The organism is Streptomyces sp. NPDC002669, assembly GCF_042889165.1.
In the GTDB taxonomy this organism is placed as follows: domain Bacteria; phylum Actinomycetota; class Actinomycetes; order Streptomycetales; family Streptomycetaceae; genus Streptomyces.
The window spans coordinates 1-52,915 of the sequence record NZ_JBIAQQ010000042.1; the positions used below are offsets into that span (position 1 = coordinate 1).

Sequence of the window (52,915 nt, forward strand, 5' to 3'; positions counted from 1 at the left end):
TCCACCCCCCGCCCCCCGGTCCCCCCCCCCCCAACCCGCAGTCGCGGGCGAGCCGTTGGCGGCGGGGGCGGCCGCCCGGGGCCCGCCCCCGGGGGCCCCCGGGGGCCGGGGCGGGCCCGGCCCCACGGACCGGGCGGGTCAGCCCAGGTCGGGGATGCGCCAGTCGATCGCGTCGTGACCCTGCGCCGCCACCGCCTCGTTGATCTGCGTGAACGGACGCGAGCCGAAGAACTTCTTGGCCGAGAGCGGCGAGGGGTGCGCCCCCTTCACCACCACGTGGCGCTCCTCGTCGATCAGCGGAAGCTTCTTCTGCGCGTAGTTGCCCCACAGGACGAAGACCGCCGGGTCGGGCCTCGACGCGACGGCGCGGATCACCGCGTCGGTGAACTTCTCCCAGCCCTTGCCCTTGTGCGAGTTGGCCTCGCCCGCGCGGACCGTGAGCACGGCGTTGAGCAGGAGCACGCCCTGCTCGGCCCACGGCATCAGGTACCCGTTGTCCGGGACCGGCAGGCCGAGCTCCTCCTTCATCTCCTTGTAGATGTTCCGCAGGGACGGCGGCGTCTTCACGCCGGGCCGCACGGAGAAGCACAGCCCGTGCCCCTGCCCCTCCCCGTGGTACGGGTCCTGGCCCAGGACAAGGACCTTCACCTTGTCGTAGGGCGTGGCCTCCAGGGCGGCGAACACCTGGTCGCGCGGGGGGTAGACCGGCCCCTTGGCCCGCTCCTCCTCGACGAACTCGGTGAGCTCCTTGAAGTAGGGCTTCTGCAGCTCTTCGCCGAGGACGCCGCGCCAGGACTCGGGCAGCAGGTCGGTGTCGGTCACGTGAACAACCTCCGGTGAGCAATCAGCTTTTCATCCGAGAACCTACCGGGGCCCACTGACAACGCCTCCCGCCGGTCCGGTTCCACCCCTTTCGCCCTACCAGCTGGTCTTGCGGTAGAACTCCCACATCTGCATGACCGTCTGCGGGTCCAGGGCGCGCTCGCCGCCGCCGATGTCCTCGCCCGAGGCGACGTACAGCTTGCCCTGCCACAGCGGCAGCATCCGCACGTCGTCGACCAGGACCTTCTGGGCCCGCTCGAACTGCTTGACGACCGCGCCCCGGTCGCTCTCCTTGCGGGTCTGCGGCAGCAGCTCCTGGGTGATCTCGTTCTTCATGTACGGCATGCCCGTGACGCTGTCCTTGCCGAGGAACGGGGCGATGAAGTTGTCCGGGTCCGGGAAGTCCGGGAACCAGCCCCGGCCGAACACGGGGTACTCGCCCTTGGTGAAGCCCTCCTGGAACGTCTTCCAGGGCTTGCTCCTCAACGTGATCCGGAACAGCCCGGAATCCTCCAGCTGCCGCTTCAGCTCCTCGAATTCGAGGGCCGTGGAGGAGCCGTACCGGTCGGTCGTGTACCAGAGCGTCAGCTTGACGGGCTTGGTGATGCCGGCCTTGGTCAGGATCTGCTTGGCCTTGACCTGGTTCGGGTCCCCGTAGGCGTCGAAGAAGCTGGTGGTGTGCCCCGTGATGCCCTTGGGGACCATGGAGTACAGCGGCTCGGCCGTACCCTGGTAGACCTTGGCCACCAGCGCGTCACGGTCCACGAGCTGGGCGATGGCCCGTCGCACGGCCACGTTGCCCGCGGCCGGGTCCTCGGGGTTGAAGACCAGGAAACGGATGTCCGCGCCGACCGTCTCGACGATCTGCGGGCTGCCGTCCTTGTTCTGGCCGCTCTCCAGGGCGATGACCTCCTCGGCGGTGAGGCCCCGGTAGATCGCGTCGATCCGGTTCTTCCGGAGCGCCTCGACGACGGGGGCGGACTCCTTGAAGTAACGGATCGTCACGGAATCGTTCTTGCGGTTGGCGAACCCCTTGTAGTCCGGATTCTTCACCAGTTCGGCGCGCTTTCCCGGCTTGTACGAATCGAGAAGGTACGGACCCGATCCGGTGATCTTTCCGTCACTGCGCAGCTTGTGCTTCGAATAGGCGCTGGGGGCCACCAACGACATGGCGGGCGTGGTGAGGACGAACGGGAAGGTGGCGTCCGGCTTGGTGAGGTGGAAGACGACGATGTCCTCCCCCTTGGTCTCGATCCGGTCGAGCGAACCGAGCATGCCGACCGGGCCGCCCTTGAAATTGATCTCCCTGATCCGGTCGATGGAGTACTTCACGGCCTCGGCATCGAGCACGTCTCCGTTGGAGAATTTCAGTCCCTTGCGAAGTTTGCACCGGTAGGAGGTACTGGTGGTATCGGTGAACTTGCACCATTCCGCGGCATCGGGCTGAGGACTTGTACTTCCGGTGGGAAAACTCACCAGGGTCTGGAAGACATTGCGCATCAGCTCCCAGGAGTTGTCCCATGCGGCCGCCGGATCGAGAGTGGAAGGCTCACTGGTCGTACCGACGACTATTTTCTGCTCGACCTCCGATCCGCTGTCGGAGAAAAGTCCGCAGCCCGACAGCAGAGAAAGGGAAGCAAGAGCTGCAACGGCCTGACGACCGGCCCGGTAGAACACGTGAACGCTCCTCGATCAGCCATGGGTCGGCAGACCATACCGCAGCGCCCCGCCAGGTCAATCCGCAGGTCCGGCGGGGCACTTGAGTCAATCGGGGCCAAACCCTCTCAGGCCGTTCTCAGCCCACGCCCGCGTTCAGGAAGATTCCCCCGTCGACCACCAGGGTCTGACCGGTGATCCAGTCGGCCTGACTCGACGTGAGAAACGCCGCGGCGCCGCCGATGTCCTCGGGGACCCCGAGCCGCCCGAGCGGATAGGCCGCCGCGGCCTCCGCCTCGCGGCCCTCGTACAGCGCCTGGGCGAATTTCGTCTTCACGACCGCGGGAGCAATTGCGTTGACCCGGACGACCGGCGCGAATTCGTGCGCCAGCTGGAGGGTCAGATTGACCATGGCCGCCTTGCTCATGCCGTAGGCGCCGATGAAGGGCGAGGCGGACACGCCGGCGATCGAGGCGATGTTGACGATCGCCCCGCCGTTGTCCTTCTGCCACGCCTTCCAGGTCTGCTGCGCAAAACCGAGCGCCGAGACCACATTCGTCTCGAAGACCTTGCGGGCCACGTCGAGGTCGAGTTCGGCGATCGGCCCGAAGACCGGATTCGTACCGGCGTTGTTGACCAGGAAGTCGACCCGGCCGAATGCCTCCATGGTGCGTTCGACGGCCACCGTGCGGTGCTCCGCGTCGTGCGCCTTGCCCGCCACCCCGATCACCCGGTCGGAACCCAGCCGTTCGACGGCCTCCTTGAGCGCCTCCTCGCCGCGCCCGGTGATGCACACCCGGTCGCCCCGGGCCACCAGCGCCTCGGCGATGCCGTAGCCGATGCCCCGGCTCGCGCCCGTGACGAGCGCGACCTTCCCGCTGTCCTGCACAGTCATGATTCCGCAGCCCTTCGGGTCAGTTGAGCGGTCCGCCGGCGACGTACATGACCTGGCCGGACACGAAGCCCGCCGCGTCCCCCGTGAAGAAGGCGATGGCGTTGGCGATGTCCTCGGGGCGCCCGACGCGCTGCACCGGGATCTGGGTGGCGGCGGCGGCCTGGAACTCCTCGAAGCCCATGCCGATCCGGGCCGCGGTCTGCGCGGTCATCTCGGTGACGATGAAGCCGGGGGCGACGGCGTTGGCGGTGATACCGAACTTGCCGAGCTCCTTGGCCAGGGTCTTGGTGAAGCCCTGCAGACCGGCCTTGACGGCGGCGTAGTTGGCCTGACCGCGGTTGCCGAGCGCCGAGGAGGAGGAGAGCGAGACGATCCGGCCGAACCCGGCGTCCACCATGTGCTTCTGGACCGCCTTGGCCATCAGGAACGCGCCCTTGAGGTGCACGTTCATCACGATGTCCCAGTCGGACTCGCTCATCTTGAAGAGCAGGTTGTCGCGGAGCACGCCCGCGTTGTTGACGAGGATCGTCGGAGCGCCGAGCTCGGCGGCCACCCGCGCGACCGCGGCCTCCACCTGGGCGCTGTCCGACACATCGCAGCCGACGGCGAGGGCGGTGCCCCCCGCGGCGGTGATCTTCTCGACGGTGTCCTTGCAGGCCGCCTCGTCGAGGTCGAGTACGGCGACGGCGCGACCCTCGGCCGCCAGGCGTACCGCGGTGGCGGCGCCAATGCCCCGCGCCGCTCCGGTCACGATGGCGACGCGCTGCTCGGTGGTGGACATGCTTGGTTCTCCTCGCCCTTGGATCGCCGCCCAGCGGGCGTCGGGGCGCCCCCGGCACGGGACCTCGTGTGCGCGGAACCTTCCCGATGGCTGAGCGACCGCTTAGTACCTTCAGCAGACGAGACGCTAGAAGCCCCGGCACCCGGTGTCAACGGCGCGCGGCGGCCGGGGCGCATGTCACACCCGGTGGCGCCGCCGCCGGGTGGTCACGGGCGGCGGCGCGGCGCGGAGGGGTCAGCGCACCAGCAGGTCGAGCAGCCGTTCCACCTCGGCCTCCGGGTCGGCGGTGAGGCCGCTGTGCACGGGGCCCGGCTGGACGACGGTGGAGCGCGGCGCGATCAGCCAGCGGAAGCGCCGGCCCGCGTCGTCACGGGCGGCCTGGCCCGCCTCCGTTCCGCCCAGGCACACTCCCTCGACGGCACGCAGGGCGGCCCGTACGCCGACCACGTCGGCGGCCGGGTCCAGGACCTTCAGCTTGGTCTCGTCGAGGTGGGTGCGGGCGGCGACGAAGCTCCGGGCGCGGCAGTAGACGATCACGCCCGCGTTGAAGCACTCGCCGCGCTGCACCCGCGGCACCACGCGCAGCAGCGCGTACTCGAAGACATCGCGCTCGCTCACGGCCGGTGGTCCTTCTTCTTGGTGGGGTGCGGCCAGGGGGTGAGGTGTTCGGTGAGCCAGCCGGGGGCCTGGGACGGCTTGGGCTCGGTGGGGGCGTCCATGGTGATCCGCTCGTGGATGGTCGCGGCACGCGGCAGCAGCGCCTCCACATAGGCGCGGCGCAGGTCGTCGGGGGACGCGAAGCCGGGTTCGTCCACCAGCCACTCGTCGGGGACGTCGGAAGCGACCTCGGCGAGCAGTTCCTCGGTGACCAGCGGGGCGAGTTCGGCGGCGGCCGACGCGATGTCGGGGGCGAACGGGGCGAGGGCGTGGTCCGACGCGTTGTACGGCTTGGCGGCGGACGCCTGCGCCCCGGGCCAGTTGTGGTGCCAGATCATGGTGGCGCCGTGGTCGATGAGCCACAGGTCGCCGTGCCAGACCAGCATGTTCGGGTTGCGCCAGGACCGGTCGACGTTGTTGATCAGCGCGTCGAACCAGACGACCCGTCCGGCCTCCCGCGCGTCCACCCGGTAGGCCAGCGGGTCGAAGCCGATCGAGCCGGGCAGGAAGTCCATCCCCAGGTTGAGGCCGCCGCTGGCCTTCAGGAGTTCCTGCACCTCCTGATCGGGTTCGGCCAGGCCGATGACCGGATCGAGCTGGATCTGCACGAGGTCGGGGACGCGCAGACCGAGCCTGCGGCCGAGCTGCCCGCAGATGACCTCCGCGACCAGTGTCTTGCGCCCCTGCCCGGCACCGGTGAACTTCATGACGTAGGTGCCGGAGTCGTCGGCCTCGACGATCCCGGGGAGCGAGCCGCCCTCACGCAGGGGCGTGACATAGCGGGTCGCTGTCACTTCTGTAAGCATTTCCCCAGGCTATCCATTCGCCCGCGCCCGCCGTCCGGGCGAGGTTCCTGCCGGACCCGGCGGACGCGGCCCCTCGGGCGGCTCGCGCGCGGGCCCGGGACCATGGGAACCGGAAACACCTGTCGCGCCCACCGGTTGCTTATTGGTCGAGCACTCAATAGCATCCCCGGTATGTCGTCAAGCATGCAGCGGAAGCGGATCCGGAAGTCTCCCTCCGACCGGCGCGCGGAGATCGTCGACGCGGCGGCGACCATCGCCCTGACCGAAGGACTGGAGTCCATCACCCTGCGCCGGATCGGTGACCGGCTCGATGTCCGGCCCGGTCTCATCAGCCATTACTTCCCCGCCGTCGAGGATCTCGTGGCCGAGGCGTTCGGCGCCGCGGCCAGTGCCGAACTGGACACGCTCCTGCCCGCGGCCCCTGCGGCGGGGACGCCCACGGAGCGGCTGGCCCGCTTCTTCGCGCTCGCCACGGGCCCCGCGTACGACGACATCAGCCGCCTGTGGATCAACGCCCGGCACCTCAGCCGCTACCGCCCCGTCCTCCGCGGCAGGGTCAACCACCAGGAGGCCCTGTGGCGCGGCAGGCTGGAGGACCTCGTCCGTGACGGAGTCCGCCTCGGCGAGTTCCGGACCGCCGACGCCCGTGTGGCGACCATTCAGATCCTGGTCGTCATCGACGGTCTCGGCGCACACGCCAACACCGCCACCGCCGACCGTCCCGAGGCGGTGACCCGCATGGCCGTCAGCACGGCCGAACGCGAACTCGGCCTGGCGGGCGGCACGCTCACCGAACTCGCCGAAGGGCTCGACACGGGCCGCCCCACGGCGGCGGTGTCCGGCGCCGAGGACGCCCCCGCCGGTTCCGGGGCCTGAGCCCGCCGGGCCCCTCCCCGGTCCTTCCCCGGCCCGATCCCCTGTTCTGCCCCCGCCGTCCGCGACGACCGCTCCGGCACGGGCGGCGGGCCCGCACCACCTCAAGGAGTCCCTGTGCGCACCAGTCTCGTCCTGCTCTCCGCCCGGCTGCTCGACCCGCTCACCGGCGGGCTGCTGCCCCAGACCGCCCTGGCCGTCTCCGGGGGGCGGATCACCGATCTGGGCGACGACCGCCGGATGCGCGGGCTCGCGGACGCCTCGACGACGGTGATCGACCTGAAGGGCGCCGTGGTGACGCCCGGCCTCGTCGACGGGCACATCCACCCGGTGACGGGCGCCGACCTCTCGCGCGGGCTGGACCTCTCCGGGTGCGGCGACCTCGACGAGGTGCGCAGCGCCCTGGCCGGTGCGGTCCGGTCGCTGGAGCCCGGCGCCTGGCTGCACGGCTGGGGCCTGGACCCCAACGTGTTCGGCGACCGGCCGGTCACCTCGGCCGCGCTCGGGCCCGTACTGGACGGCGTCCCGGCCCTCCTCCTGCTCTTCGACGCGCACTCGATGCTGGCCAGTGCCCGCGCCCTCGAACTCGCGGGCGTCGACGGGCCTCGCCGGTTCGAGGAGGCGTCCGAGATCGTCTGCGACGACGAGGGCCGGCCCACCGGGCTCCTGCTGGAGGAGGCGGCCTGCGCGGTCGTCGAGGCGGCGGCGCCCCGGCCGAGCCGCGCCGAGCTGCGCGAGCACCTCGCCGCAACCCTGCGGAGCATGGCCGCCACCGGTCTCACCGGCGGCCACGCCATGGACGCCAACGGCGAGAGCCTCGCCCTGTACTCCGGGCTCGACGCCGACGACGCCCTCCCGCTCCGGCTCCGGGTCGCTCCCTGGTGCCGCCCGGACACCGACGCGGAGGCGCTGCGCGCGCTCATCGACGGGCAGGGCGCGGGCGGGCGGCTCTGGCGCACGGAGGGCGTCAAGCTGTTCATGGACGGCACGGTCGACAACGGCACGGCCTGGCTGGAGCACCCCGACTGCCACGGCGAGTCCACCCACGCCTTCTGGCCCGACCCCGAGAGGTACACGGAGGTCATCGGGGAGTTCCACCGTGCCGGGGTGCCCACCGCCACGCACGCCATCGGGGACGCCGCCGTGCGCCATGTCCTCGATTCCGTGGAGAAGGCCCGCGCCACCGGGAACACCGGGGTGCGGCACCGGATCGAGCACATCGAGACGGTGCCCGACGACACCCTGAGGCGGTTCCGGGAACTCGACGTCATCGCCTCCATGCAGCCCACCCACTGCTGCGACTTCACCCGCGCCGACCACACCGACAACTGGTCCCGGCGCCTCGGCGAGGAGCGTGCCGCACGCGCCTGGCGCTGCCGCGACCTGTGGGACTCCGGCGCCACCGTCGTGCTCGGCTCCGACTGGCCGATCGCCCCCTACCCCCCGCTGACCGTCATGGCGGGCAGCCGGCACCGCCGCCCCACCCGCGACCTGACCCAGCCCCCGCACAACCCCGGCCAGGCCCTGACGCCGCTGGAGGCGCTGCGGGGCATGACCCTCAACCCCGCCCTCGCCGCGGGCGAGGAGGGGATCGCGGGACGCCTCGCCGTCGGCCACCGCGCCGATCTCGCCGTCTTCGCGGACAACCCGCTCACGGTGCCGGACACCGACCTGTCCGACCTGCCCGTCCTGCTCACCGTCCTCGACGGCCGCCCCACCCACCGCGCCTCCAGCGTCTGACGTCCGGTCACTTCGCCCCGGGCGGAGGCGGTCACGGCCGGGGGCGGGGTGTCAGAGGCGGCCCCTAGAGTCCCGTCCATGAGCGACTTGGCCAACAGAGCACTCTTTGCCGCCGTCACCCCCGCCCCCGACGCCGACCCCGTGCGGCGGGCCGCCGAGGTGCGTGCGCTGACAGCCGGCGGAGCGGACCCGGCGGCACGTGACGAGGAAGGAGCCACCCCTCTCCACCGGGCGGTGAGGGCCCCGTACGACGGCAACGGGCCGCTGCCGTCCCCGGAGATCGTCCGGGCGCTGCTGGAGTGCGGTGCGGACGTGCACGCGGTCGACGAGCACGGGGTGACGGCCGCCGGATGGGCCGTCGCCGGTGATTCCGATCCGAAGGCCGTGGTGGACCGTTCGGTGGAGGTGCTGGGGCTCCTCGTCGGAGCCGGGGCCCGCCTCGACGGGCGCTGCTCCCTGGCCGCCGGGGGCTCGTTCGCCCACTACGGATGTGCGGCGCCCCCGGTCCTCGCGTTCCTGCTCGACCACGGTGCCCCCGTCGAAGCGGTCGACGACCGCGGCAGGACCCCCCTGCACTCCGCAGTTGACTGCGGCCGCCCCCGGCTGGTGGAACTGCTGCTGGAGCGGCACGCCGACACCCGCGCGGTCGACCGCCTCGGCCGGACCCCCCTGGGCGTCGCACTGCGGCTGCCGCGGCTCAGCCAGGAGCAGCGCAGGACACGGGCGGAGCTGGTGGCCGCGCTGGAGGCGGCGGGCGCGCCCGCCCGGGTCGAGTACCCCGCGGTGGAGGGCGGACCGCTGCCCATCGACATGACGGCCGCCCGCCGGGTCGCGCAGGAGATGCACGCCGAGCTGTCCGAGGCATGCCGGGCCGCCGGGGTGCCGGACGACGGCGGCCGGCTGACGGAGTTCACCCGGTCCGAATTCGACAGCTACCAGGACCTCCTCACCGGGCTGCGCGACGGCTTCGACCCCGACCACGTGCCGCTGATACCGGAGCTGTGCGCGCGGACACTCGGCGACGAGGCCCGTACGGACCGCACGCTGACGGGCGACCAGGGGATCCGTGAGCCGTTCTTCCACCACGGGAACCTGCTGGTGAAGGGGCATCTGGACGTGCAGGCGCCGTTCTTGGTCACCGGTTCGCTCACGGTCGAGGGCTGTCTGGTCGACTGCGGCCACTCCTCCGTCGTCGCCGTGGGCGGTGACGTCACGGCCCACGGGGTGCACACCGACGGGGAGATGTCCGTCGGCGGCGTCATCGAGGCCGAGGTCGTCTACGGCTACTACAACGACCAGACGCTCCGGGCGGGGACGATCCGCGCCCGTCTGGTCATCGAGGACGAGCACGAGACGATCGCGACGGTGGAGGCGGACACCCACTTCGACCTGGACGAATTCCAGCAGGGGTACGGCGAGGGCGTGCAGGAGCAGTTGCGCGAGCTGCTGGTGGACGAGGTGTTCGGCAACGAGGAGGGCGAGGAGGAACAGCTGGACCAGACGCTCCTCTTCGCCCGGCTGCGCGAGGGGAAGCCGGTCTTCCGCACGGGCGCGCACTGATCGCGCCGCCGCGCCGTCCGCCCCGGCCGCTCATGCCGGCGCACGGACCTGCCGATGACGTGAGGGCCGCCGTCGTGACGCACCGGTCCCCGCTGGCGCGTCACGACCCGACGGCACGGACGTGGACGCCTCGGAAGGGAAAGCCGCATGAGCACATCGCAGGACCCCTGGACCGGTTCCGGCCGCCGGGCCGTCGTCATGGCGTTCGGGGTCGCACCACTGGCCGCCGTACTCGCCGGGTGCGGCGGCCGGGAGAAGTCGGGCGGCTCGGACGTGGTGAAGCCCTCCGACGGGGGAACGGGCGGCGGAGCCGTCCTGACCTCGACGGCCGACATCCCCGAGAACGGCGGAAAGATCTTCGCCGACCGGGGTGTCGTGGTGACCCGGCCGAAGGCCGACGAGTTCAAGGCGTTCTCGTCGAAGTGCACCCACCAGGGGTGCACCGTGTCGAGCGTGTCGGGCGGCACCATCAACTGCCCCTGCCACGGCAGCAGGTTCGACGCCACGTCGGGCGCCGTGGTGCACGGGCCCGCCACCGTACCGCTGCCCGCCAGGAAGATCGCCGTCGCGGACGGCTCGATCAGGCTCCTGTCCTGAACCGTGTCCGGTCCGGCCAGCATCCGAGCACGTCGTCGGTGGTCGTGACGGTGGCCACGAGGGCGAGTGTGTTGCGGACCATCGCGGTGGTGTACTCGGCCGGTACCCCCGCGATGGCGTCGGCCGGCACCACGGCCGTGTAACCGAGGTTCACCGCGTCGAACACGGCGTTGGGCACGGCGACGTTGGCGGAGACCCCGGTGACGACGAGGGTCCGGCAGCCGAGGTTGCGCAGCAGCGCGTCGACCTCCGTCCCGGCGATGGGCGAGAGCCCGTGCAGTCTGCGCACGATCAGGTCCTCGGGGGCCACCTCGATGGGCGCGGCGACCCGTACCGCCGCGCTGCCGGAGTGCTGCTGCACGGGCAGTCGTCCGGCGGCCCGGAAGAGCCGGGCGTTGCCGTTGGAGCCCCGCCCGTCGGGGCGGCGTTCGGCCACCGCGTGCAGCACCTGCACCCCGGCTCCGTGGGCGGCCCCGACCAACCGGGCGATCCGGTGGAGGACGCCGGAGGACCTGGCCTGCCCGGCCAGTTCGGGCAGGGCGCTCCGGGGGCCGACGACTCCCTCCTGGCATTCGACCGTCATGAACGCGGTGGTGGCCGGATCGAGCTGTGCGGCAAGGTGTTCCGTCGACGGCACGGCTGCCCCTTTCGGCGGCGGACGGGGCGCGCGAGGCTATCCGCCATTGCGCGAAGGAGGAAGAGGCCCCATGATTTCTGACACTCAGTCAGTTACAGGAGGGGCACCCATGACCACCGGTCAGCGGCGTGGACGCCGGATCATGATGACGGACGCCGAGCGCGACGCCTATCTCACGGAGCAGCGCACCTGCCGGGTCGCCACCGTGTCCGCGGACGGCAGCCCGCACGTCGGCGCCCTCTGGTTCGTCTGGGACGGCGCCTCCCTCTGGCTGTACTCGATCACCCGCAGCCTGCGCTGGTCCCAGCTGTGCGGGGATCCGAGGGTCGCGGTGGTCGTGGACGACGGGGCGGAGTACACCCAGTTGCGCGGCATCGAGCTGCGCGGCGAGGCCGTCCCCGTGGGCGAGGCGCCCCGTACCAGCGAGCCCTGTGCCGAACTCGACGTACCGGAAAGGCTGTTCGCGAAGAAGTACTTCGCGATGGACGCCATGCCGCACGACGGCCGTCACGCCTGGCTGCGGCTGTCGCCGAGGACGATCACCTCCTGGGACTTCCACAAGCTCCCCGGACCGCCCACGGCCTGACCCACGGGACGGCCGTCGCCGGATGCATCGGTCCCGACGGCCGGCGAACCGTCCTCGGCCCGGTACGCGGCCGCCGAGGACCGTGCGTACGCGTGCCGACGGGACCTCGGGGCCCGTCCCCTTCAGGGCCGTCGCAGCAGTCCTCTCTCCATGGCCACCACCACCGCCCGCGTCCGGTCGCTCACGTCGAGCTTGGCGAACAGGCGCAGGAGGTGGGTCTTGACCGTGGCCTCCGCGATGACGAGCCGTCTGCCGATCTCGGCGTTGGTCAGGCCGTCGGCCACCGCCTCCAGCACGTCGGTCTCGCGGGCGGTGAGCGGTTCCTGCACCGGCCGGCGCATCCGCGCGATCAGTTTCTCGGCCACCCGGGGCGCGAGGACGGTCTCGCCGCGCGCCGCCGCGCGGATGGCGTCGGCGAGCTGTTCCCGGGTGGTGTCCTTCAGGAGGTAGCCGATGGCGCCCGCCTCCACACCGCGTTCGATGTCCTGATCGGTGTCGTACGTCGTCAGGATCAGGACCCGGGTGCGCGGGTACCTGGCGACGATCCCGGCGGTCGCGCCCACCCCGTCCAGCACCGGCATCCGCAGGTCGACCAGGGCAACGTCGGGGTCGTGCCGTCCGACGAGGTCGAGGGCCGCCCTGCCGTCCCCCGCCTCCCCGACGATCTCGATGCCGTCCTCACCGACGAGCAGGGCGACGACACCCGCCCGCATGACGGTGTGGTCGTCCACCACGACCACCCTGATCCGTCCGCCGGTCATCGCGTCCCCCCGTTTCCCTCGTCGCCCTCCGCGCTGCCGACCCCGGGCGCCGGTTCCAGGGGGATCACCCCCAGGATCCTCGTGCCGTCGCCCACCGAGCTGGTGACGGTGAGCCGGCCGCCCAGCTCCGCCAGTCGTTTGCGCATCCCGTCGAGCCCGAAGCCCGTCGACTCCTCCGGGACGAATCCGGTGCCGTCGTCGGTGATCTCCAGTTCCACCCCGTGGGGGTGACGGCTCAGCATCACACCGACCGTGGAGGCGCGCGCGTGTTTGCGGACGTTGGCCAGGGACTCCTGCGTACAGCGCAGCAGCGCGATCCGGGTCTGCTGGTCGCACTCGACGTCCGTCAGGTCGCCGGCCACCGTGAGTCCGGTGTCCTCCGCGAAACGGTCCAGGATGCGGCGCAGCGTGTGCGCCACCGACCCGGCCCCCGCCCCGCCGTGCCGCTGGACCGAGCCCACCAGTTCCCGGGCCTCGGCGAGGTTCTCCCGGGCCGTCGACTCGATCGAGCGCAGTTGCTGGGCGCTTCGCGCCGGGTCCGACGCGAGTGCCGCCCCGGCCGCCTCCGCCAGTACGACGATCGACGCGAGCCCCTGCGCGAGGGTGTCGTGGATCTCCCGCGCCATCCGTTCCCGTTCGTCCGCCGCCCCCTGCCGCTGGTGCGCCTCGGAGAGCTGCGCCTGAGCCCGTTCCAACTCGTCGATCAGCCGCGCCCGTTCGGCGCTCTGCGCGACCACCGAATGCGCCCACAGGCCGATCAGGACCCCCACGGCGACGACGATCAGGGTGGACACCATGGTCTCGCCGAAGAACCCCAGCGACCAGCCCTGCCGGCACCAGCTCCCCACCAGCGTCGCCGCCGTCGCCAGCCCCAGGAACCCCATCGAGGCCCTGGGGCTGCGCCCGAACATCCAGTAGTGCGGCAGCGTCACCATGAACAGTGCCGCGTAGCCGCCGCGCAGATACGCGAGCCCGCCGAGCGCGAGCACCAGCACGGAGAGGTAGGTGTGCGGCCGTACGAGGGGGTTGCCGGGGAAGCGGTCGAGGAGCGCGTAGCAGAGCACCACGCCGCCGAGCAGCGCGAGCGCCGCGTACCTGCTCCCGACGGACCCGTCCGTCGTGGCGAGCCCGACCGCCATCGCGGCGAACAGCGCCCAGCACACCGTGCTCCAGCGGCGCAGCGACGTGGTCCAGAGGGCGTCGGCGGAGGATCCGGCGAGAGCAGTCATGCCGATCAACGTACGTCGGCCGGGAGTTCGACGCGGACGTCCGTGGCCGGTTCGGTCCGAGCGGGGCGCGACGGCCACCAGGTCGCCTCGCCCAGCAGGAGCAGCGCCGCCGGCAGGATCATGATGCGGACGACGAAGGCGTCGAGCAGCACGGCCGCCGCGAGCACGAAGCCGATCTGCTTCATCTCGATGATGTGCAGCAGGACGAAGCTCACGAAGACGGTCGTCATCACGACCGCCGCGCTGGTGACCACGCTCGCCGACGTACGGATTCCGTCGAGGACTGCCTGCCGGGTGGGTACACCGGCGAGCACCGCCTCCCTGATCCGGCTCACCACGAACACCTGGTAGTCCATGGAGAGCCCGAAGAGGATGACGAAGAGGAAGAGCGGGACGCGCGACCCGATCGAGCCGGTGGACGTGAAGCCCAGCAGCCCCTCGGCCCAGGTGTCCTGGAAGACGAGGACGAGCAGTCCGAGGGCGGCCGCGGCGGAGAGCAGGTTGAGCGCGACCCCGATCAGGCCGAGCACCACGGAACGGAAGGCGTACACGGTCATCGCGAAGGTCACCAGCAGCAGCGCCCCGAGGACGAGCGGGATCCTGCTGTTCTGGTGGGCCGGGTAGTCGGCGTACCGGGCCACGTCCCCGCTGACGCCGTACTCCGCTCCCGCGATCCGTCCGACGGTGGCCGGCAGGTACTCCTCGCGCAGGTGGGCGAGGGAGTCGCGGGCCTGCGGGGAGTTGCCGAGGTACGGCGTCCTCAGCCGCAGCACGCCGATCCGGTGGTCGGCCGAGGTGTCGATGCGCGAGCCGTCGGCGAACAGCGGATCCTTGTCGGCGAGCCGGGCGAGTTCGCGCAGCGCCGCGGTGATCTCCCGGCTGCGCGGGGCGTCGGCGCGCACGACGACGTCATGGGTGACCCGCTGCTCGGGGAATGCCTCGTTGAGGCGGTCGTAGACCCGCATCGCGGGAATTTCGCGGGAGTGCGTGTCCCGGCTCATCTCCGTGATCTTCAGCCCGGTGAGGGGCAGGGCGAGCGCGAGCAGGGCGAGGACCGGGACGCAGAGCGTGGCGAGGGGGTGCCGGCCCGCGGGACGCAGCAGCGCCGTCCAGATCCGGCCCGGGCCCTCGCGGGCGGGGCGCCGGGGCCGTTTCCCGTGTTCGGCCCGGTGCCGGGCGCGCCGTTCCGCCCGCCGTCCGAGCACGGTCAGCAGCGCGGGCAGCGCCGTCAGGGAGCTGGTGACTGCGACCAGCGTGACCACGATGGTTCCGGTGGCGAGCGAGGAGAAGATCACGTCGGAGGCCAGGTACAGCGTCGCGGTGGAGACGGCGACCGCCAGTCCCGAGACCACGACCGCCCGGCCCGAGGTGGCCGCCGCCAGTTCCACCAGCGCCCCGGTGCTCAGCCGGCCGCCGCTGCGGGCCCGTTCCTCGCGTTCCCGCTTGAGGTAAAAGAGTGTGTAGTCGACGCCGACCGCGAGGCCGATCATCAGGATGACGTTCGTGCCGACCCCGGCATCGGGCGACAGGTGCGAGACCACCATCGACAGGCCGATGGCCGCCGCGATCGAGGAGAGCGCGAGCAGCAGCGGCACCGCGGCCATGACCACCGATCCGAAGACGACCAGCAGTGTGATCAGGGTGACCGGCAGGGTGATCTTCTCGGACAGGGCCAGGTCGTCGTCGCGCTGCTGGTCGACGCCCTTGCTGGTGGAGGGGCTGCCCGTCTGCTCCAGCAGCAGCCCGGGGCGGGACTCCTGAACGGCCGAGGTCTGCGCCATCAGCGCGTCGACCTTGTCCTCCGCGTCCCGTTCCTCGCCCTTCAGGGCCACTTCGACCATGAGGATCCGGCCGTCGTCCGACCACAGCGGAGCGGCCACGTCCGCGACCTCCGGGAGCTTCCGCATCCGGGCCGTGAGGTCCCGTGCGGCCGCCTCGGCGGCCGGCCCGTCCACGGTGCCCGAGCGGGCTGATATCAACACCTGTTCGGTGGAGCGGCGTTCCAGGCGCCCCTCGGCCGCCATGGCCTCGGCCCGGCCCGCCTCCCCCACGCGGTAGTCGGCCGTCCTGGCCTCGTGGGTGCCGACGGCCCCGCCGACGACCAGGCACAGCGCCACGAACGCCAACCAGCCGGCGAGTGCCCACCAGGGGTGCCGCGCGCTGCGGCGCGCCATGCGCACAGTGAATGAGTTCATGCCCGAAAGCCTTGTTGACCAGGGCAGTTGACGGACAGAGGTGTCAGGTTGAACCTGCCGTCCACCGATCGGTGGACCTGGCCACGGGGGAGAACCCCCGCACGCCGCGCGGGCATACCCGGCTCAGGGCACGGCCGCGGCTCGGCGTACGTCCATGGCTCAGGACGCTTCCGCTGCTCACGGCACGTCCAGGATCCGGCCGGCCGCGCGCAGGGCCCCCACCGCGGCCCTGATCGACGGGCGCCGGTCCGCGTCGGTGCGCCACACTGCGTGGACATGCCTGCGCATCTTCTGCCGCACCGGCACGAGCCGCACCCCTTCGGGCACCGGGCCGCGGCCGAGTCTCGGTGCCACGCAGACGCCCATCCCGGCGGCGATCAGGGCGAGTTGGGTGTGGTGTTCGCCCGCCAGGTGCGCGATGCGCGGCTCGATGCCCTTGGAGCGGAGGGTGAACATCAGCCAGTCGTAGCAGAACTCTCCCTCGGGCCAGGACACCCAGTCGTCGTCGGCGAAGTCCTCCAGGTCCACCTCGGTCCGGTCCGCGAACCGGTGATCTGCGGGCATCGCGATGTCCGGTGCGTCGTCCAGCAGTTCGGCCTTGGACAGGCCGCCGGGCACGGGCAGGCGCTTGTTGCTCCAGTCCAGCACCACGGCGAGGTCCGTGTCGCCCCTGAGCACCGCGCGGATTCCGTCCTCGGGCTCCAGTTCCCGGGTGCGCACGCGCAGTTCGGGATGGTCCGTGCGCAGCGTGCGCAGCGCCGCGGGGAAGAGCCCGCGCGCCGCCGTCGGGAAGGCCGAGAGCAGGATCTCACCCACCACCTCGCCGCGCTGCGCCTCGATGTCGGACTGGGCCAGTTCGACCTGGGACAGGATCCGGGCCGCGTGGTCGGCGAGCAGCCGGCCGGCGTCGGTGAGCCGGACCCCGCGTCCGTTCTTGGCCAGGAGCTGCTGCCCCACCTCCCGCTCCAGCTTCGCCATCTGCTGGGAGACGGCCGAGGTGGTCACGTGCAGCCCCTCCGCGGCGCCGCTGACCGAACCGTGCCGGGCGAAGGCGTCCAGGGTGCGCAGGCGCTCCAGATTCAACATGTAAGCAATGCTACGCAGACACTCGCACAAAATCTCGCTTGTCCTACGCGGTCATGGCCTCCATCGTTGATCCCATGAGCGCCACCGCCGCACCGGGGACCACGCCTCCCGAAGAGTCCCCCGTCCCCGCCCCAGCCCCTGTCCTGCCGCCGAACACCGCGACGGGAACGTCCTCGCCGGCCGCGGCCCCGGCCCCCGCCCGCCGGGCGCTGGACTGGCGGATCCGTTTCGGGGCGCTCTCGCTCATCTGGGGCTTCAGCTTCCTGCTGATCAAGGTCGGCACCGAGGGGTACGCCCCGTTCCAGGTCACCCTCGGCCGCCTCGTGGCGGGCACGGCGGTGCTGGTGGCCGCGATCGCGGTGCGGCGCGAACGGCTGCCGCGCGGCGCGCGCACCTGGGGCCATCTGGCCGTGGCCGCGTTCTTCCTGAACGCGCTCCCGTTCTCGCTCTTCGCCTACGCCGAGCTGAGCATCCCCTCGACGCTGGCGGGCATCTGCAACGCGACGTCGCCCCTGTGGGGCATGGCGCTGTCGCTCGTGGCGCTCTCCGAGGACCGTCCGACCCGGCGCCGCGTCGCCGGTCTCGGGCTCGGCTTCCTCGGGGTGCTGACCGTGCTCGGCGCCTGGCAGGGTTTTTCCGGGCTGGACTTCGGCGGTACGGCCATGGCCCTGCTGGCCTCGCTGAGCTACCCGATCGGCTGGATCTACGTCCGCAGGACCCTGGCGGGCAGCGGTTCGTCGACGCTCGCGCTCACCGGGAGCCAGCTCTTCCTCGGCACGGTGCAGCTCGCCGTGGTGACCCCGCTGTTCACCTCGGCCCCCGACGGCTTCCCGCTGCTGCCGACCCTGGCGGTGTTCGCCCTCGGGGCGCTCGGCACGGGCCTCGCGGTGCTGTTGCAGTACGGCCTGGTGGAGGAGGTCGGCCCGACGACCGCGCAGATGGTCACCTACTTCATTCCGGTCATCGCCACCGCGGCCGGGGTGGCCCTGCTCGGGGAACGGCTGAGCTGGAACACCCCGGTCGGCGCCCTCGTCGTGCTGGCGGGCGCCGCCCTCACCCAGAGCAGGACCCGCGGCCGCTGACGACACCCGGCGGCCCCGAAGGCTTCGGGGAACCTCAAGGCCCCAGGGGTCCCGAGGCCGCCCCCGCCCACCCCCGGCCCCCGGCGTCATCCGTAGGTCAGCGGTTGCGCCGGACCCGCCGCTGCCGCCACCGCGTCGGCGAGCGGCTCGATGTCGGCCATGGCGAGCGGCGAGACGGTGAGTCTGATCCCCTGGGACGCGGCCACCCGGAACCGCGCCCCGGGCGCGACGGCCCAGCCGGAGCGCAGCAGCCGCGCCACGGCGCCCGTCTCGTCGCTGACCGGCACCCACACGTTCATCCCGCTGCGCCCGTGGGCCTCCACCCCCCGCTCCTCCAATGCCCGGACGAGGGCGTCCCGCCGCTCCCCGTACGCCCGTGCCGTCCTGCCGGGGTCCACGGCCCCCGAGGTCCACAGGTGCACCACGGCCCGTTGCAGCAGTCTGCTGACCCAGCCGGGCCCCAGCCGCTGCCGTCCCGCGACCCGGTCGACGGTGACCGGGTCGCCGGTCAGCACGGCGACCCGCAGGTCCGGGCCGTACGCCTTGGCCACGGAGCGCACGAACGCCCAGCGGTCCGTGGCACCCGACAGCGGGTGCAGCGGCAGGTCGACGATGCCGTGCCCGTGGTCGTCCTCGATCAGGAGGACCCCTCGGTGTCCGGCGAGGACTCCCCGCAGTTCGAAGGCCCGCCCGGCGCCGATCGCCGCGCCGGTCGGGTTCTGGGCCCGGCCGGTGACCACGAGGGCACGGGCCCCGGCCCTCAGCGCCTGTTCGACGGCATCGGGCAGCGGCCCCTCGTCGTCGAGCGCGACGGGCACGGGGCGCAGCCCCAGCGCGGGCACGAGGTCCAGCATGCTGCCCCAGCCCGGGTCCTCGACCGCCACCGCGTCACCGGGTCTGAGGTGCGCGGCCAGGACCCGCTCGATCGCGTCCAGCGAGCCGGAGGCCGCGACCACGGGTCCGGCCGGCACGCCGTCGGCGTCCAGCGCGGCGCGGGCGAGCGTGGCGAACTCCGGGTCCACCGGGGCCTGCCCGTACAGACCGGGCCGCCGGGCGTACTCCTGCGCGACCGCCGCGAAGGCGTCCCCCAGCGCGGGCAGCAGGGCCGGGTCGGGGTTGCCCTCGCCCAGGTCCCGTACGCCGGGAGGCGCCTCGACCCGGAGCGAACCGCGCGCCGTGCTGGCGGGGCGCGGTCGCACCCTGCTGCCCCGCCGCCCGGCCGTCTCGATCACCCCGCGCTCGCGCAGCGTGCGATACGCGGCGGCCACCGTGTTCGCGTTCACCCCCAGAACCTCCGCCAACTCCCGCATCGGTGGCAGCACTTGACCCGGCGCGAGCTCGCCCGACCCGACCCCGCGCTCCACACTGGCGGCAATCTCCGATGCGCGCCGCCCGACAATCCGATACTCTCCTAGCACAAACAAGATTATGCACTAGTGCAATGGAGTACGCAATGTCGGACACCCCTTCCCCGCAGAGCACGGACCCGGGCGCGACCGAGTACCCGCCGACCGGACGGACCGTCCCGACCCGTTCCCGGGAGCGCGCGGCGTACGACCGGGAGCTGGTCCACTCGATACTCGACGAGGCGTACGTCTGCCATCTGGGCTTCGTCCGCAACGGCGCGCCGGTCGTCCTGCCGACCCTCTACGGCCGGATCGGCGACCGGCTCTACGTGCACGGCTCGACCGGCTCCCGTCCGCTGCGCGAGGCGGGCCGCACCGACCCCGGCCTGCCCGTCTGCCTCACGGTGACGCAGGTGGACGGCCTGGTGCTGGCCCGTTCCGCCTTCCACCACTCGATCAACTACCGCTCCGTGGTGGTGCACGGCATCGCCCGCACCGTGACCGACCCGCAGGAGCGGCGGACCGCCCTCGACGCGATCGTCGACCACGTGGTGCCGGGCAGGTCGGCGGACTCACGGCCCGCCGACGAGAAGGAGCTGGCGGCGACGGCGGTGATCCGGCTGGACCTCCAGGAGGTGTCCGCCAAGATCCGCACCGGTGGTCCCAACGACGAGGACCGCGACCTGGCGCTCCCCCACTGGGCGGGGGTCGTCCCGCTCGCCCGCGGCTACGGGACGCCGCTCCCGTCGGACGACCTCGACCCCGCGATCGGCGTCCCGGACTACATCACGGTGCTCTGACCGGGCGACGGCCGGTCCTACCGCGCGGCCCTGCCGGCCGGCAGCTCTCCCCCGGCGGCGGCGCCCCGGCCGCCGTCCGCCTCATCGGGGCCCGCTCCTCCCGACGCGACGGGCCCCGAAGGGGCCTTCGGCGTCGCCGACTGGGCGATGAAGGCGCCGATCAGGACCGTGGCACCGCCGATGAGCTGGGGTGCGGACAGGTGCTCGCCGAGCATCACCCAGGCGAGCACGGTGGCGATGACCGCCTCCAGACAGGCGACCACCCCCGCCACGGCCGGCGAGAGCAGCCGCACCGAGATCACGCCGGTGACGTAGGCGATCACGGTCGCCAGCAGCACGATCCAGACGAGCAGCAGCCAGGCGGGGACCTCCGTGCCGTTCATGCCCGCGTCGCCGCCCAGAACCGTCCAGTCCATGCCCCAGGGCCGTGCGACCAGCGTGAGGACGATCGCGCCGATCAGCAGCCCGTACGCGATGACGCCGACCGGGTGCGGCGGCTCGACGCCGTCCGCCCCGTCCCCACTGCCCTGGTCCGACAGGACGAAGTAGCCGACCTGGCAGCAGGCGGCACCGAGCGCGAGCAGCAACCCGACGACGTCGAAGCTCAGCCCCGACCAGATCTCGACCACGCAGGCGAGCCCTCCGACGGCGAGGACCACACCGACCGCGGCCCGCCGCGTGACCGGCCTGCGCTGCACGAACCGGACCCAGCCGAGGACCAGCGCGGGCGCCAGGTACTCGACGAGAAGGGCGACACCGACGGGGATGCGGGAGATCGCGGCGAAGTAACAGGCCTGTACGCCCGCGACGGCGAGCAGCCCGAAGCCCAGCAGCAGGATCGGCCGGCTGCGCACCAGGTCCCGGTGGCGCCAGGCCACGGGCAGCATGATGACGGCGGCACCCGCCACGCGCAGCCACACCACATGGAGCGGATCGAGCCCGGCCTCGATCAGCGGCTTGGCCGCCACCCCTGAACCACCGAATGCGAAGGCCGAGGCCAGGGCGATTCCCAGGCCGGCGCTTCTCCCCTGAGACGCGTGCATCGGCACATCATGACAGCTGAGGTCAGGAGCGTCACCCCTGTGACCCCTGACTCGCGCTCCTCATGGAATGAGCAATTCCGCCCCACCCGGTTCCCCGGCCGTGCGGTCCGCCCGGCCTTCCCGGTCGCCCCGGCCCTCAGGTCCGCCCGGTCGCCCTCGACCGGCCCGACCGGCCCCGGTCAGCCGTCGGCCTCCCACGCCTCCCGGTCGGTGGTTCCCACGATCCGGGCGGCGAGCCGTTCCGCGTCGACCCCGGCCCGCTCCAGCACCTCGACGGCCCGGCACTCGCGGTCCGCGGCCAGCGCCGCGAGCAGATCGAGCCCTCCGGCCCGCGCCTCACCGCGCAGCTCCGCCCGTTTCCGCGCCCCGGCCATCGCCGAGGCGGCCGAGGGCGACCAGCCCTCCGCCGCGACGTCCCACACGATGGATTGCGGGTCCGGGACGACCGGAACCGCACCGGAGTCCTCCACCGACCCCTGCCAGCGGAGCCCGTACCCGATGCTGCGCTGGACGAGGTAGCCGAGCACTTTGGCCAGTTGCGGCCCCCCTTCGAAGGCCGACCGCACCTCGGGGTCCGATTCGATGAGAGAGTGCAGCAGATGAGCCGTGTCGATCTGTCGGTCACCGTCGCGAAGCGCACGCCTGCGGGCACCCGTCACCACGACGGCCAGCTCCGCGGTGAGCCTGGCGTCGAGCCCGGCATGGCCGAGGGCGAGCTGCTGGGGGATCCGCGACGTCCGGTTCTGCACGTCTCCCACCCCACCAGTTCCGCGACGCCGGGACATCGCCGGAGGGGCCCATTCAGGCATCCCACGCAAGTTGGGTACACCAGAGCGGTTTCTCCTCCTTGCGGATGAGATCTCGCCATTTCTGGATCCGATCGGGAAAAACGGCGCGCGCCGTCTTGCCACGCGCTCCCCGGGCAACCGCGGACAGCCTCCCGTACGTCCCCCACAGCCCACACCCATGCGACAGCCGGAAGGGAGACCGCGGACGTGTCCTGGTTGGTCGCCCTGCCGGCTCTCGACGGGCGGGAGTACGTGTACCGGGTCCACGCGCCCGAGGACGCGCTGCGCGCCGACCTCTTCTGGGCCGCGTTCCACTGCCACGACGACGGCCCGCACCCACGCGCCTGCGACCGGTTCGACGCCGCCCTGATCTGGCGGGCGGGGGCCGAGGGAACCGGCCGAACAGATCTGACGGTTCATCAGTATTGAATGTTCACGCCACTGCGGCTACGTTCCGCGACACCGTTACCCGCCGAGAAGGGGTGGTCGCATGGCCGAAGTCAGTGCGGAAGCGCGCATCGGAGCACCGGCCGAGAAGGTGTGGGCCCAGCTGACGGACTTCACCGCGTACGACCGATGGAACGCCACCCACACCAGCTTCCCCAAGGGCGGCCCCGAGACGCTCGAACTCTCGGCCACCTACGAGGAGAACATGAAGCTCATGGGCTTCCCCGCCGAGGTGACGTGGACGGTGGCGGAGCTGGAGACCGCACGCCTGCTGACCACCCGGGGCAAGGGACCGATGGGGGTCACGCTCGCCATGCGCTACTCCCTGACCCCCGACGGGGACGCGACCACGGTCCGGATAGACGGCGAGTTCACCGGCGCCGCGGTGTCCCTGATGGCGGGCAGGCTCAAGGACTCGGCGACGGCCGCGCTCGTCGAGTCGCTGCACAAGCTGGAGGGCCTCGTCACCTGAGGGCGCGAGGACCACGTTCCCTCACCCGAGGGCGCGAGGACCGCCCACCGACACCGTCCGCCCACCGACGGAGAGGGGCCTCGCGACCCGGCCGCGAGGCCCCGACACCGTACCCACGGGCTCACTGCTCGTCGGCAAGGATCAGATAGAGCTTCTTGCGGGCGTCGTTGATGACCGTGAGCGCCTTCTGACGCTGATCGGCGGAGCCGGTCTTCCAGACCTGGCCGAACGCCTCCATCAGACCGAAGCCGGCCTGCCGGATCTCGTTGAGGCTCTCCCAGTCGACCCCGCGCCCGGCTTCCTCCCAGGGCGCCTCGGTCCCCGACTCGGCCTCGGTGCGACCGGCGTCGGTGAGCGTGAACAGCTTCTTGCCGCCCTCGCTCTCGCTGACGATGAGCCCCTCGTCCTCCAGCAGCTGGAGGGTCGGGTAGACCGAGCCGGGGCTGGGCTTCCAGGCCCCGCCGCTGCGCTCGCCGATCTCCTGGATCATCTCGTACCCGTGCATCGGGCGGTCCTTCAGCAGCGCCAGGATCGACGCACGCACATCACCGCGCCGCGCCCTTCCCCTGCCGCCCCGGCCGTGCCCACCGCCGAAGGGGCCACCACCGAAGGGCCCGCCACCGAACGGCGGCCCGAACTGCCCGAAGGCCGCCCGGTGCCCCTCGAAGTCACTGAATCCCCGGTGGGGACCGCCGCGCCCATGCCCGTACTCATGCTCGTGTCCATGTGAACGCATCACCGGCACTCCTTCTATCGTTGATCTGTCGCGATGCTTCGACGATATATCGGAACCGATCGCATGGCAATCCTTCCCGACTGCGCTCGTGATGACCTGTGACAGCGAGCCCTGCCCGCTTGTCACCGGAGATCGATTGACGACGGTTTGCGCCCTCGAAGATTGACTGCGCGGGCCAGGGATGCCGCGGCCGGTCTGTTTCGAGGACGTCCAGTGCGACTGCGCCCGGCTGTTCCTCGCCTCTTGGGCGCCGTTTTGCCGGAGCGGCAACAGGAGTGGCGTGACCGGGCCACGATGAGTGACGTTGGGCCCATGACCGACGACATCGCAGCGGGAGCGCCCGCGTCCGACACTTCCTTGCCCGGCGACGGATACGTCGGAGACCCCGCGGTGCGGGCGGAGTGGGACAACCGGTACGCCGACCGACAACAGCTGTGGAGCGGCCGGCCCAACGGTGCGCTCGTGGCCGAGGTCGCCGGGCTCACGCCCGGGCGGGTGCTCGACGTCGGCTGCGGCGAGGGCGCGGACGCCGTCTGGCTCGCGCGCGGCGGCTGGGAAGTGACCGCGCTCGAGGTCTCGGGCGTGGCGCTGGAGCGGGCGGCCGGGCACGCGCGGGACGCAGGCGTCGCCGTTCGCTGGGTACACGCCGCGCTGACGGAAGCGGCGCTCCCGCCGGCCTCCTTCGACCTGGTCTCCGCGCAGTATCCGGCCCTGCTGCGCACCCCCGACGCCGCAGCCGAGCGAGCGCTGCTCGCGGCCGTCGCGCCCGGCGGCGTGCTGCTGCTCGTCCACCACGCGGGGATGGACACCCAGCAGGCGCACGACAGCGGCTTCGACCCGGCTGACTACGTCTGGCCCTCGATGGTCGCCGCCCTGCTCACCGATGACTGGAAGGTGGAGGTGGACGAGCAGAGGCCACGCGTGGCACCCGAGGGCGGTGCCGGGGCGCACCATACCGACGACCTGGTGCTGCGTGCGCGGCGGCTGCGCTGAGCCCCTCCGCTCACAGCGGGCCCGGCCTCTGGGCGGACCGGATGACCCGAGCCATCGAAAACGGGCTGCGGCTCCTCATGGACCAAGGGGGTTCTCGCTGCTTCGACACCGCGCAGTCGTTCCGGCTCGGGTGCCGATGAGTCCGCCTCGGCGCCCCGCCCCGCTCCGAAGCCACCGAAAACCGGGATGGTGTCCAGCACATGAACCTGGGTGGTCAATCTCCGTTGGCACGAATGAGCAGTGGTTAACCTTCGGTGGCAAACGGTCAAGGTTCACTGTCACGGGTCACGTGACCTGTGTCGGTGATCGGTGATCGATTGCTGACCGCTCTCACTCAGTCGAGTCGTTCACTCAGCGAACCCGGTCGTTTGGCCTTCCGTCTCAGTGGACCTGGGCGCATAGGTGACCGCGCTGGGGGCGCTGGGTGGCTGTACCGGCAAGGGTGGATCTTCCAGGACCGTACGTCGAGCTCTCGCACGCGAGCGACAACGGCGCCCGCTGCCCGACTGCGTGACGACCCGTTTCGAGAACGTGGCGCCGGTGCGGCCCTTTCGCTGGTCTCGCGGAGAGCGTCACTTCCCGGGCCGGTACTGGGCGGCAGCAACTGGGCAGCACATCGGCTTCGAGTCCTGGTCGGAGCGGGATCGGCTCCTGCTCCTTGACTTCGGCCCGAGGGTGTCGGGATCGCCTCGCAGCCGTTCTGGCTGTACTGGCACGACGGCGGACGAGAACGTCGGCACGCCCCGGACCACTTCGCTCGCCACGCGGACGGCTCGGCGGTGGTCATCGACGTCCGCGCGGATGAGCGGATCGAGCCGAAGGACGCGGAAGCGTTCGAGATGCCGCGGCTGGCCCGTGCTCAGGCCGGCTGGGGGTTCGAGCAGGTCGGGACGCCGGAGGCGGTGCTGCTGGCGAACGTGCGGTGGCTGTCGCCCATCGCGTGAGCCCATACATGGTCCGCCAGGCCCTCGCCCCGCGCAAGGAGCGCGCGGCCATCCAGGGCCGGGCCAAAGGACGCGTCGGTCCCGCCATCGACGTCGTCCTCGACGAATACGCCGCCACACATGCCGGCCGACTTCCCACGGTCGGGCTGGCCCGGGAGAGGCTATGGACGCCCAGGACTGGTTTCAGCTCGACGCGGCTTCTCTGCACCGAGTCCCGTAATGCCTACTGCTCGCGGTGTTCGGTCATCGAGAGGGGAGACCCGGAGTCAAACTCGAAGGTCTCCATGGCGGCGTCGGCAGGAAAATCCGGATGGTCGTGCCAATTTGGGCGAAGGCGACCAGCAGGTTCCATGAGACGGTTGCGTGCAGCTCGGTCCCCGCCGCGTTCTCGGGCGGTGAGACCCGGCGGAAACGCACCGCCGCAGCCTGTTTGGTTGCGGCCGGCCGCAGGGCCGTGGCAGCGCGACGGGCTTCGCCTTGGAGTGAGGTCACGTCAGGGATTCGTGCAAACACGAAACCGGTCAGTTGCGCGATCTGGTCCTCGGTTATCCGCTCCACTGTTCCCCCCTGCGGTTTGCACGCCTCTTCGCCCGGCTCGGCACCAACTGTCGCGACTCAGAGCAATCCTCTCCGCACCATGGCCGTTGCTGGGGCGTTCGGTGATGGGGATCAAGTACGTCGCGACGCTCGTGACGTTCGGTTCGGTGCCCGCGGTCACCACGACCCTGGCATCCTGACGGACGCCTGGCCGACCCTCAGCACTCTCGTTCAATCCAGTCCCCGCAGGTCAACGCGGGCCGGCCCGACCAACTTCGTTCCAGCGGATCACCGGCCCACCCCGGTGAAGGCCGGTCGCCTCGGCTGTCACCGTCACCCGGTGCCAAGCGTCCTGGGCCGCGATCGACCGCTCGGCCGTCACGTTAATCGGTTGCACGCCACCGAGACGGGGTGTCGGATCCCGGTTATGACTATTGCGCTGAGTACGCCGACGGCCGACGGGATGCGCGAGGCCATTGCGGCGCTGCGGGAGTGGCAGCACGACGAAGCGCCGATGCAGCTGCATCCCGGGGACCTCGGCTGGAACTACCGGTTCGGAACGGTCGAGACGGCCGCGGTGGTCCGGACCTGGAGCCGAGACGGACGGATCCTCGCCGTCGGGATGCTGGATTCGCCGACACTGGTGCGGATGACGGTCGCTCCCGACGCCTTCCGGGACGAGGACCTGGCACGGCGGCTCGTCGAGGACTTCTCGCTGCCCGAGCGCGGCGTGCTGCCGGAGGGAGCGGTGTCCATCGAGGCACCGCAGGGCCTGCTGCTCCACGACCTGTTGACCGACGAGGGCTGGGGTCTCGACGAGCCGTGGACGCCGCTCTTCCGCGACCTCGCCGAAGCGGTGGAGGACCCCGGCGTGCGGATCGAGGCGATCGGCCCGGAGCAGGCACAGGACTTCGCCGACGTCCTGCGGTCCGCGTTCAACACCACGAGGCCCACGCGCGAGTACTGGCACGAGATGTCCGCGGGACCGTTCTACGCCGACGCCCGGTGCCTGGGCGCTTACGACGACCGGGGCAACCCCGCGGCGATGGTGACGGTCTGGTCGGCCGGCCCGGGGAGACCGGGGCTGGTCGAGCCGATGGGCGTCCATGCGGACCACCGCGGCCGCGGCTACGGCCGGGCGATCACCGTCGCCGGGGCGGTCGCGCTGCGGGAGATGGGCTCGTCGAGTGTCCGTGTGTGCACGCCGAGCTCCAACGTCGGCGGCGTCGCGACGTACAGGGCGGCCGGGTTCGCGGCGGGGCCGGAGATCGCCGACCGGATCCGGAAGGTCTGACGTCGAGGTCTCCGGACCTCCTCACCATGCGGCAGCGCCTCGTACGGCCACCGTGTCGGCATGGCCGCCCTTCACCGCTGGGGCGCTGCTCCCGTCCGCCGGCCTCGACGTCTGTCGCTCCGGCAGTCGTGCCGGCGCAGCACCCGGGCGAGCGGCGCCACTTCCGGGCCGATGCCTCCGCCCGGGCCCACCCGGCGGGCCGCGCAGCTCGCTACGCGGGGACCGGAATGTGACGCTCCCTCAGCTCGGCAGGGTTTGTCCCAGGCGTGCGAGAGGGGACGGAGTCATCAGCAGTGGGGACAGCATCATGCCCACGGCCGCCGCCAGGAGGCCGGTGCGCAGTCCCCACTGCTGCGCGAGGAAGCCGCCGAGCAGCGAGCCGAGCGGGGCCGGGCCCATGCCGACGAACGTGATCGTCGCGGCCGCCCGGCCCTGCGTCCCGGCCGGAGTCACCGCCTGCCGGACGGCCATGACCGTGACGTTCACCATCTGACCGCCCGCCCCGAACACGAAGCCGATCGCGAGAAGCGCAGGGCCCGTCACCGCGGGAGAACCCCGCAGTGCGGGCACGCACAGGAATGCGCCGTCGCCCGGTACCGCCGCGGACACGAGCACCGCGCCGTAACCGAACCGGCCCGGCAGGCGGGCGGCCGGCGCCGACCCCAGGAGGGCGCCCGGCCCAGCGCCGCGAGCTTCGGCCGCTTTGAATGTTCCGGCCCCTCCGAATGTTCCGGACGCCCCGGAACCGGTTCACGGCGCCGGATCCGCCGGATCGACAGGAACGACGAACAACGCCCCGCAGGCCACGGCGATCGGCGCCGACAGCAGGGACACCGGCCCACCGCCGAGGGCGGGACCGGCGGCCTGTGCCGCGGACCGGCTGCCCTCGAGCGCGCTGTTGCCCCGCCAGCCGGTCGCGCCGCACCAGCCGTACGAGAGACGCCTGGTACGCCACGTCGAAGAACACGGAAAGGGCCCCGACGGCGAAGGCGACCACGAGGAGCGCGGGCGGGCCGAGCAGGCCCAGGAGTCCGGCCACCGCGGCGGTGCCCGGTATCAGGGCCCGGCCTGCGTCCGACAGCACCATCACCGTGCGGGTCCGCCATCCGTCCACCCACGCGCCGACGAAGAGCGTGAGCAGCAGCGCCGGTGCCTGCCCCGCCGCGCGGAGCACGCCCAGTCGGCCGGCGCCGGCGTCGACCGTCAGGACGGCGAAGAGCGTCAGCACCAACAGGCTTGTGTGTTCGCCCAGTCGGGAGGCCGTCTGCCCCACCCGGAGGCGGCCGAAGTCGTCGTCCCGCCACAGGGTCGACGGCACGGGACGGCCGGAATCGGATACGGCGGAGGACGAAGCGGACGGCACGGCGACCCCTCGGGCCGCCGATGAGGCGGCCCGTCGCCCGGTGCGCGACGGGCGCACCGACGGCTCGGGCGGGAAAAGCCTCGCTGTGCCGCAGCATCTGGGGCAGCACGCGTTGTCGGGCCGATCACGGCCTACGGCGTCAACGCGCGCTCGGGCGACCGGGCATGCCTCAGCTCCTCGTGGGTCATTCGTCGAACCCGGGCCCCGGCCATCGCCGGCCGGCCGGGAAAGGGCCGGGCCCCCGGGGCGGACGGTCGCGTGCCCCGCGTCGCTCGAACGTCGGCGGCACGGGCACATGACCACCTGCCAGATGTCGGGGGCCGGGGTCGGATGCCGGACACCGCCGAGCTCCGTGCTATCCAGGGGCGATGACGGCTTCCAGACTCCCCGGCAGACCCTTCGACGCGGTGCTGTGCGACCTCGACAACGTGATCCGCTTCTACGACACGACAGAGCTGGCCCGCCTGGAGCGTGACGCGGGGGTGGCGCAGGGCACGACCATGCGGGTGGCCTACGCACCGGAGACGGATCTTCCGCTGCTTCTCGGCACGATCACCGAGCAGCAATGGGTGGAGTCCGTCGTGACCGGTCTCTCGGGACAGGTGGGAGAGGACCGGGCGCGCGAACTGGGCACCGCGCTCGCCCGGGCGCCGTTCCGGGCCGACGAGGTCGTGGTGGCCATGCTTCGTCGGGTACGGGCCCACGTTCCCCTGGTGCTGGTGACCAATGCGAGCATGGCGCTGGAGGACGATCTGGCGTCGTTGGGGCTGGCCGGCCTCGCGGACCACGTCGTCAGCAGTGCCCGGGTCAAGGTGGCCAAGCCGGACCGGAGGATCTACGAGATCGCGGCCGAACGGGCGGGGGTCGCCGCGGACCGGTGTCTCTTCGTGGACGACCGGATCGAGAACGTCGAGGCCGCGGTCGGGCTCGGCATGACCGGCGTGCACTACCGCGAACCCTCCGATCTCCACGAGCCGTTGAAACTCCTGCTGAACGACTGCACAGCTGAATGCCCGAACGGCTGATCCGCCGTTTCCGCCGTTCCCCCTGTCAGGGCAGGGCGAGCGCGTCCTCGATCACGGCCCGGAGCTCCTCGTCCTGGAGGAACGCCCGATAGTCCCAGTAGGGCGACAGGCGCCCGTCGCGCTCCCGTATCGTCCGAAGGGCGGCACGGGCCGCCGGGGTGACCGTGCCGATCCGGATCAGGGCCCGCAGCGCGTCGCCGAAGGCCCCGTAACCGTCGTCACCGGCGGCGACCGCCAGGACGAACTCCTCCAGGACCGGGACGCTCGGCTCCGGCTCGCCCGTGGCCGCCCACAGGGCGAGCGCCGCCTGGGTCCGGCGCCATCCGTCGGTGTTCTCCATGATGTGCCGCACCCGGTCGGCGTACGGTGCGGCCGCGGCGCCGAAGTCGGCCAGGAGGTGGACCGGGCCGTCGGACGGGCCCTTCCCGTCCAGCACCGCGCCGCCGATGACCCGCAGGGCCGACGTGGCGTCGCCGCCCAGGCGCCAGGCGACCCATGCCGCCCTCCAGTCGCCCGCCGGGCGGTCGGGGTGCACGCGCTCGCACAGGACGGGTTCGGCTCTCGCCGCAGCAGGTCCCATCGCCACCAGCACGTCGGTGGCCGCCCACGAGCCGCGCGGGTCGCCCAGCAGCGGCAGGACCTCGGGCAGCGCCGGCAGCGCGTCCCGCCCCCACCCCTCCAGAACACGCAGGAAGGCGCCCGTCAACGGGCCGTGGCCGCCGCAGTGCGCGGCGTGGTGCCGCATCCTCTCCCGGAGGGGCGGCAGCAGGACGTCCGCGTGCGCCCGCAGCGGCACGAGCACGTCATCGATGTCCGGAAGCCTCGGCTCGTCGCCGCAGTAACCGCGTGAGTAGTGCTCCCGGTACGGCTCGTAGAGCTGCTCCACCAGCCCCGGAAGGGCGCGCGTGTCGCCGATCCGGGCGAGTGCCCAGCGCGCGTAGGCGCCGACGGTGCCCTCGATGTACGTGTGGTCGTCCTCCGCCGGGTCGTCGACGAGCCGGGCGAGCCGGTCGGCGTACGGGGCGGCCCGCCGGCCGAGCACCGCCAGGAGGCTCGCCGCCTTGAGCCGTACGGTGTCGTCCGGGTCGGCCAGCAGTCCGCCCGCCACCGGCAGCAGCGCGGACGCGGCGGACGGCCGGCGCACCAACAACTGCCACGCCTCGTCCAGCACGGCCCGGCGCAGAACGGTGTCCCCGGTCCGGTCCGCCGCCCCGGCCAGCCGGACCACGAACTCGGCCGCGGCCTGCGGGACGTGGTCGAAAAGCCGCCCCGTCCAGCGGATGACGTCCTCGCGGGAGAAGGGGTCATCGACCCCCTGCACCCACCAGATCTCCGCGAACCGCGACCGCGAACCGGCGTCGGTGAAGACCTCCACCAGCGCGTCGGCCCGCCGCACCGGCACGTCCCGGTCCAGGCACGCCCAGGCGTGCAGGGCCGCGACCTTCATGACGGGCTCGCCGTCGCGCAGCACGTCGGCCAGCACCGCCCGCACCTCCTCGACCGGATCGGTGCGGCTTCCCGCCGTCGCGTGCTCCGCCGCTCCTGCTTCCGCCGCCCCTTCGTCCGCCGGCCCGCCGTCCGTCGTCGTCGCCTCGCCGGGTGCGGCCGTCTTCCTCCCGGCGGTGGCGGCGGCCTCGCCCAGTTCCAGCAGCACCGGCAGCCGTACCGCCGGATCCGTCTCGGTCCGCCACCGCTCCAGCAGCGGCGCGACACCGGCCACGAGGGGAAGGGCCGCCCGCCGCACCACAGGGTCCGGGTCTGCTCGCAGTGCCCGGATCGCGTCCCGTTGGCGCCGCCATGCCGCGGACCATTCCTCGTCGGAGCCTTCCTCGTCGGCCGGTCGCGACCCGTTCGTCGCCGCCCGGTGCAGGCATTCCAGCAGCTCGACGAGTGTGCCGCGGGCGCCCATGCCCGGATCGGCGGCGAGCGCGACCACGAACGGCAGCGCGGCGGTCGCCGCCGGGATCACCCGGCCGTTCTCCGTGACGAGGCAGGAGAACAGCGGAGAGCAGTCCTCCTCCGTCGCCGCCCCGCCCGCCCGGGCGAGGCGGCGCAGCGTGCGCGGCACCTCCGCGACCGGGTGCTGCGGAAGTGCCGACTCCAACCGGTCCCAGGGCACCGCGTCCAGCCGGTGCCACAGCGCCGCGTCCAGCGACATGTCTGCCACTCCCACCTCACGATCTCGGCGGCCGCCACCCCGTCCCCTGTGCGCGACCCGCGGCCCGGCGGCGTACCGCTCGATCCCACCTCCCCCGGCCCGGCGGCTCAACCGATTTTGTCCATCGATCCCCCAGCCCCCACCGGTCCCACCAGTCCTGCTCGTCCCGCTGTCGCCGCCCATCCCACCGCTATCCAGCGCCCACCACCGCCGTCCGGTTTTCGGGGCCAATGTCATGGGATTGGCCTTGGCCCGCGGCTCCGCTCCCCGCTTACGTTCACGTCATGAGGATTCGCACCGTCGACACGTTCACCGACCGTCCCTTCACCGGCAACCCCGCGGGCGTCATGATCCTGGACGCCGACACCTTCACCGACGACGGTCTGCTCCAGCGGATCGCCACGGAACTGAACCTTTCCGAGACCGCCTTCGTCCGCCCCCTGCCCCCTGATGGCGGGGCCGACTGGGCGCTGCGCTGGTTCACCCCGGCCGCCGAGGTCGACATGTGCGGGCACGCCACGCTCGCCACCGCGCACGTCCTGCACACCACGGGGGCGGCGAGCGGCACGATGCGTTTCACGGCCCGGTGCGGAATCCTCACCGCGGCCGTCGGACCGGACGGCGCGATCACGCTCGACTTCCCCACCGCCCCGCTGACGCCGGAGCCCGCGCCGGACGGGCTGGCCGCCGCCCTGGGCGCACAGCCGCTCTCCGTCCACGACACGGGCCCGTACGTCGGTGACCTGCTGGTGGAGCTGTCCGACGAGGCGACCGTACGGGGGTTGCGGCCCGACCTCGTCGCGCTGGCCGGTCTCTCCCGGCGGGGCGTCATCGCCACGGCCGCAGCGCAGGACCCCGCCCTCGGCCACGACTTCGTCTCCCGGGGCTTCTTCCCTCGCCTCGGGATCGACGAGGACCCCGTGACCGGCAGTGCCCACACCGCGCTGGCCCCCTTCTGGTCCGCGCGGTTCGGCCGGGACGAGCTGACCGGGCTCCAGGTCTCCGCCCGTTCCGGCCTGGTCCGCACCTCGCTGCGCGGCGGGCGGACCCTGCTGACCGGCAACGCCGTGACGGTCATCGACGGCGAACTGCTGACGGCGCCCTGAGCCCCGGCCCCGCGGCAGACCGCGCCGGGCCCGTACGGAAGGCTTCCGTACGGGCCCGGCGCGGTCTGCCGTCTCACGGCGTGGGCAGCCAGCCCACCTTCCCCGCCAGCAGGGCGTATCCGACGAACGCCCCGATGTCCAGCAGCGCGTGCGCCGCGACCAGCGGCCCGACCCGGCCCCAGCGCCGGTACAGCAGCACGAAGACGACGCCCATCACCATGTTGCCGATGAAGCCACCGATGCCCTGGTAGAGGTGGTACGAGCCGCGCAGCACCGAACTCGCCGCCAGGGACGCCGTCGGCGTCCACCCCAACTGGTCCAGCCTGCGCAGCAGGTACCCGACGACGATCACTTCCTCGACGACGGAGTTCTGGAGCGCGGACAGGATCAGGACCGGGAACTTCCACCACACATCGGGCAGGGATTCCGGCACCACCGTCAGGTTGAACCCGGCGGCCCGCGCCACCAGGTAGAAGGCGAGTCCGGCGCTCCCGATGCCCGCCGCGATCATCGTGCCGCGCCCCAGGTCCGGCCAGGGCCGGGTGCGGTCGAAGCCGATGGCCCGCAGCCCCGTCCCCTCTCTGATCAGCAGGTGCGCAACCAGGGCGACGGGCACCAGAGCGGTCGTGATGCCGAAGAGCTGCCAGGCGAGATCCAGCCATGGACGCCCTGGTGCGTACGATCCGTTGAGCGTCGCGGCCTGATCCTTCAAACCACCCGGTTTCGTCAGTGACCCGACAAAACTGATCAGGGCAGAAACGCCGCTGGCGCCCAACGAGAGGGCCAGCACGAGCACTGTCTCGGACCGCAGAATCCGTCGCGGCACGGCCTCCCGGGGAAAAGAATCAGCCACAAACCCCGTCTCCACCTGTACACCTGCCTTGAGTTGTGCATTCACGCCCCGTCCCGCTCCCCGTCCGGTTAAGGTCTCGAATGCAGGTACGAAGATCATGCGCGACTGGCCGGGGGACGACCACCATGGTGATGGGGTGGTCCCCCTTTTCCTTGTTCATCCTCAAGGAGGGGCACCACCGACATGGGACGTCACAGCTTGCCCGACGACCACGCGAGGGACGGAAGCGGGGACGGTTCGCCGCCCCGCCGTCGCCGCACCGTCGTGATCGCGACCGCGCTCGTCCTCGTGGTGGCCGCGGGAACGGCGGTCGCCGCCCGGGGCGGTCTGCTGTCGTTCTCGAAATCCTGCGAGGACTCGGCCGTACGGCTGTCCATGGTGGCCTCGCCGGACATCGCCCCCTCCGTGCGTGCCCTCGCCGACCGGGCACGCAAGGACCAGGTGCGGTCCGACGGCCGCTGTCTGTACGTGACGGTGACCGCCCGGGACTCCTACAAGGTCGCCGAGGCCCTTTCCAGGGACACCCGCGCCCCGGACTACCAGATCTGGTTGCCCGACTCCGACCTCTGGCTCGACCGGGCCGAGGGCTCCGGCGACGGCGTCCCGCTGACGCCGGGCGATTCCGTCGCCTCCTCCCCCGTGACCATGGCCATGGTGCCGTCCGCGGCCAAGCGGCTGGGCTGGCCGAAGAAGAAGTACTCCTGGACCGAACTGACGGCCGCGACCATGGAGTCGGACAGGACTGCCCTGGGCTCGGCCGACCCGGCGCACAGCGCCACCGCGCTGCTCGCCCTCGCCGGCATCGGCACGTCCTCCGGAAAACAGGACGGTGACGGCGACACCCGGGTGGCGGCGACCGCCAAGCTGCTCGCCCAACGCATGTCGGACAGCGACGGCCAGGTGCTGAAGACACTGGCGCGGAGCGGCTCGGGCACCAAGAAGGGCGATCCGGACCACAATCAGGCACTGCTGCTCTCCGAGCAGGCCGCGTTCGCCCACAACGCGGAGTCGGCCGACGCCGCGAAGCTCGACCTCTTCTATCCCGAGGACGGCACCCCGCTCCTCAACTACCCGTACACCATGGTCGACGAGAACAGGATGAGCACGGCCGAGGGCCGGGCGGCGCTGCGGTTCATGACCCTGCTGAACGAGCCGGCCTCGCAGGCGTTCCTGGAGAAGCGCGGCTTCCGGAAGGTCGACGGAACGGCCGGGGAATCGGTGGTCGCCTCGGCGGGTGGCAAGAAGCCCCAGCCGTACGCCACCGCGGCCACCACCCAGCCGACCGCCGAGGAGCTCCAGCAGACGCTCGGCATGTGGACGATCACCGTCCAGAGCGCGCGGCTCACCACGGTCGTCGACGCCTCGGGGTCGATGGCCACGATCGTGCCGGGGCGCAACCAGTCCCGGATGGACGTGACCAAGGCGTCCCTGATCCAGGCCCTCGACCAGTTCACCCCGAACGACGAGATCGGGCTCTGGGAGTTCGCCACCACGCTCGACGGCGACAAGGACTACCGCAGGCTGATGCCGACCCACCGGCTCGGCGACCGGGCGAAGGGCGGCGGCACCCACCGGGAGAAGCTCTCCGCCGCCTTCGCCGCGCTGCAGCCCGTGCCGGGCGGCGCGACCGGGCTGTACGACACCACGCTGGCCGCCTACAAGGACGCCCAGGCGACCTATGTGAAGGGCAAGTTCAACGCCGTGGTGATCCTCACCGACGGGTCGAACCAGGACGTCCGGTCCCTGTCCCGCAGCGCCCTGATCGCGGAGCTGAAGCGGATCGCCGATCCGGAGCGCCCGGTGCCGCTGCTCGCCATCGCCGTCGGACCCGAGGCCGACCGCGAAGAGGTGCACGAGATGGCGAAGGTGACCGGCGGCGGGGGCTACCAGGTCACCGACCCGGCCGACATCCAGGCGGTGATCCTCCAGGCCATCATGACGGCCGGGCAGAACGGCCGCGTCAACCAGGAGTAGCACCGCATGCTCCGGGCCGGCCGCGGCGGACGGCGCCCACGGCCCGGGGCACGCACGACGCGTCGGCCGCACCGGGCCCCTACGACGCGTTCACCGCACCGGGCCCGATCACGGGCGGCGGGTCCGTCACGGCCGGGGCACGCCCGTCGGCCAGCTGTGCACCGGTTCCCCGCCGTGCATCAGTTCGGCGTACCGCCGGGTGGTCGCGGCCAGTGCCGCGTGCCGGCCGAGCCCGGCCTCCCGCGCCTCGTGGTAGGTGTCCACCTGCCAGGACGCCCCGTTCACCCGTCGCCTGCAACGCTCCTCGATGATCCCGAGGTAGCGGTCGCGGTCCGCGGCCTCGATGTTCCAGGCATCGAGCCCCGCCGCGGCCAGCGGCAGCAGTTCGTCCCGTACGAGCTTGACGGCGGGCACCCGGGCCAGTCCGCCCGTACGGCCGGGGCGCGGCCAGATCAGCTCCGCGTCGATGCCCCGGCGGCAGGCGGTCTCGAAGTTCTCCGCCGCCGCCTCGAAGGGCATCCGGGTCCACACCGGGCGGGGCTCCTCGGCCAGCGCCCGTACCAGCCCGTAGTACAGCGCCGCGTTGGCGATCACATCGGTGACCGTGGGGCCGGCGGGCAGGACCCGGTTCTCCACCCGCAGGTGGGGCACGCCGTCGACCAGGCCGTACACGGGCCGGTTCCAGCGGTAGACGGTGCCGTTGTGGAGCACCAGCTCCTGCAGTCGCGGGACGCCGCCGTCGTCGAGGACCCGCAGCGGGTCCTCCTCGTCGCAGATCGGCAGCAGCGGCGGGAAGTAGCGCACGTTCTCCTCGAAGAGTTCGTACGCCGATCCGGTCCACCGCTCGCCGAACCAGGTCCGGGGCCGCACGCCCTGGTTCCGCAGTTCCGGCGGCCGGGTGTCGGTGGCCTGCTGGAAGAGCGGCGGGCGCGATTCCCGCCAGAGCTCCCTGCCGAACAGGAAGGGCGCGTTGGCACCCAGTGCTATCTGCACCCCGGCGACGGCCTGGGCCGCGTTCCACACGGCCGCGAACCGCTCCGGGGTCACCTGCAGATGGAGCTGGACCGAGGTGCAGGCGGCCTCGGGGGTGATCGAGGCGGAGGTGCAGGCCAGTCGCTCCACGCCCTGGATATCGAGTGAGAAAACCTCGCCCCGGGCAGCCACCATTTGATCGTTCAGCAGGGTGTAGCGGTCCGCTTCGGAGAGGTTCGCCGCCACGAGGTCCGTCTGTCCCAAGGTGGGAAGAATGCCGATCATCATGATCCCGGCATCGACCTCGCCCGCCTTCCGGTGGGCATATCCGAGACCGGCTCTGAGCTCTTCGGCCAACTGGTCGAAAACTCGCCCCTCCAGACGGTGCGGGACTATGTTCACTTCCAAATTGAACATCCCGAGTTCCATCTGGAAATCACGGCTCGCGATGCGCGGGAGCACCTCCCCATTCAGCATCTTCGGCGCTCCGTCGGAACCCGCGAGATTCAGCTCGATCTCCATGCCCATGAGGTTGCGGGGGCGGTCGAACCTCCGCTCCGCCAGAAGTCTCCCCAGCCCCTCCAGGCACTGGTGGAGCTTCCTCCGGTACCTCTGCGGATCGGACAGGTCAAAGGCTCCGGACACGACCTTCTCCCCCATCGGAGCGTCCCTCCCTCAAGTGGGCGGCCCACGGCCCAGGCCACTCGCGTCACGATCGATAATGCCCAGACCGAGTGATCCATAACGCCTGTGCGAACGCCGCCGACCCAGTAGTCTGAGCCCTGCGGCCCGCGGCACATTCCATGGGCATGGAGCAGCACGCGGTATCCCGTCGGGAACGTGGTGAAAACGCCGACATGATTCGGCCGACCGCGCCGGGTAGGAAACACCGGGCGGCGACTGCGCGGCGGACACGAAAACAGTAGATTCTCCGCATAATAAAGTCCTGATACCGCCTTGTCGGCAATAGCTGCGACGGCTAGTGGAATCACCGCGTGAACGCGTGTCGTATAAACTCCGCGGACGAGGCAGAGAGTTGACGCACCGGATCGGTCACCGGCCCCTCTGGCCCCGCACGCCGACAACGCCGTCTGCACCCGCCCACGCACCACCGTGTCTCCAAGTGAGAGGCGACCCATCATGCCGCTGCATGTTCCCCCGGCTCCCGCGCCCGCTCTGCGCAGCGTCCTCGCGGCACTCGGTTCACCCACCGCCGTCCGCGAGGCCCGCACTCCCGCCCTCCGGTCCGCCCAGGGACCGCTGAGCCCCGAACTCCCGCTTCCCGTCCATGTGCTGGACCGGATCGGGCCGGGTGGCACGGCACCCGCCACCAGGCTCGCCGCGTGGCGTTTCCTGATCCGCGGCCCGGAGCAGGCCGTCGCCGCGGCGGACACCATCCTCACCGCGGACGGCTGGACCTTCTCGCACTTCTTCGAGGGGCCCTACATCGCCTCGACCGAACTCGCCCTGCGCCAGGCCGAGGCGGTGACGTCGTCCTACCAGCCGCGGCTGCTGTCCATCCCGGGGCTCTACATGCTGGCGCTGTGGCTGCACGCCGACGCCGAGGCCGACGCCGCCGGCGGCGCGCTGGCCCCCGCCGACCTCCTGGTTCCGCTGGCCCCCGCCCCGCCGGGCATCGCGGCTCACCGCCCGCACCGGGTCGCCGACCTGCTCCGGGTGATGACCCTGCGCATCCCGCCCGGCCCCGGCCCCCTGCTCGGATCGCCCGCCTGAGGACGGCCGCGCCCCCGCAGCACTGTGCCCCGCCCCGAGTGGCGGGGCACAGTGCTGCGGGGGCGCACTCCCGCCCGTCCGGACTAGCCCGCTCGGGCCACCCCGAACCACCCGAAGGGACAGTGCAGTTGCAGTGAACCGTCCTCCCGGGTGACGCGTCCTCCGAGTAAGAAGAAGTGCTGCTGCGAAATCCCTGCGGAAAGACGCCCGTGGGGCAACACTGGGACGGGACCGATCGATACGGGGGCGGCCATGAACAGCTCAGCCAGTCGCAGGACACTCACCACCACGCAGCGAAAGAACCCAGCCATGTGCCAGCACCAGCCACCTTGCCCGACCGCCGACTCAGCCGACCGGGAAGCCGCCCGCCTGACGGCCCACCACCCGGAACAGGGCTGGAGTCTGCTGTGCAACGGCGTCCTGCTCTTCGAGGACACCGGCGAGCTGCTTCCGGACGGGCAGATCATCGCCCCGCATCGCCCGCTGGAGGCCGACCGGGTGGTCAAGGCCGCCTGACCGCGGCCGGTACGAACGGGGGCCGGCCCGGAGATCCCTCCGAACCGGCCCCGACGCGCGTTCGCGTCACTCCCCCGCGCCGATGACTCAGCTGTCGTACTCGTCCAGCGGCGGGCAGGAGCAGACGAGGTTGCGGTCACCGAAGGCACCGTCGATCCGGCGCACCGGCGGCCAGTACTTGTCGGCGGCCGAGACGCCCGCCGGGAAGACCGCGGTCTCCCGGCTGTAGTCGTGCTTCCACTCCCCGCCCAGCATCGCCGCGGTGTGCGGGGCGTTGCCCAGCGGGTTGTCGTCCGCGCTCCACTCCCCCGAGGCCACCTTCTCGACCTCGCCGCGAATGGCGATCATCGTGTCGCAGAACCGGTCGAGTTCCGCGAGGTCCTCGCTCTCGGTCGGCTCGATCATCAGCGTCCCGGCGACCGGGAACGACATGGTCGGCGCGTGGAAGCCGTAGTCGATCAGACGCTTGGCGATGTCGTCGACGCTGACGCCGGTGGCCTTGGAGATCGGCCGCAGATCCACGATGCACTCGTGCGCGACCAGCCCGGCCGGGCCGTTGTACAGGATCGGGTAGTGCGGCTCCAGCCGCTTGGCGATGTAGTTGGCGGCCAGCACGGCGACCTGCGTCGCGCGCTTGAGGCCCTCCCCGCCCATCAGGCGGACGTACGCCCAGGAGATCGGAAGGATGCCGGCCGAGCCCCACGGAGCGGCCGAGATCGGCCCGACGCCGGTCTCGGGGCCCGCCGTGGGCTGGAGCGGGTGGTTCGGCAGGTACGGGGCGAGGTGCGCGCGCACGCCGACCGGACCGACGCCGGGGCCGCCGCCACCGTGCGGGATGCAGAAGGTCTTGTGCAGGTTGAGGTGCGAGACGTCGCCGCCGAACCGCCCCGGCCGGGCGAGACCGACCAGCGCGTTGAGGTTGGCGCCGTCGACGTACACCTGGCCGCCGGCGTCGTGCACCTCGGCGCAGATGTCGGCGACGTGCTCCTCGAACACACCGTGCGTCGACGGGTACGTGATCATGAGCACGGCGAGTTCCTCGCGGTGCTTCTCGATCTTGGCGCGGAGGTCCTCGATGTCGACCTCGCCGTCGTCGGCGGTCTTGACGACGACGACCTTCATGCCGGCCATCACGGCGCTGGCGGCGTTGGTGCCGTGCGCGGAGGACGGGATGAGACAGATGGTCCGCTGGTCGTCGCCGTTGGCCCGGTGGTACGCCCGTACGGCCAGGAGGCCGGCGAACTCGCCCTGCGAGCCCGCATTCGGCTGGATGGAGACCGCGTCGTACCCGGTGACCTCGGCGAGCCGCTCCTCCAGCTCACGGATGAGGGTGAGGAAGCCCTGCGCCTGCTCCGCCGGGGCGAAGGGGTGCAGCGCGCCGAACTCGGGCCAGGTGATCGACTCCATCTCGGTGGTCGCGTTCAGCTTCATGGTGCAGGAGCCGAGCGGGATCATGCCGCGGTCCAGCGCGTAGTCCCGGTCGGCGAGCCGGCGCAGGTAGCGGAGCATCGCGGTCTCGGAACGGTGCTGGTGGAAGACCGGATGGGTGAGGATCTCGTCGGTGCGCAGCAGCCCCTCGGGCAGCGTGTCGGCGGCGGAGGCGTCCAGCGCCTCGATGTCCCCGTCGACGCCGAAGGCGGCCCAGACGGCGGCGATCTGCTCACGGGTGGTGGTCTCGTCGCAGGCCAGGGAGACCACGTCGGCGTCGACGAGCCGCAGGTTGATCCCGCGCTCGCGGGCGCCCTCGACGACCTCCGCGGCCCGGCCCGGGACGCGCACCGTGAGGGTGTCGAAGTAGGAGCCGGTCACGACGTCGACACCGGCGGCACGCAGGCCCTCGGCCAGGATTGTCGCGTAGCGGTGGGTGCGCCGGGCGATCGTGCGCAGCCCGTCCGGGCCGTGGTAGACGGCGTACATCCCGGCCATGACGGCGAGCAGCACCTGCGCGGTGCAGATGTTGCTGGTCGCCTTCTCGCGGCGGATGTGCTGTTCGCGGGTCTGCAGGGCCAGCCGGTAGGCCTTGTTGCCGTCCGCGTCGACGGAGACGCCGACGAGGCGGCCGGGCAGGCTGCGGGCGAACTTCTCGCGCACCGCCATGAACCCGGCGTGCGGTCCGCCGAAGCCCATCGGCACGCCGAAGCGCTGGGTGGTGCCGACCGCGATGTCCGCGCCCAGGTCGCCCGGCGAGGTGAGCAGGGTCAGGGCCAGCAGGTCGGTGGCGACGGTGACGATCGCGCCGAGCTCGTGGGCCCGCTCGACGACCGGCCGGATGTCCCGGACCGCTCCGGAGGCGCCCGGATACTGCACCAGCACGCCGAAGACACCGCGCTCGGCGATCTCCGCCGGGATGCCGTCGGACAGGTCGGCGACGACGACCTCGACACCGGTCGGCTCGGCGCGGGTCTCGATGACCGCGATCGTCTGCGGCAGGGCGTCGGCGTCGACCAGGAAGACGCCGTTCTTCACCTTGCCGACGCGCCGGGAGAGCGCCATGGCCTCGGCGGCCGCGGTGCCCTCGTCGAGCAGGGAGGCGCCGGAGGTGGGCAGCCCGGTCAGCTCGGCGACCATGGTCTGGAAGTTGAGGAGCGCCTCCAGACGCCCCTGGGAGATCTCCGGCTGGTACGGCGTGTAGGCCGTGTACCAGGCGGGGTTCTCCATGACGTTGCGCAGGATCACCGGCGGGGTGAAGGTGCCGTAGTAGCCGAGCCCGATCATCGGGGCCAGCACCTGGTTGCGGTCCGCGAGGGAGCGCAGCTCGGCGAGGACCTCGGCCTCGGTGCGCGCGCCCGGCAGCCGGAGTGCCTCGGTGCTCTTGATGACGTCGGGCACCGCGGCCGCGGTGAGTTCGTCCAGGGAGCCGTACCCGACCTGGGCGAGCATCTTCGACTGCGCCTCGGCGTCGGGGCCGACGTGCCGCTGTTCGAACGGAATGCCCTGCTCCAGCTGGGAGAGCGGGGTGCGACGGGGGGTCATGGTGGAGGCCTCCTGGTCTGTCACGACCTGCGAGGGGCACCTCGGCGCGGGTGCCCGGACGGCCTCCCCCTCTGTCATCTCAACCTGAGAGCTTCACCGGCATGCCCTACGGCCTGCCGGCTTTCACCGTCGGTGAGGAAGGGAACCGATTCGGCACCCGGCCGCGCGGAACCCGCCCTGCTTTCCAGAGTGACCTCGTCCGTGCGGTACGGGGGCCTGAGAGATTCCGGGGAGGATTTGCTCCTTCGGCGCCCTTCGGATCAGTTCCAAAGGACTCTCCCGCACGGGGTCAGCGGCCGTCACCAGCCTACCAGCGGGGTTCTCCGCCGAACCCTCGAGTGGCCGACCCCTCGAATCTGCCCTTTTGTAGTGCTTGTGGAGTAGCCGCGACCAATGGGAGGGATCGTGCAGACCGACATCGATCCGCGCAGCCTGATCGGCCGCAAGGCATTCGACCGCAGGGGCACCAAGATCGGAACCGTGGACGAGGTGTACCTCGACGACGCGACCGGTGTGCCCGAATGGGCGGCCGTACGTACCGGACTCTTCAGCCGGGACGCGTTCGTCCCGCTGGAACCCAGCGAATTCGTGGACGACGCGCTCCGCGTCCCCTTCGACCGCGCGCTGATCAAGGACTCGCCCGACTTCGGTGTCGGCCGCCACCTCTCACCGGAACAGGAACTCCAGCTCTACCGGCACTACGGGCTGGACTCCCCGCCCGAGGGGGTCGGCCCCGACAGGGACTTCGGCAGGCTGGCGGGCCAGGAGGAGTAGTCCGCCGGGTCGCGCACCAGCGGCAGCGGATCGGCGGGCCGCAGCGCCGCGTCGTCGATCCGGAACGTGCGCACCCGGCCGGGCGCCGAGTCGGGTTCCTCGAACCGCACCGTCACCCGCCCGATGCCGCTGCCCTGCACCCAGCCGTGCCCGTAGGTGTCGTGGTGCACGTCGTGCCCGGCGTGCCAGTGCCGCGCGGCCGGTTCCCCGGAGGCGTCCGGGGACTCCGGCCGCGGGCCGTCCGCAGGTCCGTCCCGGGCCTCCCGGGCCGTCGTCGCCTCCTCCGCCGGTTCCCCGGACGCGAGGGCCCGCTCGCCCGCGGCCTGGGCGAAGAGGTCCTCCTGCGTGTAGTCGGCGAGCCCCGTGACACCCACTCCGAGCAGCCGGACACCCCCGGTGGTGTCCACTGCCTCCAGGAGCCGCGCGGCGGCCTCACGGACCACCGCGGGGTCGTCCGTGGGCCCGCGCAGCGTCTCGGACCGCGTGAGCGTCGAGAAGTCGTACCGGCGCACCTTGAGGACCACCGTCCGCCCGGACCGCCCCGCCCCCCGCAGCCGCTGGACGCACCGGTCGGCCAGCCGCTCCACCTCCGCCCTGACCCTCACCCGGTCGTGCAGGTCGACGTCGAAGGTGTCCTCGACCGACACCGACTTCGCGTCGCGTTCCGCGACCACGGGCCGGTCGTCGTGGCCGAACGCCATGTGGTGGAGCGAGCCGCCGTGCGCCTTGCCCAGCAGACGCACCAGCTCGGCCTCCCCCGCCGCGACCAGGTCGTCCACCGTCGTCATCCCGGCCCGGCGCAGATGGTCCGCCGTGGCGGGGCCGACCCCGGGCAGGATCCGCACCGGCATGGGCGCGAGCAGCTCCCGCTCCGTGCCCGGCTCGATGACCCGCAGGCCGTCCGGCTTCGCCTCCTCCGAGGCGATCTTGGCCAGCATCTTGGAACCGGCGAGCCCGACCGAGCCGGTGAGCCCGGTGACCGCTCTGATGGCGCTGCGCAGCTGCTCGCCGACCTCCCGCGCCGAAGCCGTGTCGTCGGCCCTCCCACCGGCCTCCAGGTCGACGAACGCCTCGTCCAGGCTGAGGGGCTCCACCAGCGGGGAGAGCCGTGCGAGCAGCTCCATCACCTGGTTGCTGACCGTCCGGTACAGCTGGAAGCGGGGCACCAGATAGGCCGCGTTGGGTGCCAGCCGCCGCGCCTGCGCGGTCGGCATCGCCGAGTGGACCCCGAAACGCCGCGCCTCGTACGAGGCGGTCGCCACGACTCCCCTGGGCCCCAGCCCGCCCACCACCACCGGCTTGCCGCGCAGGCTCGGCTTCGCCGCCTGCTCCACGGAGGCGTAGAAGGCGTCCATGTCCAGATGCAGGATGGTGGGAGCGGTTCTCACATCAACCGATGCTGCACCACGGCACTGACAATCGCCGGGCCCGGTGCCGCGGCGGGGTCAGCCCGCGCGGTTGCGCCGCCGTGCGAGCTCGTCGGTGGGGTTGTTGCCGATCAGCGTCTCGCCGGTGTCCACCCGCTCGCCGTGCAGCTGCGACAGGGCGGCGTCGACGTCCTGCCACACCACGCCCACCGCGATACCGAAGACGCCCTGGCCGCCCCGGAGCAGGTCGACGACCTCGTCGGGCGACGAGCACTCGTAGACCGTGGCCCCGTCGCTCATCAGGGTCATCCGCTCCAGGTCCTGGAACCCGCGGGCCTTCAGGTGCTGCACCGTGGTGCGGATGTTCTGGAGGGCGACGCCCGTGTCCAGGAAACGCTTCACGATCTTCAGCAGGACGACGTCCCGGAAACTGTAGAGCCGCTGCGTACCCGAGCCGTACGCCGGGCGTACGCTCGGTTCCACCAGCCCCGTGCGCGCCCAGTAGTCGAGCTGCCGGTAGGTGATGCCCGCGGCCGCACAGGCCGTGGGCCCCCGGTAGCCGATGTCGCCGGCCGATGCCCCGCCGTCCCCCGCCACCGCGGCCGGTTGAACCGGCTGCACGATGGTGTGGTCGGCTGTACTCCCCTGCTGCGGATACGGCCCACCCGCTGCCGTACCGTCGCCGCTGCTTCTCACGCCGACCTCCGTCCTTGACCTGCCCTCTCGAAGGTAGGCAGTCACTCGGGGTGCGTCAACGATCGCCACACTCGGCACGCCGAGTGATAATCACCCCGAGGGTGGTTTCCCGTGTCTCGCGAGCGGGAAAGGCTTGCCGGATGCGCTGCTGGCGACCCCGTGGAACGGTCATTGGCTGTTGGTACCGAAATCCTCCGGAGAGATCTGATCGAGGAACTCGCGGAACTTCTCCACTTCGTCCTCCTGCTCGTCCGGGATGGCGATGCCCGCGTCGTCGAGCACACCGTCACTGCCGTAGATCGGCGTTCCGGTACGCAGCGCGAGCGCTATGGCGTCGGACGGCCGCGCGCTCACCTCGACACCACTGGCGAACACCAGCTCCGCGTAGAAGACCCCTTCCCGCAGGTCCGTGATGCGGACCTCGGTGAGCTCCTGGCCGACGGCCTCGAGCACGTCCTTGAAGAGATCATGGGTCAGCGGCCTGGCCGGAGCCATGCCCTGCTGGGCGAAGGCGATCGCGGTCGCCTCACCAGGACCGATCCAAATGGGGAGGTACCGGTCGCCTCCCACTTCACGCAGGAGCACGATCGGTTGGTTGGAGGGCATTTCCACCCGGACACCCACAACGTCGAGCTCGTTCACACAGCAACCCTAGGACGTGCCCGGCAGGTTTGGGTAGTCGGGCACCGCCGTGATCAGTGCAGCCGGATTCCCAGAGCGGTCTGGACGAGGGCCGAATGAAGCCGCACGGACAGCTCCGCCAGCTCCTTCGCGGTGGCCTCCGCATGCGCTCTGGTCTGCGGATTCCGGTGCCGGCGCAGAGGTGCGACCACCTGCTCGATGAGCCCCGCCTCACGGTCCGCGGCCGCCCGCATGGCACGCAGGTGACGCGGTTCCAGACCGAACCTGCCCAGATCCGCCACAAGCTTGGCCACCGTGACCATCTCGGCGTCGTAACCGCCTTCGGCCGTCGGAGCGACCAGGCCGTACGACTCCCACTCGTCGAGGTCGCTCTCGCTGACCCCGGCGGCCGCGAGCAGTTCGGCGCGGCCGATCCGGGCCGCGGTCCGTCCCGGCTCCGTCTCCCGGCCGCCGACGAGCTCCCGCACACCGCCCGTGGCCGGCAGCGCGGACTGCTCGCCGCGGGCGAGGGCGTCGAGGTGCTCGCGGATGACCTTCAGCGGGAGGTAGTGGTCCCGCTGCATGCGCAGCACCTGGGACAGGCGTTCCACATCGGCGCTGCGGAACTTTCGATAACCGGAAGGGGTCCGCTGCGGCTCGACGAGCCCCTCGGCCTCCAGGAAGCGAATCTTGGAGATCGTGACCTCGGGGAACTCGTCCCGCAGACGCAGGAGCACCGTGCCGATGCTCATCGGGCGGTCGTCGGCGGTGGCGGTGCCGGTCACGGCACCGCCCGTCGGTGTTCTCAGCATGGCCCTTCCTGGGAGTCCCCCGACGGAGTCGGGGGACGGGTCAGATGCCGCGCTGGCTCGCGTAGAAGACCAGCCGGTACTTGCCGATCTGCACTTCGTCACCGTTGGACAGCGGCACGGAGTCGATGCGCTCACGGTTGACGTAGGTGCCGTTCAGGCTGCCCACGTCCCCGACCGTGAAGCTGCCGTCGGGGCTCCTGCGGAACTCCACGTGCCGACGCGACACCGTCACGTCGTCGAGGAAGATGTCGCTCTGCGGGTGGCGGCCGGCCGTGGTCAGCTCACTGTCCAGCAGGAAGCGGCTGCCCGAGTTCGGCCCGCGGCGCACCACCAGGAGCGCCGAGCCGAGCGGAAGGGCGTCGACGGCGGCCTGCGCCTCGGGCGAGAGGGACGGTACGGCCGTCTGCCCGGTGGCCTCCGCCTCATACGCCTCAAGACCGGAGATGGAGATGGTCGAGGTCGTCTCCGAGGCACGCTCGGGAATCCCGCCCCTCAGCGGCGCGCCGCAGTTGGAGCAGAAACGACTGTCCTCGGCATTGCGGTGCCCGCACCTCGTACAGACCGGCATGGACGAGCCTTCCTGTCCGGGGGTGAACCCTCCACCCGTACTTGAGGTCGACGGTTCTCCGAAACCTATGCGGCCGGGACCGGCAGGGTCAACAGACGACGCGCCGGAAAATCCCGAATTGTCACTGCCCTGACCCGCCACCTCATCACGGAAGAGCGGGCGTTCCGTGCCCTGCTCATCCACCTGGCCATGGCGCGGTGCGCGATGGCGGGCGGCCTCGTCGCGAGCGCTCTTGCCGAACAACTTCCCAAACAACTTCACGGGCGATTCCCCTTGACCGAAATAGACCCGCCCGTGGGGCAGGACGAACCCTGAATGAACACACCTGCCGACCCGGACATCTTCACAACGTCCGTATCCACTCGACAGTTTCCATCACGCGCCACCAATACGATGCGGCGACCCCCCGCAACCTCGTGACCGTCTCCTCCGGCCCCTTCGCGCCTCGGACTCACGGTGACGACGACCGAGCGTAGTCAGGCTGCTTCGCCGGTCGCAAGGCGTCCACCACGATGTCGTCGGCCCGCACGACCTGCACGGTGGCCTGCTCCTTCTCCAGCGTCTGCACGACGCCGCCCGGGATGTTCAGCGCCGGCTCCAGGTCCTGGGGCTTGCCGATCACCTCGAAGACGTACGGCGCGGCGATCTTGCGGCCGTCGACCTTGACGTCGCCCCCGTCACCGGAGAAGTACGTATTGGCCACCACGCGCACCCCATTGACCTGGATCGCCTCGGCGCCCGCGGCACGCAGCTCCTGGAGCGCGTCGAGCAGCATGTCCGCCTTGACCCCGTTGCCCGGGTCGTTGACGGTGAGCGTGATCCCTGGGCCGTGAGCCGCCACGGTGCCCGCGAGGACACCGAGTTGCCGCTCCTTCTCCACGGTCTGCCTGCGCGCCTCCTCGGCCTGGTCGGAGCTGTTCTCCAGCTCCGTGCGCTGGGCGTCCAGCCGCTGCTTCTCGTCCTCCAGGCGCTGCGTACGGTCGTCCAGCTCGTCGAGGATCCGGACCAGGTCCTCCTGGCGGGCTCCCCTCAGGGCACTGTTGTCGCTGTTGGACCGCACCTGGATGGCAAGCCCGAGGCCGAGCCCGAACAGCAGCAGCGCGACGATGAGTTGGGCCCGCGTCACCCGGGGCGGCCACAGTCCGGCGATCAGCCGCTGGCGCCCGGTGAGCTCCTTGGCCGGGCCGGCCGGACGCTCGGCCGCGCTTTCCCCGCTCTCCGCGTCCCCGGGAAGTCCGCCCTCGGGAAGTTCTTCGTTGCTCATCGGCCTCAGGCCCTGAAGACGTGCCGGCGGATGGCCGCGGCGTTGGAGAAGATCCGGATCCCGAGCACGACCACCACACCGGTGGACAGCTGCGCCCCGACGCCCAGCTTGTCGCCCAGGAACACGATCAGGGCCGCCACCACGACGTTCGACAGGAACGACACGACGAACACCTTGTCGACGAAGATCCCGTCGAGCATGGCCCGCAGGCCACCGAAGACCGCGTCGAGGGCGGCCACGACGGCGATGGGCAGGTAGGGCTCGACCACCGCCGGCACCTCGGGCCGGACCAACAGTCCGACCACGACTCCCACGACGAGGCCCAGTACGGCGATCACGATGTGCCCTTCCCTGTGTCTGCCGCACCACTGCCGGTGTCTGCGGCCCTGTAAGGCTCTGCTGTACGTACGATCAGGCTCGGTGCGACCGGGAGGCTCACCTTCTGCTGCACGGACAGACTCGTCCGGACGTCGAAGGTGTCCTTGAGCGCCTGCAGGTACTGGCCGTCGGCGCTCTCCCGGAACGCGTTGCCGAGCTGCTTGCCGTTACCCACCGCCAGCACCGTGTAGGGCGGCACGAGCGGTCTGTTGTCGACCAGTATGGCGTCGCCCGCCGCGCGGATCGCGGACAGGGCCGTCAGGCGCTGGCCGTTGATCGCGATCGCCTCCGCGCCGGACTGCCACAGGCCGTTGACGACCCGCTGGAGGTCCCGGTCGCGCACCCGTCCGGTGTCGGCGAACCCGCTGGTCTCCCTGGGCCCCCCGCCGCCCTGGGCGGTGTCCTCGGCGTCGTCGACGACGAGCTTCACGCCGGGCCCCTCCACGGGGGTGGCCCCGGCGAGCAGCGCCACCCGTTCGCCCTGGTCCCCGCCGTGCTTCTCCAGCGCCTTGCGCTGGCGCCTGCCCACGTCCGCCCGGAGCTTGTCCACCTGGGACTCCAGGGTGTCGGCCGCCTCCGTCTCGTCGCCGATCCGGTCGATCAGCTCCTGGCGCTCCTTGGCGAGGACGGGTGCGGCCACGCGTGCCTCCGCGGCACCGAGGGTGACGACGAGGGCCGCGAGCACCAGACAGGCGGCGAGGCCGAGCTTCGCCTTGAGCGTGCGGGGCATGCCCGCGCTTCCGTCCGCCTGGCGACGCGCCGAGGCTTCGGCGTATCCGTCGTCCAGGCTGTGGTCCATCACATTGGTCAGCAGCGACATGGACGCATCGGGACGCGCGGGTGGGGAGGTTGTACTCCGATCGGGGGGCTGCTGCGACATGCCGCACATCGTCGCACGTCGTCACCGCTACCGCCGAATGGCCCCACCGGTGTACCCGGAGGCGTTTGGCCACACCTCCGGGCACACCGGGCGCACCCTTACTGACCTGCGCTCTCCACGACCGCCGCCCATTCGTCCAGCAGTGCCTGCGCGGAGGCGTCGTCCGGACCCTCGGCCCACAGATGGGTGGTCGCCTCGGCCCGGTCCGGCAGCACCATCACCCAGCGCCCGTCGGCCTCGACGACCCGCACGCCGTCCGTCGTGTCGACGCTGCGGTCACCGGCCGCCTCCACGACCCTGCGCATGACCAGGCCCTTGACGGCCCACGGCGTGGCGAGGTCACGGCGCAGGACATGGGCGCGGGGGATGCGGGCGTCGATCTGGCTGAGGGTGAGCTGGGTCCGGGCGACGAGCCCGAGGAGTCGCACGAACGCGGCGGATCCGTCGAAGACGCTGCTGAATTCGGGAACGATGAAGCCGCCGCGGCCGTCTCCACCGAAGATGGTTCCTTCCTCGCGTCCGACGCGCGTCAGGTCGTCGGGCGATGTCGTCGTCCACTCGACCTGTGTGCCGTGGTACGCCGCGACCTGCTCGGCCACGCGTGTCGTGGTGACCGGCAGCGCCACCCGTCCGCTGCGCCGTTCGGCTGCCACGAGGTCGAGCAGCACCAGGAGGGCCCGGTCGTCCTCCACGATCCTGCCCCGTTCGTCGACCAGGGAGAGCCGCTCGCCGACCGGGTCGAACCGCACCCCGAACGAGGCCCGGGCCGAGGAGACGATCTCGCCCAGCCGTACCAGCCCGGATCTCCGGGCCTCGGCGGTCTCGGTGGGCCGGGACTCGTCGAGGCCGGGGTTGATGGTCAGCGCGTCCACGCCGAGCCGTCCCAGCAGGCTGGGCAGTACGAGCCCGGCGCTTCCGTTGGTCGCGTCGACGACCACCTTGAGCCCCGCGTCGGCGATCCCGGTGGTGTCCACGTTCCGCAGCAGGGCACCGGTGTACGAGTCGAAGACGCTGGACGGGAAGTGCAGGTCCCCGATCTCCCCGGGGAAGGCGCGCCGGTACTCCTGGCGCGCGTAGACCCGGTCCAGCTTCCGCTGCCGCGCCTGGGAGAGGTCCGCTCCCCGCTCGTCGAAGAACATGATGTCGACCGAGTCCGGCACCCCGGGGGACGTACGGATCATGATCCCGCCCGCGCTGCCCCGCGCGGTCTGCTGGCGGGCGACGGGCAGCGGTACGTTCTCCAGGTCCCGGACGTCGATGGCGCTGGCCTGGAGGGCCGAGATCACCGCCCGTTTCAGGGCACGGGCACCGCGGGAGTGGTCGCGTGCGGTGGTGACCGTGGAGCCCTTCTTCAGCGTCGTGGCGTACGCTCCGGCGAGCCGGACCGCCAGCTCGGGCGTGATCTCCACGTTCAGGATCCCGGACACTCCCCGGGCGCCGAAGAGGTGCGCCTGTCCGCGTGACTCCCAGATGACCGACGTATTGACGAAGGCGCCGGCCTCGATGGTCTTGAACGGGTAGACGCGGACATTGCCCTGGATGATCGACTCCTCGCCGATCAGGCATTCGTCCCCGATGACCGCGCCGTCCTCGATGCGGGTGGCCCGCATGACGTCGGTGTTCTTGCCGATGACGCAGCCGCGCAGGTTGCTCTGCTGGCCGACGTAGACGTTGTCGTGCACCACGGCCCTGTGCAGGAACGCGCCGCTCTTGACGACCACGTTCGATCCGATGACCGTGTGCTCTCGGATCTCCGCACCGGCTTCGACCTTTGCGTAGTCACCGATGTAGAGCGGGCCCCGCAATACCGCGTCGGGGTGTACTTCCGCGCCTTCCGCGACCCATACGCCCGGCGAGATCTCGAATCCGTCGATGTCGACATCGACCTTCCGTTCGAGAACGTCGGCCTGGGCCTTCACATAGCTCTCGTGGGTGCCGACGTCCTCCCAGTAGCCCTCGGCGACATAGCCGTAGATGGGCTTGCCCTCCTTCATGAGCTGCGGGAAGACATCACCGGACCAGTCCACCGGCACGTCGGCCTCGACGTAGTCGAACACCTCGGGTTCCATGACGTAGATGCCGGTGTTGACGGTGTCCGAGAAGACCTGGCCCCAGGTGGGCTTCTCCAGGAAACGCTCGACCTGCCCGCCCTCGTCCACGATGGTGATGCCGAATTCCAGGGGGTTGGGCACACGGGTCAGGCACACCGTGACGAGGCCGCCCTTTTCCTTGTGGAAAGCGATGAGCTCGGTGAGGTCGAAGTCGGTGAGCGCGTCACCGGAAATGACGAGGAAGGTGTCGTCCTTCAGCGCTTCCTCGGCGTTCTTCACGCTCCCGGCGGTGCCGAGCGGCTTCTCCTCGTTGGCGTAGCTGAGCTCCATCCCGAGCTCTTCGCCGTCCCCGAAGTAGTTCTTGACCAACGAGGCGAGGAATTGGACCGTCACGACGGTCTCATTGAGCCCGTGCCGCTTCAACAGCCGAAGCACATGCTCCATGATCGGCCGATTGGCTACGGGCAGAAGCGGCTTGGGCATGCTCGAGGTCATGGGGCGAAGACGAGTGCCTTCGCCACCAGCCATCACGACGGCCTTCATGTCGGAAACGTCCTCCTTGAAGAGACGACGATCAGCCGACTTCGCCCGTCGGGGGCACTATCCGGTTCATCAGCGGCGGGCCGGCCACACTGCGCGGCACCGCGTCAACGAGCTCAATCGGCTACTACATCCGCCTTGACGAGTCGGCGGACCTGAACCACGTAGAGGATCCCTGCCCACCAATAGAGCGTTGTACCCCAACCTGCGAACGCCCACCCGAAAATGGCGGCCAGCGATGCAAGCCAACCACTTCCGTCGCTGAGCAGCAACAAGGGGAAGGCGTACATCAGGTTGAACGTGGCCGCCTTGCCCAGGAAGTTCACCTGGGGCGGCGGGTAACCGTGCCGGCGCAGGATTCCGACCATCACGAGGAGCATCAGTTCGCGGGCGAGTAGTGCCGCGGCGAGCCACAACGGAAGGATCTCGCGCCAGGTCAGGCCGACAAGCGTCGAAAGGATGTAGAGGCGATCCGCAGCGGGGTCCAGGAGCCTGCCGAGACTGCTGATCTGGTTCCACCGACGGGCGAGCTTGCCGTCGAGATAGTCGCTGACGCCGCTGAGCATCAGCACCAGCAGCGCCCAGCCATCGCTCTTGGGCCCGCCGAACTCGGGGCGGAGGATCAGCCACAGGAAGAGCGGCACCCCGGCAAGGCGAGCCATGCTGAGGATGTTGGGGATGGTGAGCACCCGGTCCGTCTGAACCCGAGTCTCCTGGACCTCCACCCGGGGGCCTCCTGTGAAGAACGTGCCAATGATGCCCCCTGACCCTACCTTCAGCCGCTGCGGGGAGAACCACAGGGGTGACGGAAACCCGCTGGAGGCGAGTGGTGAACGCAGAAAAGCCCCGCACCATCAGGTGCGGGGCTTTCCCGGAATGATTGTTCGGCGGCGTCCTACTCTCCCACAGGGTCCCCCCTGCAGTACC

General features: G+C 71.4%; 47 protein-coding genes, 1 pseudogene and 1 riboswitch. Of the genes and pseudogenes, 18 read left to right on the forward strand and 30 right to left on the reverse strand.

Features of this window, described 5'->3' with window-relative positions:
- Window positions 1–138: 138 nt before the first annotated feature.
- The 6 genes from ung to ACFYW1_RS36405 form a co-directional block, all read right to left on the reverse strand.
- On the reverse strand, window positions 139–822 hold the full coding sequence (ung, locus tag ACFYW1_RS36380) for a uracil-DNA glycosylase (RefSeq protein WP_148837780.1): 684 nt from the start codon (window positions 820–822) through the stop codon (window positions 139–141).
- Between the two features lie 96 nt (window positions 823–918).
- On the reverse strand, window positions 919–2,499 hold the full coding sequence (locus ACFYW1_RS36385) for an ABC transporter substrate-binding protein (protein ID WP_389003486.1): 1,581 nt from the start codon (window positions 2,497–2,499) through the stop codon (window positions 919–921).
- A gap of 118 nt (window positions 2,500–2,617) precedes the next feature.
- A complete protein-coding gene (locus ACFYW1_RS36390) occupies window positions 2,618–3,373 on the reverse strand; it encodes an SDR family oxidoreductase (RefSeq protein WP_389003489.1) in 756 nt (251 codons plus the stop codon).
- A gap of 19 nt (window positions 3,374–3,392) precedes the next feature.
- Complete coding sequence (gene fabG, locus ACFYW1_RS36395) at window positions 3,393–4,154, reverse strand: 3-oxoacyl-ACP reductase FabG (protein ID WP_356935812.1); 762 nt, start codon at window positions 4,152–4,154, stop codon at window positions 3,393–3,395.
- 234 nt (window positions 4,155–4,388) lie between these two features.
- Complete coding sequence (locus tag ACFYW1_RS36400; protein WP_389003494.1) at window positions 4,389–4,772, reverse strand: DUF3037 domain-containing protein; 384 nt, start codon at window positions 4,770–4,772, stop codon at window positions 4,389–4,391.
- Window positions 4,769–5,617, reverse strand: coding sequence for a HipA family kinase (locus ACFYW1_RS36405; protein ID WP_389003497.1), 849 nt, complete (start codon window positions 5,615–5,617; stop codon window positions 4,769–4,771). Before ACFYW1_RS36405 ends, ACFYW1_RS36400 begins: the two co-directional genes overlap by 4 nt.
- A 171-nt stretch (window positions 5,618–5,788) precedes the next feature.
- On the opposite strand from ACFYW1_RS36405, the gene ACFYW1_RS36410 reads away from it, so the two are divergent.
- The 4 genes from ACFYW1_RS36410 (at window position 5,789) to ACFYW1_RS36425 (ending at window position 10,387) form a co-directional block, all read left to right on the forward strand.
- Window positions 5,789–6,493 (forward strand): TetR/AcrR family transcriptional regulator, encoded by a 705-nt coding sequence (locus ACFYW1_RS36410; RefSeq protein ID WP_389003500.1) that lies wholly within the window; start codon window positions 5,789–5,791, stop codon window positions 6,491–6,493.
- A gap of 114 nt (window positions 6,494–6,607) precedes the next feature.
- On the forward strand, window positions 6,608–8,230 hold the full coding sequence (locus ACFYW1_RS36415) for an amidohydrolase (protein ID WP_389003503.1): 1,623 nt from the start codon (window positions 6,608–6,610) through the stop codon (window positions 8,228–8,230).
- Between the two features lie 78 nt (window positions 8,231–8,308).
- Entirely contained in the window at window positions 8,309–9,790 is a 1,482-nt protein-coding gene (locus tag ACFYW1_RS36420; protein WP_389003506.1) for an ankyrin repeat domain-containing protein, read from the forward strand.
- Window positions 9,791–9,937: 147 nt separating this feature from the next.
- Window positions 9,938–10,387 carry a Rieske (2Fe-2S) protein gene (locus ACFYW1_RS36425; protein ID WP_389003509.1) on the forward strand — a complete coding sequence of 150 codons (450 nt, stop codon included), beginning with the start codon at window positions 9,938–9,940 and terminating at the stop codon, window positions 10,385–10,387.
- Here ACFYW1_RS36425 and ACFYW1_RS36430 read toward each other — a convergent pair.
- On the reverse strand, window positions 10,371–11,024 hold the full coding sequence (locus ACFYW1_RS36430) for an isochorismatase family protein (RefSeq protein ID WP_389003512.1): 654 nt from the start codon (window positions 11,022–11,024) through the stop codon (window positions 10,371–10,373). The genes ACFYW1_RS36425 and ACFYW1_RS36430 overlap by 17 nt on opposite strands.
- Before the next feature lie 109 nt (window positions 11,025–11,133).
- Between ACFYW1_RS36430 and ACFYW1_RS36435 the strand changes: the two genes are divergently transcribed.
- Entirely contained in the window at window positions 11,134–11,610 is a 477-nt protein-coding gene (locus tag ACFYW1_RS36435) for a pyridoxamine 5'-phosphate oxidase family protein (RefSeq protein WP_389003515.1), read from the forward strand.
- 122 nt (window positions 11,611–11,732) lie between these two features.
- Here ACFYW1_RS36435 and ACFYW1_RS36440 read toward each other — a convergent pair whose 3' ends face one another.
- From ACFYW1_RS36440 to ACFYW1_RS36455, 4 genes are all read right to left on the reverse strand, one after another.
- Window positions 11,733–12,371, reverse strand: coding sequence for a response regulator (locus ACFYW1_RS36440; protein ID WP_389003518.1), 639 nt, complete (start codon window positions 12,369–12,371; stop codon window positions 11,733–11,735).
- Entirely contained in the window at window positions 12,368–13,600 is a 1,233-nt protein-coding gene (locus ACFYW1_RS36445) for a sensor histidine kinase (RefSeq protein ID WP_389003521.1), read from the reverse strand. Before ACFYW1_RS36445 ends, ACFYW1_RS36440 begins: the two co-directional genes overlap by 4 nt.
- 5 nt (window positions 13,601–13,605) lie before the next feature.
- Window positions 13,606–15,795, reverse strand: a complete 2,190-nt coding sequence (locus ACFYW1_RS36450) for an MMPL family transporter (RefSeq protein ID WP_389003524.1) — start codon at window positions 15,793–15,795, stop codon at window positions 13,606–13,608.
- A gap of 177 nt (window positions 15,796–15,972) precedes the next feature.
- Window positions 15,973–16,881, reverse strand: a complete 909-nt coding sequence (locus ACFYW1_RS36455; RefSeq protein WP_389003527.1) for a LysR family transcriptional regulator — start codon at window positions 16,879–16,881, stop codon at window positions 15,973–15,975.
- A gap of 74 nt (window positions 16,882–16,955) precedes the next feature.
- On the opposite strand from ACFYW1_RS36455, the gene ACFYW1_RS36460 reads away from it, so the two are divergent.
- Window positions 16,956–17,963 carry a DMT family transporter gene (locus ACFYW1_RS36460; RefSeq protein WP_389003530.1) on the forward strand — a complete coding sequence of 336 codons (1,008 nt, stop codon included), beginning with the start codon at window positions 16,956–16,958 and terminating at the stop codon, window positions 17,961–17,963.
- Window positions 17,964–18,049: 86 nt separating this feature from the next.
- On the opposite strand, the gene ACFYW1_RS36465 is transcribed toward ACFYW1_RS36460, so the two are convergent.
- Window positions 18,050–19,381 (reverse strand): aminotransferase class I/II-fold pyridoxal phosphate-dependent enzyme, encoded by a 1,332-nt coding sequence (locus tag ACFYW1_RS36465; RefSeq protein ID WP_389003533.1) that lies wholly within the window; start codon window positions 19,379–19,381, stop codon window positions 18,050–18,052.
- Window positions 19,382–19,416: 35 nt separating this feature from the next.
- On the opposite strand from ACFYW1_RS36465, the gene ACFYW1_RS36470 reads away from it, so the two are divergent.
- The gene (locus ACFYW1_RS36470; RefSeq protein ID WP_389003536.1) at window positions 19,417–20,109 is read left to right on the forward strand and encodes a pyridoxamine 5'-phosphate oxidase family protein; all 693 of its coding nucleotides are present in this window, start codon (window positions 19,417–19,419) and stop codon (window positions 20,107–20,109) included.
- A 17-nt stretch (window positions 20,110–20,126) separates the two neighbouring features.
- Here ACFYW1_RS36470 and ACFYW1_RS36475 read toward each other — a convergent pair whose 3' ends face one another.
- On the reverse strand, window positions 20,127–21,152 hold the full coding sequence (locus ACFYW1_RS36475; RefSeq protein WP_389003539.1) for a DMT family transporter: 1,026 nt from the start codon (window positions 21,150–21,152) through the stop codon (window positions 20,127–20,129).
- A gap of 179 nt (window positions 21,153–21,331) precedes the next feature.
- Complete coding sequence (locus tag ACFYW1_RS36480) at window positions 21,332–21,901, reverse strand: Clp protease N-terminal domain-containing protein (RefSeq protein WP_389003542.1); 570 nt, start codon at window positions 21,899–21,901, stop codon at window positions 21,332–21,334.
- A 246-nt stretch (window positions 21,902–22,147) separates the two neighbouring features.
- Here ACFYW1_RS36480 and ACFYW1_RS36485 point away from each other — a divergent pair, with 246 nt between their 5' ends.
- Both ACFYW1_RS36485 and ACFYW1_RS36490 read left to right on the forward strand, forming a co-directional pair.
- Window positions 22,148–22,369 (forward strand): hypothetical protein, encoded by a 222-nt coding sequence (locus ACFYW1_RS36485; RefSeq protein WP_385595818.1) that lies wholly within the window; start codon window positions 22,148–22,150, stop codon window positions 22,367–22,369.
- A gap of 61 nt (window positions 22,370–22,430) precedes the next feature.
- Window positions 22,431–22,859 carry an SRPBCC family protein gene (locus tag ACFYW1_RS36490; protein ID WP_389003546.1) on the forward strand — a complete coding sequence of 143 codons (429 nt, stop codon included), beginning with the start codon at window positions 22,431–22,433 and terminating at the stop codon, window positions 22,857–22,859.
- 121 nt (window positions 22,860–22,980) lie between these two features.
- On the opposite strand, the gene ACFYW1_RS36495 is transcribed toward ACFYW1_RS36490, so the two are convergent.
- Window positions 22,981–23,595: a PadR family transcriptional regulator gene (locus ACFYW1_RS36495; protein WP_389003549.1), complete on the reverse strand. Its 615-nt coding sequence runs from the start codon at window positions 23,593–23,595 to the stop codon at window positions 22,981–22,983.
- A gap of 312 nt (window positions 23,596–23,907) precedes the next feature.
- Here ACFYW1_RS36495 and ACFYW1_RS36500 point away from each other — a divergent pair, with 312 nt between their 5' ends.
- From ACFYW1_RS36500 to ACFYW1_RS36510, 3 genes are all read left to right on the forward strand, one after another.
- Window positions 23,908–24,588, forward strand: coding sequence for a class I SAM-dependent methyltransferase (locus ACFYW1_RS36500; RefSeq protein ID WP_389003552.1), 681 nt, complete (start codon window positions 23,908–23,910; stop codon window positions 24,586–24,588).
- A 704-nt stretch (window positions 24,589–25,292) separates the two neighbouring features.
- Window positions 25,293–25,532, forward strand: coding sequence for a hypothetical protein (locus tag ACFYW1_RS36505; protein WP_389003614.1), 240 nt, complete (start codon window positions 25,293–25,295; stop codon window positions 25,530–25,532).
- Window positions 25,533–26,496: 964 nt separating this feature from the next.
- A complete protein-coding gene (locus ACFYW1_RS36510) occupies window positions 26,497–27,363 on the forward strand; it encodes a GNAT family N-acetyltransferase (RefSeq protein WP_389003555.1) in 867 nt (288 codons plus the stop codon).
- A 240-nt stretch (window positions 27,364–27,603) separates the two neighbouring features.
- On the opposite strand, the pseudogene ACFYW1_RS36515 reads toward ACFYW1_RS36510, so the two are convergent.
- Window positions 27,604–28,726 (reverse strand): annotated as a pseudogene (locus ACFYW1_RS36515) (MFS transporter).
- 368 nt (window positions 28,727–29,094) lie between these two features.
- On the opposite strand from ACFYW1_RS36515, the gene ACFYW1_RS36520 reads away from it, so the two are divergent.
- The gene (locus tag ACFYW1_RS36520; RefSeq protein ID WP_389003558.1) at window positions 29,095–29,751 is read left to right on the forward strand and encodes an HAD family hydrolase; all 657 of its coding nucleotides are present in this window, start codon (window positions 29,095–29,097) and stop codon (window positions 29,749–29,751) included.
- Window positions 29,752–29,776: 25 nt separating this feature from the next.
- On the opposite strand, the gene ACFYW1_RS36525 is transcribed toward ACFYW1_RS36520, so the two are convergent.
- Window positions 29,777–31,918, reverse strand: coding sequence for a hypothetical protein (locus ACFYW1_RS36525; protein ID WP_389003561.1), 2,142 nt, complete (start codon window positions 31,916–31,918; stop codon window positions 29,777–29,779).
- 275 nt (window positions 31,919–32,193) lie between these two features.
- Here ACFYW1_RS36525 and ACFYW1_RS36530 point away from each other — a divergent pair, with 275 nt between their 5' ends.
- Window positions 32,194–33,015: a PhzF family phenazine biosynthesis protein gene (locus ACFYW1_RS36530; RefSeq protein WP_389003564.1), complete on the forward strand. Its 822-nt coding sequence runs from the start codon at window positions 32,194–32,196 to the stop codon at window positions 33,013–33,015.
- Between the two features lie 73 nt (window positions 33,016–33,088).
- On the opposite strand, the gene ACFYW1_RS36535 is transcribed toward ACFYW1_RS36530, so the two are convergent.
- On the reverse strand, window positions 33,089–33,868 hold the full coding sequence (locus ACFYW1_RS36535) for a CPBP family intramembrane glutamic endopeptidase (RefSeq protein ID WP_389003567.1): 780 nt from the start codon (window positions 33,866–33,868) through the stop codon (window positions 33,089–33,091).
- Window positions 33,869–34,051: 183 nt separating this feature from the next.
- Here ACFYW1_RS36535 and ACFYW1_RS36540 point away from each other — a divergent pair, with 183 nt between their 5' ends.
- Entirely contained in the window at window positions 34,052–35,842 is a 1,791-nt protein-coding gene (locus ACFYW1_RS36540) for a substrate-binding domain-containing protein (RefSeq protein WP_389003570.1), read from the forward strand.
- Window positions 35,843–35,968: 126 nt separating this feature from the next.
- Here the strand turns inward: ACFYW1_RS36540 and ACFYW1_RS36545 are convergent, their stop codons facing one another.
- The gene (locus ACFYW1_RS36545; RefSeq protein ID WP_389003573.1) at window positions 35,969–37,474 is read right to left on the reverse strand and encodes a glutamate-cysteine ligase family protein; all 1,506 of its coding nucleotides are present in this window, start codon (window positions 37,472–37,474) and stop codon (window positions 35,969–35,971) included.
- A gap of 480 nt (window positions 37,475–37,954) precedes the next feature.
- Between ACFYW1_RS36545 and ACFYW1_RS36550 the strand changes: the two genes are divergently transcribed.
- Complete coding sequence (locus ACFYW1_RS36550) at window positions 37,955–38,548, forward strand: hypothetical protein (RefSeq protein WP_389003576.1); 594 nt, start codon at window positions 37,955–37,957, stop codon at window positions 38,546–38,548.
- 309 nt (window positions 38,549–38,857) lie between these two features.
- Window positions 38,858–39,064, forward strand: a complete 207-nt coding sequence (locus ACFYW1_RS36555; RefSeq protein WP_389003579.1) for a DUF5999 family protein — start codon at window positions 38,858–38,860, stop codon at window positions 39,062–39,064.
- An 87-nt stretch (window positions 39,065–39,151) separates the two neighbouring features.
- On the opposite strand, the gene gcvP is transcribed toward ACFYW1_RS36555, so the two are convergent.
- Complete coding sequence (gene gcvP, locus ACFYW1_RS36560) at window positions 39,152–42,037, reverse strand: aminomethyl-transferring glycine dehydrogenase (RefSeq protein WP_389003582.1); 2,886 nt, start codon at window positions 42,035–42,037, stop codon at window positions 39,152–39,154.
- 194 nt (window positions 42,038–42,231) lie between these two features.
- Window positions 42,232–42,329, reverse strand: a riboswitch (glycine riboswitch).
- A 101-nt stretch (window positions 42,330–42,430) separates the two neighbouring features.
- Between gcvP and ACFYW1_RS36565 the strand changes: the two genes are divergently transcribed.
- A complete protein-coding gene (locus tag ACFYW1_RS36565; RefSeq protein WP_389003585.1) occupies window positions 42,431–42,811 on the forward strand; it encodes a PRC-barrel domain-containing protein in 381 nt (126 codons plus the stop codon).
- Here the strand turns inward: ACFYW1_RS36565 and ACFYW1_RS36570 are convergent.
- The 10 genes from ACFYW1_RS36570 to ACFYW1_RS36615 form a co-directional block, all read right to left on the reverse strand.
- Window positions 42,736–44,199, reverse strand: a complete 1,464-nt coding sequence (locus tag ACFYW1_RS36570) for a DNA polymerase IV (protein WP_389003588.1) — start codon at window positions 44,197–44,199, stop codon at window positions 42,736–42,738. The two genes, ACFYW1_RS36565 and ACFYW1_RS36570, sit on opposite strands and share 76 nt — an antisense overlap.
- A gap of 57 nt (window positions 44,200–44,256) precedes the next feature.
- Complete coding sequence (locus tag ACFYW1_RS36575; RefSeq protein ID WP_389003591.1) at window positions 44,257–44,874, reverse strand: MerR family transcriptional regulator; 618 nt, start codon at window positions 44,872–44,874, stop codon at window positions 44,257–44,259.
- Window positions 44,875–45,042: 168 nt separating this feature from the next.
- Window positions 45,043–45,516, reverse strand: coding sequence for a bifunctional nuclease family protein (locus ACFYW1_RS36580; RefSeq protein WP_006123076.1), 474 nt, complete (start codon window positions 45,514–45,516; stop codon window positions 45,043–45,045).
- Window positions 45,517–45,569: 53 nt separating this feature from the next.
- A complete protein-coding gene (locus tag ACFYW1_RS36585) occupies window positions 45,570–46,307 on the reverse strand; it encodes a MerR family transcriptional regulator (RefSeq protein ID WP_389003595.1) in 738 nt (245 codons plus the stop codon).
- 40 nt (window positions 46,308–46,347) lie between these two features.
- On the reverse strand, window positions 46,348–47,136 hold the full coding sequence (locus tag ACFYW1_RS36590) for an FHA domain-containing protein (protein ID WP_389003598.1): 789 nt from the start codon (window positions 47,134–47,136) through the stop codon (window positions 46,348–46,350).
- Between the two features lie 190 nt (window positions 47,137–47,326).
- Window positions 47,327–48,139 carry a DUF881 domain-containing protein gene (locus ACFYW1_RS36595; RefSeq protein WP_389003601.1) on the reverse strand — a complete coding sequence of 271 codons (813 nt, stop codon included), beginning with the start codon at window positions 48,137–48,139 and terminating at the stop codon, window positions 47,327–47,329.
- 5 nt (window positions 48,140–48,144) lie between these two features.
- On the reverse strand, window positions 48,145–48,477 hold the full coding sequence (locus ACFYW1_RS36600; protein ID WP_003970459.1) for a small basic family protein: 333 nt from the start codon (window positions 48,475–48,477) through the stop codon (window positions 48,145–48,147).
- On the reverse strand, window positions 48,474–49,397 hold the full coding sequence (locus ACFYW1_RS36605; protein WP_389003605.1) for a DUF881 domain-containing protein: 924 nt from the start codon (window positions 49,395–49,397) through the stop codon (window positions 48,474–48,476). Before ACFYW1_RS36605 ends, ACFYW1_RS36600 begins: the two co-directional genes overlap by 4 nt.
- 98 nt (window positions 49,398–49,495) lie before the next feature.
- On the reverse strand, window positions 49,496–51,991 hold the full coding sequence (locus ACFYW1_RS36610) for a sugar phosphate nucleotidyltransferase (protein ID WP_389003608.1): 2,496 nt from the start codon (window positions 51,989–51,991) through the stop codon (window positions 49,496–49,498).
- Window positions 51,992–52,104: 113 nt separating this feature from the next.
- Window positions 52,105–52,713, reverse strand: a complete 609-nt coding sequence (locus ACFYW1_RS36615) for a CDP-alcohol phosphatidyltransferase family protein (RefSeq protein WP_389003611.1) — start codon at window positions 52,711–52,713, stop codon at window positions 52,105–52,107.
- Window positions 52,714–52,915: the final 202 nt, after the last annotated feature.

What these genes read in the sequence shown, in the direction of transcription:
- ACFYW1_RS36390 (WP_389003489.1), bottom strand. Translation starts at nt 3,373, where the DNA reads ATGACTGTGCAGGACAGCGGGAAGGTCGCGCTCGTCACGGGCGCGAGC.
- fabG (WP_356935812.1), bottom strand. Translation starts at nt 4,154, where the DNA reads ATGTCCACCACCGAGCAGCGCGTCGCCATCGTGACCGGAGCGGCGCGG.
- ACFYW1_RS36405 (WP_389003497.1), bottom strand. Translation starts at nt 5,617, where the DNA reads ATGCTTACAGAAGTGACAGCGACCCGCTATGTCACGCCCCTGCGTGAG.
- ACFYW1_RS36410 (WP_389003500.1), top strand. Translation starts at nt 5,789, where the DNA reads ATGTCGTCAAGCATGCAGCGGAAGCGGATCCGGAAGTCTCCCTCCGAC.
- ACFYW1_RS36420 (WP_389003506.1), top strand. Translation starts at nt 8,309, where the DNA reads ATGAGCGACTTGGCCAACAGAGCACTCTTTGCCGCCGTCACCCCCGCC.
- ACFYW1_RS36425 (WP_389003509.1), top strand. Translation starts at nt 9,938, where the DNA reads ATGAGCACATCGCAGGACCCCTGGACCGGTTCCGGCCGCCGGGCCGTC.
- ACFYW1_RS36435 (WP_389003515.1), top strand. Translation starts at nt 11,134, where the DNA reads ATGACCACCGGTCAGCGGCGTGGACGCCGGATCATGATGACGGACGCC.
- ACFYW1_RS36440 (WP_389003518.1), bottom strand. Translation starts at nt 12,371, where the DNA reads ATGACCGGCGGACGGATCAGGGTGGTCGTGGTGGACGACCACACCGTC.
- ACFYW1_RS36445 (WP_389003521.1), bottom strand. Translation starts at nt 13,600, where the DNA reads ATGACTGCTCTCGCCGGATCCTCCGCCGACGCCCTCTGGACCACGTCG.
- ACFYW1_RS36450 (WP_389003524.1), bottom strand. Translation starts at nt 15,795, where the DNA reads ATGAACTCATTCACTGTGCGCATGGCGCGCCGCAGCGCGCGGCACCCC.
- ACFYW1_RS36455 (WP_389003527.1), bottom strand. Translation starts at nt 16,881, where the DNA reads ATGTTGAATCTGGAGCGCCTGCGCACCCTGGACGCCTTCGCCCGGCAC.
- ACFYW1_RS36460 (WP_389003530.1), top strand. Translation starts at nt 16,956, where the DNA reads ATGAGCGCCACCGCCGCACCGGGGACCACGCCTCCCGAAGAGTCCCCC.
- ACFYW1_RS36470 (WP_389003536.1), top strand. Translation starts at nt 19,417, where the DNA reads ATGTCGGACACCCCTTCCCCGCAGAGCACGGACCCGGGCGCGACCGAG.
- ACFYW1_RS36475 (WP_389003539.1), bottom strand. Translation starts at nt 21,152, where the DNA reads ATGCACGCGTCTCAGGGGAGAAGCGCCGGCCTGGGAATCGCCCTGGCC.
- ACFYW1_RS36490 (WP_389003546.1), top strand. Translation starts at nt 22,431, where the DNA reads ATGGCCGAAGTCAGTGCGGAAGCGCGCATCGGAGCACCGGCCGAGAAG.
- ACFYW1_RS36495 (WP_389003549.1), bottom strand. Translation starts at nt 23,595, where the DNA reads ATGCGTTCACATGGACACGAGCATGAGTACGGGCATGGGCGCGGCGGT.
- ACFYW1_RS36500 (WP_389003552.1), top strand. Translation starts at nt 23,908, where the DNA reads ATGACCGACGACATCGCAGCGGGAGCGCCCGCGTCCGACACTTCCTTG.
- ACFYW1_RS36510 (WP_389003555.1), top strand. Translation starts at nt 26,497, where the DNA reads ATGACTATTGCGCTGAGTACGCCGACGGCCGACGGGATGCGCGAGGCC.
- ACFYW1_RS36520 (WP_389003558.1), top strand. Translation starts at nt 29,095, where the DNA reads ATGACGGCTTCCAGACTCCCCGGCAGACCCTTCGACGCGGTGCTGTGC.
- ACFYW1_RS36530 (WP_389003564.1), top strand. Translation starts at nt 32,194, where the DNA reads ATGAGGATTCGCACCGTCGACACGTTCACCGACCGTCCCTTCACCGGC.
- ACFYW1_RS36540 (WP_389003570.1), top strand. Translation starts at nt 34,052, where the DNA reads ATGGGACGTCACAGCTTGCCCGACGACCACGCGAGGGACGGAAGCGGG.
- ACFYW1_RS36545 (WP_389003573.1), bottom strand. Translation starts at nt 37,474, where the DNA reads ATGGGGGAGAAGGTCGTGTCCGGAGCCTTTGACCTGTCCGATCCGCAG.
- ACFYW1_RS36550 (WP_389003576.1), top strand. Translation starts at nt 37,955, where the DNA reads ATGCCGCTGCATGTTCCCCCGGCTCCCGCGCCCGCTCTGCGCAGCGTC.
- ACFYW1_RS36555 (WP_389003579.1), top strand. Translation starts at nt 38,858, where the DNA reads ATGTGCCAGCACCAGCCACCTTGCCCGACCGCCGACTCAGCCGACCGG.
- gcvP (WP_389003582.1), bottom strand. Translation starts at nt 42,037, where the DNA reads ATGACCCCCCGTCGCACCCCGCTCTCCCAGCTGGAGCAGGGCATTCCG.
- ACFYW1_RS36565 (WP_389003585.1), top strand. Translation starts at nt 42,431, where the DNA reads ATGGGAGGGATCGTGCAGACCGACATCGATCCGCGCAGCCTGATCGGC.
- ACFYW1_RS36585 (WP_389003595.1), bottom strand. Translation starts at nt 46,307, where the DNA reads ATGCTGAGAACACCGACGGGCGGTGCCGTGACCGGCACCGCCACCGCC.
- ACFYW1_RS36595 (WP_389003601.1), bottom strand. Translation starts at nt 48,139, where the DNA reads ATGAGCAACGAAGAACTTCCCGAGGGCGGACTTCCCGGGGACGCGGAG.
- ACFYW1_RS36605 (WP_389003605.1), bottom strand. Translation starts at nt 49,397, where the DNA reads ATGTCGCAGCAGCCCCCCGATCGGAGTACAACCTCCCCACCCGCGCGT.
- ACFYW1_RS36610 (WP_389003608.1), bottom strand. Translation starts at nt 51,991, where the DNA reads ATGAAGGCCGTCGTGATGGCTGGTGGCGAAGGCACTCGTCTTCGCCCC.